This is a genomic window from Streptomyces sp. NRRL F-2580 (assembly GCF_000720115.1).
Taxonomy (GTDB): Bacteria; Actinomycetota; Actinomycetes; order Streptomycetales; family Streptomycetaceae; genus Streptomyces.
This window is the reverse complement of record NZ_JOIR01000035.1, coordinates 1-56719: the sequence shown is the minus strand read 5'-3', so window position 1 is coordinate 56719 and position 56719 is coordinate 1. Positions and strand designations below refer to the sequence as shown.

The window sequence follows — 56719 nt, the reverse complement described above, 5'->3', positions numbered from 1 at the left end:
CTTCCCTGCGGCCCGACCGGCCTCGGAACGAAGGGACTTCGGCTGAGCATCAACAGCAGCAGCCACTGAGCCCGCACTGACCCGAGCGGCCAGGCATCGTCGGTGGAACAGCGGGGAGATGACCGACCCCAGCAAGCACCGCCGCGCACTCCGGACCCACCGCACCCCTCACCACGGCCCAGGGGCCAGCTCCGGGCGCAGCCGGTGCCAGACGGGGTGGCGTAGCTGACTTCCGCGACAAGGCGTGGCAGGACCCACCTGGCCCCGGCCACGCCCGGTACGGGGGGTGAAGGGGCACTCGTCGGCGGCTGCCACGGCCAGGAGGTGGGCGAGGTCGGCGCGTTCGCGGTCACTCCAGCCGGTCCCGACGCTGCCCAGGTAGCGCAGTCGTCCGTCCTGTCGCGGTTCTCCGAAAGGATCACTCCCGGCAGCCCGGCCAGCGCCTCCTGGCCGGGTACCCATCCCCCGACGATCACGTCGACGGTCTGCATGTGCCGGATCTTGACTCAGGACCGTGGGCGGACTCCGGGCTCGGGGAGTCGATCCGCTTGCAGACAATGCCCTCCAGACCGAGTTCCCGAGTCGCCTCGAACGCCTCCCGACAACGGCCGGCCCCACCGAGGCGGGAACCGACCAGGACGGGCCGCGTAGCCCGAGCCCGTCCAGCACTTCGCGGCGAACTCGGTACGGGCGTGCCGTCAAGTCGCCGCCGTGCAGGAACAACACGTCGAACAGCACAAGATGGGCCGGATCTTCCCGGGCAAGTCGGCCTGCTTTCGCCGGGGACCCGGACAAGCCCATCCTCGGCCGCCGGTCCAGGGGGGGGCCGGAGCCGGCGAGGGTCAGGTGATCGGCGAGCTGGCGGGCGGCATCGGGGCGCAGCGGGACAGTGCGGCCGCGGAGGCGGCCGGTCGGGTCGTGGCGGCCGGTGGAAGGGTGACCAGCAAAGTGCGCCGGTGCGGTTATGTGGAGAGATGAAGGCTCATGTCAACGCCCGTAGGCACCGAGAGACACGGTGAGCTCGCTACCGCCCTTCCGGGCCTACCAGCCGCAAAGTCGCGGGGTGATCCTGCGTACGGGTGTGAGTAGTTGCGGTACACGTGAGCTTCCGGTCCGTCGGCGATCACACGGACGGGACCGGGGGGGGGTGACCGCGGTCCCTGCACGCACCGCGTTGCCCGGGGCGTCACACCAGCAAGGGCCCTCCGCAGCGTTCGGCGCCGTCTTTCATCGCGATCAGATTGGCCTGCACGTAGGAGATCTGGTTTCTGGAGTGCCAGTCGGTCGGGAAGTAGGTGACCAGCCGTGAGTTCTGGAATCTGGCCTGGATCTCCGGTACGAAGGCGCGGTACTGGTTGTCGGTGTAGTACCAGAACGAGTTCTCGTTGTAGTAGGCGACATGCGTCGGGTCCTGGTAAGCGCCCCGGCCGTCGGAGCTGGGAGTGAGGGTGAGGAGCATGCCGCCCGGTGCCAACAGGCGGTACAGCTCGTTGATCAGTGGAACCTTCGCGGGTACGTGCTCCAGGAAGTCCACCGCCCGCAGCAGACCGACCGAGTTGTCCGGGAGGTCCAGGGGGGCGGGCAGTGTCGCGATGATGTCGACGCCGTCCCTTGCGTACTGGTCCACTCCCAGGTAGCCGGGCGGCTTACGGTGCGCGGCGCCGAGGTCCAGTGCGAGCAGCCCGCGCCGCTTGGTCCAGGCGAGCGCGTTGCTTTCGATGTATTTGTCGTACAGGGCGATGGTCTCGCGCTGGATGTGCGCGTTGATCTCGGTGTCGCGCTGGGTGTTGTCGGGGTGCATTCGTTGCATGTACAGGCATCGGGGGATGCGGTGGAAGTCGCCGGCCTGGAAGAGACGGCACATCAAGTCCTGGTCGTCCAGCACCGTGCGTGTGGCGTCGTACCCGCCGACCTGTTCGTAGGTGTCCTTGCGGAATGCGCGCACATGGTTGGGGGCGTACCAGATGTACGAGACGTTGTGCGGCGTCGGTGCCATGGCGATGGCTTGCAGGAGGCGGCGGCCGTCGACGTCCACGTCCTCGTACTGCCAGCCGTTCGTCTCGTTGAACCGTGTGTCGTCCCGGCTTCCGTCCTCGGCGATCTGAGCGGTGTGGCTGTAGACGAAGACGACGTCGGGGTTTTCGTCGAAGGCCTTGGCGAGTTCCGCCAGGCAGTCCTTCGCCAGCAGGTCGTCGTGGTCGAGTTCGACGAGGATCTCGCCTCGTGCCACTTCGCAGGCACGGCGTTTGACGGCTCCGACCCCGCGGATGTCGTCCGCGATCTCCAGCCGGACACGGTCGTCAGGGTGTTCGGGCCGCCATCGCGCGCCGTTGTTGAGGAGGACGATCCACTCCCAGTCGGAGCAGGTCTGCGCTTGCAGGGTGGCGAGGCATTCGTCCAGGAAACGCGGCCGGTGGCTGGGGGTGAAGACGGAGAACCGCGGGGTCGGGGATGAAGTCATTCCTTGGTACCTACCTGAGTGGCTGTCAGTGCTGCGCTTGCGGAGTCCCGGAACTTCTCCGGGACGAACTGTAGGAGCGATGGGGCGGCGCGGACGGCGTGGCCGAAGGCGTCCTCGGCCTCGTCGTCCCGGCCCTTCTTCGCCAGGGCCTGTCCAAGGTGCAGGTGGGCCGTGGCGGCTTTCGGGTCGGCGTCCACGATGTGCCGCAGGATCGCCACCGCCTCATCGGTGTGGCTCGACTCGATCAGAAGCGCCTTGTTGTAGAGGGCCGATTCGAAATTCGGGTCGATCTTGAGAGCGTGGTCGTAAGCCGCGCGGGCGTCGGCTGTCCTGTTGTCGTGCTGGGCGATGACGCCGAGGTTGTACCAGGCGAGTTTGCTGGCGGGGTTCACGTTCAGGTCCAAAACCTGTCGGAAGCTGCGCGTCGCCCCGGGGAAATCCTTGTTCTCGCCCTGCTTGATGCCTGTTTGCAGCAGTGCCTCTGCCCGCGCGGCACGCTGGGCCACAGGCGATTGGGGCCCGGATGCAGTCGAAGTAGTGGTCTTGGGGTCTCCTGCGAGCAGCTGGACCCAACCGGTCGCCGCATTGGAGACCACGACTGCTGCGGTGAGTCCGGTCCACAGTGCGATCCGCTTTTTCACGGGGGTCTACCTCGCCGATCCGGTGACGCGCCTGAGCCAGGCGGCAGGGGCAAGCGCGGTTGGCTGTGCGGACGATGCTCCCCGGGGCCGTCGCCCGGTGCGGCCGTGAGCGGCAGCCCACCGAGCCTGAGGTGTCACGGTGCGGGGGTTCACGGCGCGCATACCGCGTAGACGGTGACTGTGCCCACGCCGTTGGAGGTGGCCTGCCAGCCAGTAGCCGGGGAACCCCCGACAGGACGGCTGCTGAGCATCTGGAGGCCGAGGACCGACGTGGTCTGGTAGCCGCCGCCGACGGCGAATGTACCGGCGGGGCAAAAGACAACGGCTTGGCCTGTGCCGTTGTTGGAGACGACCGTGCTCTGCGCCCCTGGGCTCGCGCCCTGGTTGCCCTGGAAGCCTTGGTTGCCTTGGAACCCCTGGTTACCTTGGAAGCCTTGGTTGCCCTGGAAGCCCTGGTTGCCCTGGAAGCCCTGGAAGCCCTGGAAGCCCTGGTTGCCCTGGTTGCCTTGGAATCCCTGAGTGCCCTGGGCACCGGGGCCGCCCTGGCTGCCCTGGGCACCGGCACCACCCTGGAACCCCTGATTTCCTTGCGCGCCGACGTTGCCTTGGCTGCCTTGCGCGCCGGTACTGCCCTGGGTGCCCTGCGCGCCCGTAGTTCCCTGGCCGCCCTGTGCGCCGGTGCCGCCTTGGAATCCCTGGCTGCCCTGGGAACCCTGGGTGCCCTCGACTCCGGTGCTGCCTTGGAAGCCCTGATTGCCCTGCATGCCCTGCGCGCCGATGTTGCCTTGGCTGCCTTGCGTGCCGGTGCTGCCCTGGGCGCCTTGCGTGCCGGTGGCTCCTTGGCCGCCCTGCGCGCCGGTGTCGCCCTGGAAGCCCTGGCTTCCCTGGAAACCTTGACTGCCCTGGTCTCCTTGCACACCGGTGCTGCCCTGATTGCCCTGAGTGCCCTGCGCACCGTTACTGCCCTGCGTGCCCTGCGAGCCGGCGCCGCCTTGGGTGCCTTGGGCCCCGGTATCGCCCTGGGTACCCTGCGCGCCGGTGCCGCCCTGAAATCCCTGACTGCCCTGGATCCCCTGGCTGCCTTGTGTGCCGGTGCCGCCCTGGAATCCCTGACTGCCTTGGCTGCCTTGTGTCCCGGTGCCGCCTTGGAACCCTTGACTGCCCTGGACTCCGGCGTCGCCCTGGCTGCCCTGACTTCCCTGCGTTCCCGCATCGCCCTGACTGCCCTGGCTGCCGGCATCACCCTGACTGCCCTGGACTCCCGCGCCGCCCTGGAAACCCTGACTGCCCTGGGCTCCGGTACTGCCCTGGTTCCCCTGCACACCGGCCTCGCCCTGACTGCCCTGACTGCCCTGGAACCCCTGCGTGCCGGGGCTGCCCTGACTGCCCTGCGGCCCGGCTCCCGAACCACCCGGACTGCCCTGCGCACCCTGGAAACCCTGCGGACCAATACCACCCTGGGCACCCTGGACACCAGCGCCGCCCTGCACACCGGGACCACCCTGGAAACCCTGGCTGCCCGCGGTCCCCGGCGTACCCATGTCGCCCTGCGTTCCCTGACTCCCCTGACTCCCGGAACCACCCTGGTTGCCTTGCAGCCCCTGGCTGCCGAGACCACCCTGACTTCCCTGTGTGCCGGTGTCGCCCTGGCTCCCCTGGGTTCCGGTTCCCTGGAACCCTTGTGCGCCGGTGTCGCCCTGGAAACCCTGGCTGCCCTGGGTCCCTTGCGCACCGGTGTCACCCTGGAAGCCCTGGCTGCCCTGCGCGCCTTCCTCGCCTTGGCTGCCCTGGCTGCCCTGCGAGCCGGCGCCGCCCTGGCTGCCCTGGGCTCCGTTGCCGCCCTGGCTTCCCTGGTGGCCCTGGGCTCCGTCGCCGCCTTGGGTGCCTTGGGCACCGGTACCGCCCTGACTGCCCTGCGGCCCGGCACCGCCCTGGCTGCCCTGTTCGCCTTCGTCGCCCTGGTTGCCCTGGCTCCCCTGGCTCCCAGGGCCGCCCTGACTTCCCTGAACTCCCGCACCGCCTTGGCTGCCCTGGCTACCCTGCGGGCCGATATCGCCTTGGGTGCCCTGGGCTCCAGCACCGCCCTGGCTGCCCTGCGGCCCGGCACCGCCTTGGGTGCCCTGGGCTCCGGCGTCGCCCTCGCTGCCCTGGCTGCCCTGGGCTCCAGCACCGCCTTGGCTGCCCTGCGCCCCGGCATCACCCTGGCTCCCCTGGAAACCCTGCGTCCCCATATCGCCCTGGCCGCCCTGGACTCCGGCGTCGCCCTGGCTGCCCTGACTGCCCTGACTGCCGACACCGCCCTGACTGCCCTGGCTGCCGGCATCACCCTGACTGCCCTGGACTCCCGCGCCGCCCTGGAAACCCTGGCTGCCCTGGGCTCCGGTACTGCCCTGGTTCCCCTGCACACCGGCTTCGCCCTGGCTGCCCTGACTGCCCTGGAACCCCTGGGCGCCGGGGCTGCCCTGACTGCCCTGCGGCCCGGCTCCCGAACCACCCGGACTGCCCTGCGCACCCTGGAAACCCTGCGGACCACTACCACCCTGAGCACCCTGGACACCAGCGCCGCCCTGCACACCGGGACCACCCTGGAAACCCTGGCTGCCCGCGATCCCCGGCGTACCCATGTCGCCCTGCGTTCCCTGACTCCCCTGACTCCCGGAACCACCCTGACTTCCCTGGGCTCCGGTACCGCCTTCGCTGCCCTGGCTGCCCTGGACTCCGGTACCGCCCTGGTTGCCCTGCGCCCCGAGACTGCCCTGACTGCCCTGACTGCCGGTGCCGCCTTCGGTGCCCTGACTTCCCTGCGCTCCTAGACCGCCCTGACTGCCCTGACTGCCGGGGCCGCCCTGGAACCCCTGACTGCCCTGCGTTCCCTCGCCACCCTGACTTCCCTGCGCCCCAGCATCGCCCTGACTGCCCTGGCTGCCGGGACCACCCTGACTACCCTGGCTGCCGACATCGCCCTGACTGCCCTGACTTCCCTGCGTTCCCGCCTCACCCTGACTGCCCTGACTGCCGGGACCACCCTGACTGCCCTGGGCTCCGGTATCGCCCTGGCTGCCCTGACTTCCCTGCGTTCCCGCGTCACCCTGACTGCCCTGGCTACCGGGACCACCCTGACTGCCCTGGCTGCCGACATCGCCCTGACTGCCTTCGCCGCCCTGCGGACCGATACCGCCCTGACTGCCCTGCGGGCCGGCGTCGCCTTGGCTTCCCTGAACTCCGGCGCCGCCTTGGAACCCTTGGCTGCCCTGGAATCCCTGACTGCCCTGGTCCCCTTGGGCGCCCGTGCCACCCTGGACTCCCTGGCTGCCCTGACTGCCCTGGAACCCCTGGGTGCCGGGGCTGCCCTGACTGCCCTGCGGCCCGGCTCCCGAACCACCCGGACTGCCCTGCGCACCCTGGAAACCCTGCGGACCGATACCACCCTGAGCACCCTGGACACCAGCGCCGCCCTGCGCACCGGGACCACCCTGAGTGCCAGGGCCGCCCTGGGAACCTGGCGTGCCGGTGTCGCCCTGGAACCCCTGACCGCCTTGGCTTCCCTGGGTTCCGGTCCCGCCTTGATTACCCTGATTTCCCTGACTGCCAAGTCCGCCCTGACTGCCCTGCGAACCCGTACCGCCCTGACTGCCCTGACTCCCGGCACCGCCCTGACTGCCTTGACTGCCCTGAGCCCCGCCGCCGCCCTGGCTTCCCTGCGGGCCGGCGTCCCCCTGACTGCCCTGCGCGCCCAGCCCGCCCTGACTACCCGGACCTCCCTGCGCCCCCGCACCACCCTGACTACCCTGCGAACCCGTACCGCCCTGACTGCCCTGCGGCCCGAAACCGCCCTGGCTGCCCTGACTGCCCTGAGCCCCGCCGCCCCCCTGACTTCCCTGCGGGCCGGCGTCCCCCTGACTGCCCTGCGCGCCCAGCCCGCCCTGACTACCCGGACCTCCCTGCGCCCCCGCGTCGCCCTGACTGCCCTGCGCTCCGGTACCGCCCTGATTGCCCTGCGCCCCGGTAGCGCCCTGGCTGCCCTGCGCTCCGGTGCCGCCCTGGTTTCCTTGGCTGCCCTGCGCTCCGGTACCACCCTGGTTGCCCTGCGCCCCGGCATTGCCCTGGTTGCCCTGACTTCCCTGCGGGCCGGCCCCACCCTGGCTGCCCTGGGACCCAGTGCCTTGAGGACCCTGGCTGCCCTGGGAACCCTGGGATCCCTGACTGCCCTGGGAACCCGCACCCTGAGGGCCCTGAGGGCCCTGACTGCCCTGGGACCCGGCGCCCTGAGAACCCTGACTGCCCTGGGAACCCTGGGATCCCTGACTGCCCTGGGAACCCTGGGACCCGGTGCCCTGAGACCCCTGGCTGCCCTGAGTACCCTGTGCACCCTGACTACCCTGGGCGCCCTGGGAACCCTGGCTGCCCTGGGGACCTTGAGGCCCGTCTGAGCCTGGTGGGTGGGGGTGCGGCCGCGGGTGCTCATGAGGTCCGCCATTGCCGTTCTCATGCCCGCCCGGTCCGTCACCGTCATCCCCGCCCGGCCACGGGGGGCCGGACGGCCCGTCGCCGTCATCCTCGCCCGGCCAAGGGGGGCCGGACGGCCCGTCACTGCCATCCTCGCCCGGCCGAGGCGGGCCGGACGGCCCGTCACTGCCATCCTCGCCCGGCCACGGGGGGCCGGACGGCCCGTCGCCGTCGTCCTCGCCCGGCCGAGGGGGGCCGGACGGTCCGTCACTCTCGTCCTCGTCCGTCCAAGGGGGGCGCGGCTCGAAATCGGCATTTACAGCACCGTTCGGGCCTGGCACACCGATGGAGTAATCAACGGACATGCCCGTCGCGTTGGCGGGAGCGATCATCGACGAACCGAGATCGACAAGCAAGCCAAGAGTTGCCGCCGCGGAGAGCGTAGTGACGGCCCGGACCCACGATCTGCGAAGAGACTGACGCTTCATTGCGGAACCTTCCTGCAGCCCTGAAAAGCCAATACGCAGAGGTGGATAACGGGTCCCATGGGCATGCCACGCCAGCACGCCGGAGGGCCTGAGCCAGAGCCCGAACTGTTGCGCAGCGTGCCAGCATCAGTCTGCACGGCCCCGATTTCACGCCGACGGTTGACCCCAAATGTCGCTGCACTTCATGCGATCGGCGTACAGGCCTGCATTCGGGCTGTTCGGGCCTTCGCTTCTGGGGCCAGTCCGGGGCTGGGCCACCGCCACTGACACCGGACGGCACCACCAGCCGGGCCTGCGAACTGTCAACCACAAGCCGGTGCACGGCAAGAGGAACGCACCCACAGCCGCACGCAGCACGGCGGCGCGCCGCGATCCCAAGCCGCGGCACGTCACTTGCGGGCACCTGTGCGCCTGAACTGCCAGAGAGGCATCGCGCAGTGCAACCTGCCCGCTGACGTGCGGGACGATGGGCTCCTGGCTCTGACAGGTTGGCAGTTGTCAGTCCGCCAGCCCTTGGAGAAGCCATAGGCGGCGTCCGCGGTCACCCACCGGAACGGAATCCTCTCCGCGATCGTCTTCCTCGCCCATGCCGGCGAACGCCGGTCGCACGTTGATCGACCGCCGCTTGTATCTGCCCACGTCATGGACCGATGACCGGGACCGGCGCCGGGCCGCGGGCATCGAGGACACGGTTGTCTTCGAGACGAAAGTGGTCATCGCCCAAGCCATGGTCCGCCGGGCCGCCGGCCGAGCGGACGCCCTTCTTCAGTAACCCGGTGCCGTCCACGGTCAGGACCGCCTCAGGGTCACCGAGATGCTCGACGACGTAGTCGAGGACTTCATCAGCGTCCCAGTCGCACTGGTTCAGCAGCCGGTGCATGCGGTCCGGGCGCGTGGTTGAGGGTCTGGGGGGCGTTGCGTGGGCCGCGTCGACCAGGAGGCGCAGACTTCGTCCCACTCGGCGGTGCCGCGTACGTGCATGAGGATCGTGGTGTTGAGGTCCTCCTGCAGGGCGGGCAGCAGTACAGCGACCGCGGGGAGGTTCGCGCCTTGGCGGTGCCGGTTGATCGCGGCGGCCTGGTCCCGGACCATCTGGACGTCGGCGGGCGGCACGAAGGCCCTGACCGCTCGGGGCAGGCCAGGACCTTCGTATGCCCCGGGGGAGCTGGCGCGGCCCCGACGCCAGAGCGCGGAATCGGGGCCGCGGACTGCACCGGCCCGACGTGGGGGTCCAAACCAGTGCACGCGTCACACGGCCCAACGCACCGCCCGCCCGCAAGGACGCGCTCCGCGTCAACGCAGAACGCCTCCCGCCTCCTGAGAGGACACTCCTCGATCCGGGACTCAGGAGCCGCCTGCGTCGATGTGCGACCTGATGACGTCGGTGATGAACCGGCGGGTGCGGTCAGGGTCGAGGACCTGGGCCTGGAGGCGGTCGTACATCCTGCCGTAGCCCTGCACGTCGGATGGTTTCTCCATGTATAGCTCGCTGGTGAACCGCTCCAGATACACAGCCCCCGCCTCCGGGTTGTCAGCAGACCTCAGGATGGAGAACTGTCCCGACAGGCCCGGGTGAGCCCCCACCGCGTAGGGGCCCATGCCGGGCACAACGAGCTGACAGTCCGACAGTCACACGATCCGCCGGACAGTGCCTAGCCGGAGGTCTGGGCAAGCCTGTGTCGAAAGGGCTTGCCCAGGCTCCCCTAAGGCTTGCCCAGTACTGAGCGCGCCCACAGCGGCCGGGAATGGCCGCTCCCACCGCAGTGCGCGCGGTGTCCCGGGCGTGCTATGCCGGGCGCGCCGATGGTTTCGTCGGCCGCGAGCAGGATCCTGGTCAGCCCCCTCAGGTGGTCATCGTGCAGGGCCAGGTCCTGGCGCTGGCCGACCATGACGTCCAGGGCGATGCCCGGGCCAAGAGTCCGGGAGTCCCAGCTGATGCCGCGGGTGGCAGTGGCGATCATGTCGTGCAGTTCACTCGCGGTCTGCGCCCCGCTCAGCTGTACCCGCGACGCCAGGATGACGTCCGATGCCTGGGCGAAGGACGGGGTGCCCGCGGGCCGGGCGAACGGCCCGCTGGTGACGACCGGGTCGCGATGTGTGCCTGTGAGCCGGGCCATCGCGTGCCACATGTAGTCGCCCGGCCCGTACGGCCAAGCGGCCGCAGCCGCGACGTCGAAGTCCACGCTCTTGTCCTGCTTGTTTCGTCTCATGACTCCGGTGTACGGCCGACGAGGTGGTGTCGGCCGGCTCGGAGCTGCCACCTCCCAGAGGGCGACGCGACAGCCTAGGAGAGCGTCCCGCCCGGCGGGGTGCTGGGCAAGCGGTTCGTGCGGTGGGGCTTGCCCACCAGGGTCCGTGACCGGTCGGCGGGCCGAGTGTGACCGGTCCGTCTCCTGCCATCGGTCAAAACAGCACGTCAGCGCCGTGACCGACCCGTGCAACTCCCGACCGAGCCGGCGACCGGTCATCGGTCAGCCACGGCCTCGCCGAGAAGCCCCGGGCGGACCGTGACCGATGCCGCCGTGTCCCGCTCGATCCGGCCTGGGTGGGCAAGCCGCGGTTCGGGGTGGCTTGCCCAGGCTCCCCTTGGGCTCGCCCAGCACGTGCGGGCCGGTCAGCGACCGACTGCTTCGGGATAGCGGGCGCGGCGCCGGTCCGGGCCGTCTACGCCGATCTCGTACCAGGGCTCGCCGCGCTCAAGCCGGGGCAGAGTGTTCACCCGCACCGCGATCGTGATGCCATGTACAGCGGCAGCGAGCGCTTGGCGGCGGTTGTCGAGCAGGTGCTCCGCTTTTCCCGCCAGGACGACGTGCAGCCGCGGGAAGGTCTTGGAGCGGGTGTAGCGGTGGCACTGCCAGAACGGGTAGGTCCCGCCGATGGTGCTGCGGGCTCCCTCCCAGACGCGGCACCCGGCGTAGCGCTCGTAGTCCCAGACCTCCTTGGCGAGGCGGGCCTGGGACATGCTGCCGTTGCCGAGCTCGAAGAGGCGGACCTCGCTGGTCTTGGTCGGCACGGCGAGGACGGCGTCGATGTTGAAGGACAGGCCGATCTCCTTGATGGCGTGGTTCACCTCCACCTGCCAGTCGGTCAGGTACTTCCCGGCTGCCGAGGACCGTGTCGGTGTAGGCCGCCTCAGCACCCCTTGACCAGGTCGAACCGGTTCTGGCTCAGCTTCTGTGGTGCAGCCACGCTAAGTGACCGGATTGGGTCGCGGGTGACCAATCCCGGTGGCGCGAACGAGCCGTTGGTCAGTCTTCCGCCTCGGCTGCCGACCTCTTGCTAAGGAACTGCTTCGCTGCCTCAACCGCTTCCCTGTTGAGTTCCTCGACGGAGACTCCCCAGCTCTCCTCCCAGGCCTCCAAGTTATGCGCGCAGTGGACGAGGGGTTCCAGTTCCACGGGGTAGCCGAGGTCATAAGCGATGTCTGCCCAGATGAGGTGGGTGCCGGCTGCGGGATCCAGGGATCCGTCGGCGATCTGACCGGCGACCCAATAGGCCATGGCCCACTTCGCGGCCCGAGGGTCAGCGGGCGGGTGGAAGAGCAGTCCCAACTCCTCCAGCACCTGGTCGAAGAGTGCCGGAGCCTCGGGCTCTTCGCTCCGGACGAGACCGGCCAGCATGGCGACGGAGGGACTCTCGACCCCGGCGATGAGCGCGTCCAGCCCAGCCTGGATGAGCCGGTCCGAGCCGACGCGCCTATCGAAGGCCCTCTCGCGCGCGATGTGGCTGAGCTGCTTGAGAGCGTCGTCGCGGGTCATCACAGTCTTCTCGATCGGCCATCTGAGAGAAGGAGACTCGCACATTTCCAGACGATGCTGCCATCGCGTTCCTCCTGCGGGTTTGGTGATCAGGACATGAGAACCCGTTTCCGCAGGAGGGCGAAGCCCGCGCGACCGAACATCTGACGCTTGAGCATTTTGATCCTGTTGACATGTCCTTCGACGACGCCTGAGTTCCAGGGCAAGGTCAGGCCGGCGATGACGGCCTCCCGGTCGCGTTCGAGTCCCGTGGCGAGCGTGTGGAGGCTGGGAAGGTCGTCCTGTCGGACGGCGTCGAGCCAGGCGGGCAGCTGTTCGCCCTGGCGCCCGGTCAGCATGGTCGCGAACGACCGGACGTGGCGGGTGAGGGCGGCGATCTCGGGGCAGTTGGCTGAGATGTTCTTGAGCTGGAGTTGCTCGGGTTCGGCGAGGGTCTCGGGGCGGCGGAGGATCCACCCAGCGACTGAGCGGGGCGAAGGGGGCCGGGCCGCCACCGGACGGGGTGATGTCCGTTTGAGGTGCAGGTAGGCACGGACGCGTCCGTAGCTTCCCCGGTAGCCGAGGGGGACGATCTCCTCCCATAGCTTCCAGGCATTGGTGCAGCCCTCGCTCCAGCGGTCATCAAGGTAGGGCTTGTACTCGTCCAGGACCGAGGACCGGTTCTGCCACTGGCCGGTGAAGAGGTCTTCCGGTCGTGCGGCGTCGGCGAAACGCTGGACGGTGCAGTAGGTCATGCCGAGCTGACGTTGGATCGAGCGCCGGCTGTGCCCGGCCTCGATCAGGGCATGGATCGTGGCGTGCCGGGCTCTGGTGCGATCCGCGTAGCGGCTGCTGGTCGCCCACGGCGAGGTCGCGGGCTCGGCTGCCGGAGCCGGTTCTGTGTCGGGCTGCGGGGCAGCGGGAACGAGTACCTGCAGGCAGCGGCGGTGCTGGGAGACGCTTCGTTCGGCGGCCTCGCGGAGGTTGTGCCACAGGTGCCACCGGTCGGCGACCTGGACCGCCTGGGGCGCGCCGACGGTGGCACCCTCGGCGAAGAAGGGCGCCCGGTCCCGGCAGACCACCTCGATCCCCGGCCGCTTCGCGAGCCAGGCTGCGAGGCTGGCCGATTCCCGGTCGGGCAGCAGGTCGACCGGCCGGCGAGTCTCGACGTCCACCAGGACGGTGCCGTAGTGCCGTCCTTTGCGAGTCGCGTACTCGTCGACACCGACCACCCGCGGGGCGGGCGGCTCCGGTTCCGGCAATGCGTCGACCAGGCGCAGGACCGTACTCCGGCTGACGCCGACGCCGACCATCCGGGCCATCCGGGCACAGGCCCGGCCGGCCAAGGCCAGACCGATGTCGGACAGCACCGAGCGAAGCCGATCCGTCCGCTGGCCGTGGCGACGTGTCAGCCCCGGTATCTGCTCGACGAACGTCCGCCGACCACAGAAGGCATTCGGGCAGGTGAACCGCCGCACTCTCAACCGGAGAACCACACTCCTGCCACCGCTCGGCACGTCAGCAGGAAACCGCAGGTAGGACCCATGAACATGGTCAGACCACGTCCCGCACAACGGACACGACGCGCCCACCGCCGAGCCCTGGACGTCAACGCGCACTATCGCGATATCCACGTCTACCGACAACACCACCACGTCCGCCACCGACGGGAACAGCAGATCCTTCAACCGAACTGCAAGGTCGTCCACGGCTCCGAACTGTCAGCCCAACCACCCGGACGTAGAGCTATTTTCGGGCGACCTGGCCAACACCTGTCACTGCCCCTGCCGTTACTCAACGTGGCCAGACCACAGAACCTGAGCCAGAACCGTCGAACCGACAGCAGATGTGCACCACTTCGGGAGGCACGACGGCCAGCGGTCGTTCGATTTCTGCCGAGGCAGTTTGAGGTACGCAAGGTACCTGCTGAGATTGATCTTGGCCTGATCTGCGACAGCTGCCCGGATGGCGGTGGGTGGGGGGGGTGACGGAAGGTCTCGCGCGCCGGACAGCAGATTCTGGAAGTCCGCGCGAAATCCCCTTGCTCAATGGTCAAGGATCGTTGACCATTGCTCGCATGCCTACCGATGATCTTCCCGAGACGTTTCACGTCACCACGGACGAGCAGTTGCGCGCCGTATCCAATCTCACGCGTCACCGGATCATGGCCGTGCTCCGCTTCGAGCCCGCGACGATCACGCAGATCGCCGAGCGAGTGGGCCTTGCGAAGGGGAGTTCCAGCTACCACGTACGGCTGCTGGAGCGGGCCGGCCTGGTGAAGGTGGTACGGACGCGGAAGGTCCGCGGGGTCACCGAGCGGTATTACGCGATGGCCGCGCGGGCGATCGTGCTGCCGGATCCGGGCGAGGGAGGGCCGGATGTGCTGATGCGGCATGCGGTGGCGGACCTGGAGGCAGCTCCGGTGGACGGCGCACGGCATGTACGGATGGCGCATCTGCGGCTCACCGAGGAGCAGTTCGCGCAGCTGGGGGCGCGGCTGCAGGCACTGGCGGACGAGTACCGGGAGCTGTCCGATCCGTCGCTGCCGGACGCGTCACTCGTCTTCGCACTGTTCCACCCGGCACCGCGCGAGCAGGCCGAGGAGGGCGCCAAGTGACCTCGGACGTTCGGAAGTTGCCGACCGGGTTCGGACGGCTGTGGACTGCGCAGACGGTGTCCTCGCTCGGTGACGGGGTGACGCACGCCGCGCTGCCTCTGCTCGCGTTGACGTTGACGCGGGATCCGATGGCGCTCGCCGTCGTCACGGCCGCCGGAACGCTGCCGTGGCTGCTCTTCGGGGTGCTCGGCGGTGCGCTGGTGGACCGCTGGGACCGCCGGCGCACGATGTGGGTCGCGGACGCGTCCCGTGCGGTGCTGCTCGCGATACCGGCGGCAGCGGCCGCGCTCGACGTGCTGAGCATTCCGCTGCTCGCTGCCGTCGCCTTCCTCCTCGGCCTCGGCGGACTCTTCTTCGACACGGCCGCCACGGCCTATCTACCGGATCTGCTCGGCCGTAACCCCGCGCTCCTGGAGCGCGCCAACTCCCGCCTGCGCGGCGCCCAGACCGCCGCGTCCGGCTTCGCCGGACCGCCCGCGGGCAGTGCCCTGCTCGCGCTCGGACGGGCCATTCCGCTGCTCGCCGACGCGGTCTCGTTCGCGCTCAGCGCACTGCTCGTACGGTCACTTCCCGCCACGCCCCGGCCCGTACCGCAGGTCCGTGAGTCGCTGCTTCGGCAGGCGCGGGCCGGCGCCTCCTACGTATTCCGGGACCGGCTGCTGCTCGGACTCGCGCTCCGCCCGGCGGTCGGGAACGTCGCCTTCCTCGCTGTGGAGACCGTACTCGCCCTCTTCGCGCACGACCGCCTCGGCATCGACACCTACGGCTTCGGCCTGCTCCTCACCGCGGAGGCCACCGGCGGTCTGCTCGGTGCAGGCATCGCCTCCTACCTTGGCCGACGACTCGGCACCGGCACCGCACTGACCTGCACAGCCGCCCTCGAAGGGCTTGCCATCCTGGGCCTTGCCGCTGCCCCGAACCCGTACGTGGCCGGGCTGGCGCTCGCCGTCTGCGGGGCCGGCATGGGCGCCACGATGGTGCTCGGGCCCTCCCTCCGGCAGGCGATCGTCCCCGCCCACCTCATGGGCCGGGTCGCCTCCACCTCCCGCATGCTCGCCATGTGCGCCGCCCCCATCGGGGCCTTCCTCGGCGGCTGGCTGGCCACCACGTACGACATCCGCACCCCGCTCTACGCTGCCGCCGGCCTCCTCCTGGCGATGACGGCCATCACGGCATCCATGACCAGCAACCGCCGGGTCGAAGCGGCGCTGCGTGCCGCCGACCCGGCCGGCGGCCCGGATCACCCGGCATCCAAGGATCCCTCCCCGGCGAGTGCACCTGACGTGTTGTGACGCCTGCCGCGAAGGCCTCACAACGATGTCACGAGGCTCAAGCAGTCCGGGGCTCACGCAGGTGCCTGCCGAAGTGGGGCTCTGGCACACATTCTGTGGTCGGTGACGCTGCGTGGTAATCCATGGGAGCCGGCGGTGGTGTGCCCTCGGAACGGGGCGGAGCGAATGGCGCTCGCAGACAGGGCCGATGGCGCGATACGTATCTTTCGGCGGCCTCACCGAGGTTGCGCCAGAGATGGAAGCGGTCTGCGACCTGCACCGCGGTGGGTGCTCCGGTGCTAGCGCCTTCGGCGAAGAACGGAGCGCGGTCGCGGCAGATCACCTCGATCCCGGGGCGCTCGGCAAGCCATGCGGCGACGCTGGCCGCTTCACGGTCGGGCAGCAGATCTACGAATTTGCGGGTTTCGACGTCGACCAGCACCGTCCCGTAGATACGGCCTCTGCGCATCGCATACTCGTCGATGCGCACTACTCGCGGGGCCTTCGGCTGAGGGTCAGGCATCGCATGGAACAGTCGTAGCACCGTGCTGCGGCTGACGGCGATGCCGAGCGTACCCGCAAGGCGGGCGCCGGCGCGGCCGGCCAACGCGAGGCCCACCTCAGCCCAGGTGGAACGCAGCCGCTCGGTCAATATGCCATGGCGGCGGGTCAGGCCTGGTACCTGCTCAACGAAGGTCCGCCGTCGGCACCCAGGGTCAGCGCGGCGCGCGGCAGCCGAGGTGGGCCGCACGGCAGACCACGCACCCCGCTTCGCCGAGGACGACCTGCGCGAAGCGGAACCGGCCCCACTGCCGCACTTCACGCAGTGCGCTCCCCACGGCTGACGAGGGCCGGGGAACCTCTCGGTCGGCGCGAGCCCGGCCTTCCGCATCAGGCGCCTCGCCTTCTCCTCGCTGCGGGGGCCCGGCAATCAAGGCATGGACTTCCTGCGCGCGTTCCTGCTCGGAGCGTCTGCGGCGGTCCCGTTCGTTCTCTGTGGTGGCGCGCACCCTCTTCCATGCCTCCATCCACGCCGGGCGTTTGTGCACGGCGAGGTCACAGGCGACGAGGTAGGCCTCCATCCGCTCGCGGGTCTGGGGAATGAGCCGGCGGCGGATGATCCGATGCAGTGTGGAGCGTGAGAGGCGCTCGGTGTCCGGAGACAGCTCGGTGCGGCGCTGCATCCCCCCTCAGCGAGGGCGCGCCGGCCCGTTCGTGGAGGCCGGCGCGGACTGCACCGAGGTCCGCTTCGTCCCGGGCCATGTTCAGACGCGGTGCGTCGGAGGAGTAGGCGCCGCTCGCACGGCGCACCTTCTCCATCTGCGCCTGGTGCCATGTGTACGTGTGGGCCGACGGCGTCCATCCCAAGGTCAGGCTCGGCCAGGCCCACTCCTGCGTCCTGGTCCTCATGAAGCGTCCGTGCGGATGGCCGCAAGGAGCTGATCGCGCTCGCCGAGGGACTGCGGGAGTCGACCGAGTCCTGGGCCGACCTGCTGCGCGACTGCCGCCGGCGCGGCATGCGCGACCCCGCGCTCGTGGCCGGGGATGGCGCGATGGGCCTGTGGAATGCCCTCGCGGAGGTGTTCCCCGAGGCCCGGCATCACAAGTGCTGGGTGCACAAGGTCCGTAATGCCATGAACGCGTTGCCGAAGTCCGAGCAGCCCGGAGTGAGGAAGGCCATGCAGGAGATCTACAGCGCCGAGGACCGCGCGCATGGCGAGAAGGCCGTCAAGGACTTCGCGAAGGCTTACGGGGCGAAGTGGCCCAAGGCCGTCAAGAAAACACCGACGATACCGAGGAGCTGCTGGCGTTCTACGACTTCCCCGCCGAACACTCGATCCACCTGAGCACCACAAATCCTATCGAATCGACCCTTCTCCACGGTGAAGCTCCGGACCAAGGTCATCCGCGGCGCGGGTAGCCCGGCCGCCGCCCTGGCGATGGTCTTCAAGCTCGCCGAGTCCGCCCAGGCCCGTCGGCGGGCGATCACCGCACCCCAGCTCGTCGCCCTCGTCCGAGCCGGAGCCCGCTTCGAACGGGGCGTCCTGGTCGAACGACCCGAGGCCCGAGCGGCATGAACACCACCACCTGGCGCTGGTCGGAAAAATCGGTGGCAGGTCCGGCCACCCCATGGTGAAGATCGCGGCATGGCCAGCTTCCTGGAGACCGACCGGCTCGTCCTGCGCGCGTTCACGGCGGCCGACACCGACCACCTGCTCGCCCTGGACAACGACCCCGACGTCATGCGCTTCATCAACGGTGGCCGCCCCGCCAGCCGCCAGGCGATCGAGACGCGGACCCTGCCGCGACTCCTGCACGATTACCCGTGCTGGGAGACCCGCGGTCACTGGGCCGCGCAGGAGAAGACCACCGGCACCTTCCTGGGCTGGTTCGAGTTCCGGCCGTTGGAGGAGCACAGCACCGCCGTGGTCGAACTCGGCTACCGGTTGAACCAGGCGGCATGGGGACGCGGTTACGCCACCGAGGGATCCCGCGCCCTGATCCAGAGGGGGTTCACGGACATGGAGGTCGAGCGGGTCACGGCGAACACGATGGCCGTCAACACCCGTTCCCGTCGCGTCATGGAGAAATCGGGCCTATTCTTCGTCCGCAACTTCACCGGGGACTGGCCGGAGGCGATCGAGGGCTCCGAGCACGGTGAAGTCGAGTACGAACTCACCCGGACCGAGTGGGAACAGGCTCGATAGACGCCAACAGCCCAATCCACAACTCTTGACAATGACTCGCCCATCGGCTGCTGCTACTCCTGCGGAGCGGTGGTCAGCGCTGCGCGGATGGCTTGTCCTATGCGTCCGAGGAGCCTGCCTGACTTCAGGCGCACTGTGGTCACGGCGGTGATTCCTGCACCGGCGAGGAGGGCCAGGACGTCGGTCACTGGCATGCCTTTGGCCGCGAGAGCTGCAGCGGAGATGATGAAGGCGATGACGATTCCGGCGTCGCTGCGGCCGCTGCTGCTAGTGGGCTCAGCGGTTGAGAGGTGGGTGCGGGCATCGGCCCGTAAAGGCGTGGGGGTCACCACGGTTCGTTCCTTTGGGTCTTGGAGTGTCCGGCCCCGAGGGAACCGGACACCGGTGCGACGCGGGAATCCCGATGGCTCCAACACGGTGAAACGGTCACGGGTGGATGGCGCCACCCGCGATCGAGAGAATCGTGCCCCCCTGAACGTGCTCCGGTGCACGCCGGAGCGAGTTGGCTACTGTACTGTCCCAGGCGAGAATTGATGGGTCGTACTGCGGTGCGATTACTGAGCTTTTCGGGTTGTCGTCGGCGAGTGACGGTTCATGATCCCTGCGGTATGCCGGTGGTATGCGTTATCCGGAGGGTGGGGGCCTGACCGCTGAGCGTCGGGCGTTTCGTGAGGGGATCCGGCTTCAGGCCGGTGAACGGTTCGCGGCGGGTGAGAAGACCGCGGTCATCGCGAAAGACCTGCGGGTGAGTGTCCGGTCGGTGGACCGGTGGCGTCGCGCCTGGCGCGAGGGCGGCATGGAGAGCCTGTGCTCGGCGGGTCCGGCGAACTCCCCGACCATCACCGATACCCAGTTCGCGGTGCTCGAGGGGGAACTCGGCAAAGGCCCGTCTGCGCGAGGGTTCGAAGACGAACGCTGGACCCTGGCCCGGGTCCAGACGCTGATCGGCCGGCATCTTCGGGTGAGCCTGTCGGTGGCGACGGTGTGGCGGCTGCTGAAACGACACAGCTGGTCCTGGCAGGCACCCGCCCGCAGAGCCCCCGAGCGGGACGAGCACTCGGTGGAGTTGTGGAAGAAGGAGGTGTGGCCTTGGGTAAAAGCCTCGCGGCGGCATCCGGTGCCTGGATCGCCTTCGACGACCAGGCCGGCTTCTCCATGACGCCGCCCCGCGCCCGCACCCGGGGCCGACGCGGGCACACCCCCATCATCCGCGTCCGTGGCAGGTCCCGCCGCACCCTCCATTCACCGCCCCGGCACCCATCTCCTCCTCAAGGGCGCACGCAAGAGCTTCTCCTGGAAGGACTACCGCGACCTGCTGGTGCTGGGCACACATCCAGCTCCGCGGCCCGATCGTGGTGGTCTGGGACAACCTCAACACCCATCTGGCCGCCGGGCTGAGCGGACCCGCATGATCACGTATGGCGCGTATGGGGCCGGCTCTTGGCGTATCCGCAGCGGGACTCCGATCGGCGAGATGACCTTCGTCAAGGTCCGCGACTTCACCAGCGACCCCGCCTGGGAAGCCGCCGACGCACACGACGGAGACATCGAGAAGATCGTCTCGGTGTGCACCGACCCCGCCTACGCGATGATCCGGGCCCGGCGCCCTGACCACGCCGTTCCAAGCGACGTCAGGTAGCCGGTCTGCAGGACGCAGGCGCTCTCGTAACTCGCCAACAAGCCACGGAGCAGCGAGTCGAACACGGAGACGTCGTGGTCGTCTATGTGATGGCGCTCTCGGAAAACGGCCAGGGCCGCTCGCGTTCCTCGGGTGGTTGTCCCAGCAAGGGGCGATCGTCCGCGTTGGTGGGACTGGGGCCGGGCGGACGCCTACATCTGCTCGAAGTGGAAGGAGCGGATGAAGCAGTCTCGCGGCTGGCCGATCGCGAACAGGACGCAGTCGAGCACGGATTGAGCGGTCAGCGGGTCGCCTGCAGTTCGGGAAGCCTGATCCCAGGTGAGGTGGAGTGGGTCGCCGTCCGTGAAGTCCGGCGGGTAGAGCGAGATGACGCGGATGCCCTCGGGGCGGAGCCGTCGGGAGAGGATGTCGGCGAAGCCGGCCTGGGCGGCTTTGGCGGCGTAGAACGCGGGGTGTGCCTGGGAGCGGTGGTTGCGGGTTTCCGCGACCGAGGAGACCAGGTTGACCACGTCCGCGCCGGCAGAGGCGCGTAGCAGCGGCAGGAGGCGTTTGACCGTCAGCAGTGTGCCGGTGGCTCCGGAAGCGATGGTGTCGGTGATCGCCTCATCGTCGGCGTCCCACAGATCGGCACCTTCCAGGTAGCGAGCGCCATTGTTGATCAACACATCCACCTGGTCGGCGTGGGTGGTGATTCCCTCCGCGAAGGCCCGTATGGAGGCTGGGTCGGCCAGATCACAGGCGAACGCTTCAGCTTTCGCCCCGGAGTCGGTCGCCACCGCATCAGCCACTCTCTGTGCTGCAACCAGAGAACGCGCGGACACGAACACGCGCGCACCCAATCGACCTGCCTTCAAGGCCGACGCTCGGCCCAACCCACGCCCGGCCCCGGTCACCACTATCGTGCGCCCAGTGAGATCCACGCGCACACCTCCTTCTGATCTGCGTAGCCACTGACGCTAGTCAGCAAGATCGGAAGGCACATGGGGCTGTGGCCCTACGTCCCTTGACGGATATCCATGTCCGTCTCGGATGGCGGGCGTTAGGCGCGCATGTACTGGGCAACGAGGGTGTTCAGCAGGGTGGTGAACTCGGTGATGGTCAGCGACAGGGTGGGCTCAGGCGTGCTCGGGGCGATGCCGTACGGGACGGCTGGCAGCTGCCACAGGTCGAAGGCCTCCCCGTGCACGGCAAGCAGCTGCCGGGTGAAGTCTTCAGCGATGCGGGTGTCGGTGGCGAGCGGTCCGAGATACACGCTCAGGGGGCCAGTACGTCCAGTTCCTCCAGCGCGCCCATCGCGATCTGCCGGGTCAGCGCCTCGGCGCGGGCCGCGTCTCCCTCCCGTACCGCCTCGGCCACCTGGACGTGGAGGGTGACGGCCGCCGGGTCGGGGTCGTGGAACATCACCGCGTGTTCGGTGCGTCCGGTCAGGACCTCCGCGACCACGTCCCCGAGCCGGGCGAACATCTCGTTGCCGGAGGCGTTCAGCACGACGCGGTGGAACGCGATGTCGTGGTGCAGGTAGCCCTCGAGCTGGTGGCCGCGCGAGGTCCGGACCATCCCGAGGGCCGCCTCGGTGAGTTCGGCGCACTGCTCGGGGGTGGCCAGGGTCGCGGCGAGCCCGGCCGCGACCGGCTCGATCGCGGAGCGCAGCACCGTGAGGGACCGCAGCTGCCGGGGGCGGTCGGTGCCCGCCAGCCGCCAGCGGATCACGCGCGGGTCGTAGACGTTCCACTCGTCGGTGGGACGGACGGTCACGCCGACCCGACGGCGGGACTCGACCAGGTGCATGGACTCCAGGACGCGGACGACCTCCCGTACCACCGTGCGGGAGGCCTCGAAGCGTTGGGCGATCTCGTCCGTGCGCAGGACGCTGCCCGGCGGGTACTCCCCCGCCGTGATCGCGAGCCCGAGGGTGTCCAGCACGTGGGAGTGGAGCCCCTGCCCAGGACTGCCTTCGGTGGTCATGGCGTAAGCGTACGGTCACACCCCCGTCGGCAAAAGATGCGATGTATGCCACTCGACTCTTGAATAAGTACTACTTAATGCGCTTCAGTGGTGCCGCACGAACCGATGTCGACGAGGACAGCGAGGTAGGCGTGAGCACCCAGCGCGTCATTGTGGTGATGGGCGTGGCCGGCACGGGCAAGACGACCGTGGGCCGGCTGCTCGCGACGGCGCTCGGCCTTCCGTACGCGGAGGGCGACGCGTTCCACCCGGCGGCCAACGTCGCCAAGATGTCGGCCGGCACCCCCCTGGACGACGCGGACCGCCGGCCGTGGCTCGACGCCATCGGCCAGTGGATCCGCGACTGCGCCGGGCTGCGGGGCGGCGTGGTCGCCGCCTCCTCGCTCAAGCGCGCCTACCGCGACCGGCTGCGGGCCGCGGCCCCCGGAGCGGTCTTCGTCCACCTCACCGGTGAACGTCCGCTGATCGAGGAGCGGATGGCGGCCCGCAAGGGCCACTTCATGCCCACCACCCTGCTGGACTCGCAGTTCGCCACCCTGGAGCCGCTCCAGGACGACGAAGCTGGTGCCGTCGTCGAGGTGTCCGGGTCCCCCGAAGAGATCACCGAACGCGCCCTGGCCGCCCTGCGCCGGCTCGGCCCGGCCGAAGACGGCACCGCCGCACACGACACCGCCGCACACGGCACGTCCTCGAACCACTCCCCCCGGAACTAAGGAAGAAACGTCACCGTGACCAGTCTCAGCGTCGAGACTCTGGCAGCGGCCGGCACCGGCCCGATCACCTCGGCCGGGAACACCCAGCTGGGGATCGCCGTCCTCGCGGGCATCGCCGTCATCGTCCTGCTCATCACCCGTCTCAAGCTGCACGCCTTCCTCGCCCTGACGGTCGGCTCGCTGACCCTCGGGGTCTTCGCGGGCGCGCCGTTGGCCAAGACCATCGCCAGTTTCACCGCCGGACTCGGCGCCACGGTCGCGGGAGTCGGCGTACTGATCGCCCTCGGCGCGATCCTCGGCCGGCTGCTGGCCGACTCGGGCGGCGCGGACGAGATCGTGGACACGATCCTCGCCCGGGCCAAGGGCCGGGCCATGCCCTGGGCGATGGTGCTGATCGCCTCGGTGATCGGGCTGCCGCTCTTCTTCGAGGTCGGCATCGTGCTGCTGATCCCGGTGGTGCTGCTGGTGGCCAAGCGGGGGAACTACTCCCTGATGCGGATCGGCATCCCGGCGCTCGCCGGCCTCTCCGTGATGCACGGGCTGATACCGCCGCACCCCGGACCCCTCGTCGCCATCGACGCGCTGCACGCGAACCTGGGGGTCACGCTCGCGCTCGGTGTGGTCGTCGCGATCCCGACCGTGATCATCGCCGGGCCGCTGTTCTCCCGGTACGCGGCGCGCTGGGTGGACATACCGGCGCCCGAGCGCATGATCACGGAGCGGCCCTCGGCCGCCCTCGAGCACCGCCCGCGGTTCGGGGCGACGGTCTTCACCGTGCTGCTGCCCGTGGCCCTGATGCTGGTCAAGGCCCTGGTCGACATCGTGGTCAACGACCCCGCCAACCCGGTGCAGCGCGTGACCGACGTCGCGGGCTCCCCGCTGATCGCACTGCTCGCCGCCGTGCTGGTGGGCATGTTCACCCTCGGCCGCGCGGCCGGCTTCACCAAGGGGCAGCTGTCGGCCACGGTGGAGAAGTCCCTGGGCCCGATCGCGGGCATCCTGCTGATCGTGGGCGCCGGCGGCGGCTTCAAGCAGACCCTGATCGACTTGGGCGTGGGCCAGATGATCCTGGACCTGTCGAAGGGCTGGGCCATACCCACGCTCCTCCTGGCCTGGCTCATCGCCGTGGCCATTCGCCTGGTGACGGGTTCGGCGACGGTGGCCACCATCTCGGCGGCCGGCCTCGTGGCCCCGCTCGCGGCCGGCATGTCCACCACGGAGACCGCTCTGCTGGTCCTCGCCATCGGGTCGGGCTCGCTGTTCTTCAGCCACGTCAACGACGCCGGCTTCTGGATGGTCAAGGAGTACTTCGGGATGACCGTCGGGCAGACCCTCAAGACCTGGTCGGTGATGGAGACGATCATCTCGGTGGTCGGCCTGGGCTTCGTCCTGCTGCTGTCACTGGTCGTGTAGCCGCACCGGCAGCCGGCCCTGCAGCTGGGCGGCGGCGAGGGCGAGGCCGTCCGCCGCCGTCTCGCAACGGGCCGCGAGGTTCGCGACCTCGGCGCGCAGGGTCTCGGTCTGCGGACCGTGCCAGTCCGGCGCGGCGGCGGCCTCGCTCAGCCGGGCCGCGTGCGTGCGCAGGGCGGCGGCGTGGCCGCGCAGGTCGCCGGCCGGCGGTCGCGGCGACGGCCGCGACGGCCGGCCCGCGACCCGGCCCTGGGCCGGGCGGCGGGCTGGGGCGCGCCCCGCCGAAGGCCGTTCGGGCAGGCTCTGGCCGCGGTCGCAGAGGGCCCAGAAGGCGGCGCCGAGCCCGAGCAGCGGTTCGGCGGTCTCGGCCCGGCCGGTGGCGACCTGCCAGCCGGCGTGGTCGTTGAAGGGGTTGGCGTCGGTCAGGGCCTTCCAGGCGAGGATGTCGGCGAAGGACGGGGCGAGCAGGGCGAAGGCGTGCTCGGCGCCCTGGTCGCGCATGATCGTGCGGAACAGGCGGAGGGCCTCGGCCTGTCGGCCCGCCCCGACGGCCCTCAGGACCGCCGCCGCGCCGGGATCGTCCAGGAGTTCGGGACGGCCCGCGCTCGCCGCCCGGATCCGGGCCTTGAGCCCGCAGACGGCGATGCTGATGGCGAGGCTCTCCCGGCTCACCAGGATGCCGGCGAGCCGGCCGGCCCGGGCGACGCCCCGGCCGCGCGGGGCCCAGCCGAGGCCCGCCGGGTCGGTCAGCGTACGGAGCAGGGTGCGCCAGCCTCGCCTGGCGCTGCCGCCGCGGGCGAGGGCGGCGGCGGGCAGGCGGGCGCCGAGGGCCAGGCCGGAGGCGTAGCGGGCGGCCTCGCCGACCGCGTCGGCGGCCTCGGCAAGGGCGCGGCACGGGGCGTCGAGCAGGTCGACGTCCGGGTCGGTGGACGCGGAGGTCGCGGCGTCGGGCATGGGATCCTCGTGGGGGTCGGCAGGCTTCGGCCAGTGCGGCGGGCTTCGGCAAGTTCGGCGAGCGGGCGGCAGGTTCGTGGGGTGGGCCGCGGTCGGGGACCGGGCGGCAGGCGGCGCGCGGCGAGCGGTTCGGACTGCGGGGGCAGCGGCGGCGTAGGGTGCGTGCGCCGTCAGCGGCGGGTGAGGGTGAGCCGGATGCCGTGCGGGTCGAGCGTCGTCGGCAGCGGTCCCACCGGGTCCAGGACCGGCCGGGTGGACCGGACCCGATGGCCCCGCAGCACCTCGGCGCAGAGCGCGGCCGTGATCATCAGGCCGAGCTGGTCGCCCGGGCAGCGGCCGCCGCCATGGCTGAAGGGCGCCATCCGGATGTCCTGGTCCGCGCGCGGGTTCTTCCACCGGCCCGGCACGAACACGTGCGCGGCCGGTACCCGTTCGGGGTCGCGCTGGTGGAACGCGGCCGGCAGCAGCACCGATGTGCCGGCCGGGTAGCGCACGCCCCGCCATTCGGTCTCGGCCCGGGTGACGCGGATCAGGTCGGGCACCACCGGGTACAGCCGCAGGGACTCCCGTACGCAGGCCCGCAGCCGGGGCAGTTCGCCCCGGCCGGGGCCGGCGGCGGTCTCGGCGGCCGCCTCCGCCGCGGCCGCGTCCTGCTCCGCGGGGTGCGCGCCGAGCAGCAGCAGGGTGCGCAGCAGTGTCTCGGGGACGGCGCCCATGGCCAGCAGCCAGTGCTCGGCCTCGCCGACGGGGTCCAGGGTGCCGGTGGGGTCGGCGTGGCGGGCGGCCCGCCCGACGAGGGTGCCGCCGTCGGCGTGGCGGGCGTACTCCTGGATGCGGGCATGGGCCTTGTCCCGCACCGAGCGGGCGGTGCGCACGCGGCCGCCGCGCAGGCCCTTGCCCTCGGCGCGCAGTTGGGTGAGCCAGCCGGCGAGCTCCTCGTCCGCTGCGGCGGCGTCGCCGAGCACGATCCGCCGGGCGGCCCGGTTCACGGCGTGCCGGGCGCGGGCGAGGTCGAGGGTGCCGGTGGCGGTCAGATGCCGGGCTTCTTCGGCGACGGCCGCCAGGTAGGGCCCGCAGGAGGGGTGCACGGGCAGGCCCGCGGCCAGTACCTCGGCGCTGACCTGCCGCCGTTCCGTGCGCAGTTCGGCGCGCGAGCAGCCGGTGCCGACGGGTTCCGCCACGTCCAGCCCCCGGCACTTCGCCGGCGGGTCGGCCGCGAGGATACTGACGGGTTCCTCGTAGAACCGGCGCAGGTCCTGCGGGTCGAGGAGGACGAGGACCGTCCGGCCGGAGCGGGTGCGTACGAGGGCGGGGGCGTCGCCGTGCCGGGCGCGCAGGGCGCGCAGCGCGGCGGCGGAGGCGCGCACCTCGCCGGGGCGGCGGCGGGGGCGGGCGGGGGCGAGGCCGTGCAGGAGGGAGCGGAGGGCACCGAGGGTGACGGGGGCGGAGGCCGCGGCGGAGGAGGCGGCGGCGGCCGGATGCCGAAACGATTCCTTTACGGATGTCCGCCGGTCGGCGGTTACCGCGCCGGGCCCCGTCCCGGCCGGCCCCCGGTCCGCGAGCGGGGTCCCGCCCCGGGGCGACCGACCGACGCGCTCGGTGCGGCGCCGGGCGGACCCACCGGCCACCCCGACGGCGCCGGGAGCAGAGCGCACCGGCAGCCCGGTCCGCTCCGCGAGGGCCCGAACCCGGGCCTTGAGCCCGTCCAGGGCCACCCCTTGGACCGTACGCATCCGTGTACCTCCGCAGCCGGACCGACAACGGTCGGTGACGTCGGCATCACCGTACGTCCCACCTGCGCACTCCGCGCCCCGACTACGCCAGGGGGTCCAGCCCGACGAGCAGTGCCGCGGTGTCGAGTCCGGCGGTGAGGTACGAGGTGAAGGTCTCGTTGTGCAGGGCCCACGGGGAGCGGTGGCGGCGTACGAGCGCGATGGCCTCGGCGGGTGGCAGGCCCCGGTCGACGAGGCACTGGGCGACGACGAGGCCGGACCGGTTGTAGCCCGAGTGGCAGCGGACCAGTGTGGTGAGTCCGCTGTCGAGGGCGAGGCCGGCCGTGCGCGCGAGGCGCCGGACGGTGTGGAGCTGGGCTGCGGTGAGTTCGGCGTCGGGCATCTGCTCCACGACGTGCTCGGCGCACGGGCCGGGGCCGTGCCCGGTGCGGCTGAAGAGGCTGATCACGAGGTCGAACTCGTCGGACACCACGGCGGGGCGCAGCTCCCCCGCCGGGTCGGTCCAGTAGTGCCCGCCCATCCACAGGCCGGGCGCGATCTCGTCCCACGGAGTGGGCGGTGGCCCAGGCACGTCGCGGTCGCTCTGACCGGTCTTCTTCATGTAGCCGGGACCTCCTGGTGGGGCGGCACCCAGCATCGCATACAACCGGGCGTCAGCTGGGTGGAGTTGGGGCGAAGACGGCCTCACGGAAGGTGGTGCGCAGCGGGCTGTGGCCTCCGTTCGGCAGGAGGACCGCCCAGCGGCCGTGGCGCGGGGAGACCCACAGCGCGGGGCCGCCGTCCTGCGGGGCGTGGTGGGCCCAGACGCCGTGCGGGGCGGGGTGCCAGAGGAGGCCACGGGCGGGGGTGAGTTCGCCGGTGCGGATGCGGAGGGACTCGCTGGTCCAGGCGCGGGTGATGCCGCGGGCGGCCTCCGGGGGGCCGTCGGTGTCCGCCGGGGCGAGGAGGCGGCGCAGGAAGCGGACGAGGTCGGCGAGGGGCGCGCGCAGGGTGCCGTCGGCGAACCGGGTCCCGGCCATGCCGAGGGGGTGCCAGACCCGGGTGGCCGCGAGGTCGGCGAGGGGGCTGCCGCAGACGTGTTCGGCGAGGCGGGTGAGGAGGGCGGTCCCCCCGGGGCGGGTGAGCAGGTGGTGGGCGGTGGTCCCGGCGGGGGCGCCGGCGGCGGCCGCGTCCCCGTAGACGGTGAGCGGGGTGTGCAAGTGGATCGCACCCTCGTCGACGAGGCTCCCCACGACCGGCCACAGCGCGAGGACGGCGGTGAGGCCGCCGACGTCGAAGCCCGTGTCCCCCGTGCTCGTGTCCCCCGTGCCCGTGTCCCCGGCGCTCGTGTTCGCGGGGTCCGCGCCCGCGGAGTCGGAGCCCGCGTGGACGCCTTCGGCGCCGCCGACGGCCCAGACCGCCCCGGGGTCGGCGGACTCGACGAGAGCCCGGATGTCGTCTGCCTGGTCGCTCAGGAGCGTCATGGTCCCTCACGTTATCGAGCCGGGCCCGGCCTCCCGGCACGTCGTGGCGCATTCGCGTCCCCCGCCACCCGAATGGGGCGGGGGACGCGAAGGGGGCGGGGAACGCGAAGGGGGCGGGGGACGCGAAGGGCCGGGGCGCCCGTGAGCGCCCCGCCCCTCAGAGCGTCAGCTCTTGTCCGGGCGGTCGGTCACGCGCAGGCTGTTCAGCAGGGGCTTGCCGAATCCGCTGTGCGTGACGAAGCGGATGTTGAGGACCCCGTCCGTGACCGTGACCGTGTACTGCCGGGTCAGGGCCTTGTACGTGCCCGCCTCCAGGGAGATGTCCAGGGAGGGCAGGACCTGGGTGCCCTCGGCCAGGACGTCGAAGACGCGCTTGTTGGGCTTGGTGGAGGAGAGCTCCGCGAAGCCCAGCTCTACCGTGTAGGTGCCGTTCGGCACGTTGTCGAAGCGGTACTCGTACATGCCCTCACGGGCGTTGCGGAAGAGCCGCTGCTCGTCCGTGCCCGCGATGGTGCGGCTGGTGGTCTCCACCGAGCCGTTGCCCTGGTAGCCGTACGAGCCGGCCGTGTACTTGCGGTCCGGGGACCAGGCGTCACCCAGGCTGTCCGTGCTCGCGCCGGTGGACCCCGCGTCCAGGGAGACCTGGTAGCGCGGGACGACGGCCTTGACGGGAATGGTGAGGACCGGGGTCCGGCCGCTCGCCGAGGTGATCTTCAGGTCCGCGGTGAGGACCGTCCCGGGGGTGAGCCCGGTGGTGTCCACCGACAGGGTGAGCGGGATCTTCCCGCCCGTCGGGAGGTCACCGCCGGCCGGCGTGGCCGTCAGCCAGGCCGCGTCCTCGGAGACCGTGAACGCGGTGCCGAGGCCGGGGTTGGTCAGGTCCAGGGTCCGCGTCCGCTTCTGGTTCGCCGGGAGCACGATCTCCACGGACGGCTTGGACGCCGTCACCTTGCCGGTGCGCAGGGACTGCGTCACCGCCGTGACGTCGGCGGCCTTGACGTTCACCGTGGCCGTGGCGGACTCGTACTGGGGCGCCGCCAGCGAGACGGGGAGCGAGCCCGACGGGCTCTGGACGACGTATCCGCCGTCTGCCGCCGTGGTCGCCGACACCGCTGTGTCGCCGGTGCCGACGGTGACCGTGGCGCCCGCCACGCCGTTGCCGTCGTTGGCGTCGAGCACCCGGCCCGCCACCACACCGCTCTTGGTGGTCCGGAAGGCGATGGACAGGCCGTCCGTGATGACCGCGGTGTTGAAGGAGTACTTGAAGGCGTCGGTGCCGGCCGCGTTCTCGACGCCGACCGTGGCCGTGGAGCCGCCCTTGATGCCGGTGCCGCCGGTCCCCTTGTAGGAGTACGAGACGGTGCCGTCCTCGCCGATCGCCGCCGAGAAGGAGAACTTGTCGGCCTGCGCGGACCAGTGGGACACCTGCCGCCACTCGATCACGTAACTGCGGTGCGGGGCGGTGCCGGTGACGCCGGTGAAGACGCCCGAGCCGCTGCCCGCCGCGCCGACGACCAGGTCGTCCCAGAACGGGTACAGGGCCGCGTTGGGCGTGGCCGTGCTCGGGATGTCCCCGTTGATGTCACCGGTGTTGTTGCCGCCGAAGCTGACCGTGCCGTTCGTGCCGATCCAGGCCTGGCCGTACGTCTTGCCGTACAGCGGCAGCGGGAACGGCAGGTCGACGCGCTCGGTGGTGTTGTCGCCCGTCAGCGCGAGCTGCCGGCTCCCCTCGGCGTACGGGCGGTCGCCGGCGGTGGCGCAGGCGTAGCCGTATCCGTCGGTGCGTTCGGGGAGGTTCACGGCGACGGTGGCGTCGCCGGTGACGGTGACCTTCGCGGTGCCGCCGGTGACACAGCGGGAGGCGTGGGTGGCGGTCACGTCGTACGTGCCGTGCGGCAGGGTGACCTCGAAGCGGCCCTGCGCGTCGGCGGTCGCGGTCACCGGGGTGTCCGCGACGGCGACGGAGGCGCCGGCGGCGGGTCCGGCGGCCGAGGAGACGGTGCCGGTGAGCTTGCCGGAGGGTGCCTGGGTGAGGGTGAAGTCGCCGGTGGCGGTGGCGCTCTCGGTCACCGTGGCCGTCGCGGTCTGCTGCCCGTAGCCGAACTTGGCGGCGGTCAGCGTGTAGTCGCCCACCGAGAGGGACGGGAAGGCGTAGCTGCCGTCGGCGGCCGTGGTCGCGGTGCGGTCGATCGGGCCGTCGGCCGTGATCCTCACGCCCGCGAGCGGCTGGCCACCGGAGCGCACGACGCCGCCGAGGGCGCCGATCGCCCCGCGCGGGGCGGCGTTCACAGCTGCGAGGACGTCGAGCTTGCCCTCGCCGAAGACGTTGTTGTCGGCGGGCGTGCCGCCGCACTGGCTGCTGTCGGTGTCCTGGGCGGTGCCGTCCAGGAGCGATTCGGTCTGCGCGACGTCACCTTCGAGGGTGGGCGCGGCGGACCAGAGAAGGGCCACGGCGGCCGCGGTGTGCGGGGAGGCCATGGAGGTGCCGGAGAAGGCCTCGTACCCGCCGCCGGGGACGGAGGAGCGGACGTTCACGCCCGGGGCGGCGATGTTCGGCTTGATGATGCCGCCGGGGCCCGCGCCGCGCGAGGAGAAGGACGCGATCGCGTTGTTGATGTCGAAGGCGCCGGAGCTGTAGGAGCTCGCGTAGTCACCCGGGGAGCCGCTGGTGGAGCAGCCCGGGCCGGCGTTGCCGTTGGAGAAGGCCGGGAAGATGCCGGCGGCCCGCCAGGTGTTGACGATCTCCTGGTACCAGGTGTCGCCGCCGCTCCCGCCCCAGGAGTTGTTGACGATGTGCGGGGCGAGGTCGGGCCGGGGGTTCTGGCCGTTCAGGTCGGTCGGAGCCACGATCCACTGGCCGGAGGCGAGCAGGGAGGCCTCGGAGCAGGAGTTGGACTCGCAGCCCTTGGCCGCGATCCACTTGGCGCCGGGGGCCACGCCGATCTTGTTGGCGCCGCCGTCATCGCCGACCATGGTGCCCATCGTGTGGGTGCCGTGGTCGTTGTTGTCGCAGGGGGCCGCGGTGGAGCAGACGCCCGCCGGGTCGAACCAGTTGTAGGCGTGGTCGTACGAACCGTCCGCCCTCTTGCCGCGGTACTGGTTGTTCACGGCCGGGTGCGTGTAGTCCACGCCGCTGTCGATGTTGGCGACGACGATGCCCTCCCCGCGGACACCGAGCTGGTCCCAGACCTGCGGGGCCTTGATCCGGTCGATGTTCCACTCGACGGCGTCGGCGGCGGCCTTCTCCCGCTTGCCCTCGGCGGGCCTGGGGAGCTCGACCTTGTCGTCGGCGTCGATCCGCGCGACCTCGGGACGCTGCGCCAGGGCCCCGGCGAGCTTCTCGCTGCCGACGACGCGGACGGCGTTCACGATCCAGTACGAGGTGTACTCGGCCTGGGCGCCTTCCAGAGCCTTGACGATCCCGGCCTGGCTGCGCGCGGCGTGGTCCCTCTTGGTCCGCAGAACCGTTTCGGCCTTGGCGGCGCGGGTCTGCTGCTTCCCCGCGGCGGTCAGGTCGGCGGCACTGTCGAGGTACACCCAGAAGACGGCCTTGGCCGAGCCGTCGAGCTGGGCGCGGAGCTTGGGTTCGATCTTGCGCTCGGCCGCGCTCGGCGCGCCGGGACCGGGGTCCTGGGCCGCCGCGGCGACGCCCGCGCCGAGCGGGAGGAGCAGGACCGAGGTGAGGGCGGCGAGCGCCGCGCGTAAGGACCGCGCGGGCCTTGTCGGCCTTGTGGGCCTTAAGGCTCGTGAGGACCGGTTGTCGCGTTGGGCCACGTGTTGTCTCCTCGTACGCCGTGTGCGGGTTGTGCGGGAAGGGTGCGCGTGACGTGCGCGGGCCATGGTGAAGGAGAGGTCATGTTCATTACAAGAGTGCCTATTGAGCCGGATCGAGCCGTCCCCGGCCACGGCCGACGAAGCCCTCCCGGTGGCCCTTCCCGGCCGCGCGGGCCAGCCTGAAGACATGACTGCGCCCGCCGAGCCGTCCGGAGCCGGTGTCCCGATCGCGTCCGCGCGCGGCCGGTGGATCCTGCTGACCACGGTGCTCGGGTCGACCATGGCCATGCTGGACGGGACCGTGGTGAACGTGGCCCTGCCGCGCATCGGGGAGGACCTCGACGCGGATCTGGCGGTGCTCCAGTGGACGGTGAACGCCTATCTGCTGACCCTGGCCGGGCTGATCCTGGTCGGCGGGTCACTGAGCGACCGGTTCGGGCGGCGCCGGATCTTCGTCCTGGGCGTGGCGTGGTTCGCGCTGGGCTCGCTGCTGTGCGGGATCGCGCCGAACGCCGGGGTGCTGATCGCCGCCCGGGCCCTGCAGGGCATCGGCGGGGCGCTGCTGGCGCCCGGCTCCCTGGCCCTGATCCAGGCGTCGATCCGGGCCGAGGACCGGGGGCGGGCGATCGGCCTGTGGTCGGGGTTCGGCGGGGTGGGCGCGGCCGTGGGACCGTTCCTCGGCGGCTGGCTGGTGGACGGGCCGGGCTGGCGGTGGGTGTTCCTGCTGAATGTGCCGTTGGCCGCGGTGTGCGTGCCGGTCGCACTGCGGCACGTACCGGAATCGCGGGACCCGCACGCGCACGGGCGGTTCGACGTGGCCGGGGCGGTACTCGGTGCGACGGGCCTGGGGCTGGTCACCTACGCGCTGATCGAAGCCCGGTCGGGAACGGCGGCGGTGACCGTCGCGGCGGTGCTCGGGGTCCTGCTGGCCGTCGCCTTCGTCTACGTGGAGCGGCGGCGGTCCGACCCGATGGTGCCGCCGGACATCTTCGCGTCCCGGCAGTTCACCGCGGTCAACCTCGTCACCCTGTGCGTGTACGGGGCCATCGGCGGGTTCTTCTTCCTCGCGGTGCTCCAGCTCCAGGTGGTGTCCGGGTACTCGGCACTGGCCGCCGGCGCCGCGATGCTGCCGACGACCCTCCTGATGCTGCTCCTGTCGGCCCGCTCGGGTGAACTCGGGGAACGGATCGGACCGCGCATCCCGCTCACGGTGGGGCCGCTGCTGTGCGCGGCCGGGACGCTGCTGATGCTGCGGGTAGGGCCCGCGGCCTCGTACGTACGGGACGTGCTGCCCGCGATGGCCGTGATGGGCATGGGCCTGGTGGCCCTGGTGGCCCCGCTGACGTCGACCGTGCTGGCCTCGGTGGATCCCGGCCGGGCGGGCCTGGCCAGCGGCATCAACAACGCGGCGGCGCGCGTCGCCGGACTGCTCGCGGTGGCGGCGCTGCCGCTGCTGTCCGGAATGGGGCCGGAGTCGTACCGCTCGGCGACCCAGTTCGACGCCGCTTTCGGGCGGGCCATGCTGTGGTGCACCGGGGCGTTCGTGGCCGGCGCCGCCGTGTCCTGGGCGACCGTACGCTCCCCCGCGCGCACCGAGGCGTGCCACCCGGAGTGCCATACGTACTGCGCGGTGACGGCCCCGCCGCTCGAAGCCCCGCGGGAGGGGAAGCGGGGACTTGGCTGAGTTCCGGTTCGGGTCCGGCTGGTCCCCGTGTGCTGGAGCGCTACGGCCGATCTGGTGGCGGGCACGGTCGTCGCCGCCGTCGGAGTCGTGTGCGTGGCCCACGTGCGGCGGGTCCGCGATCTGCCGATCGCCGCGCCGCCTCTGCTGCTGGGCGCGCACCAGCTGGTGGCCGCACCATCGGCTACGGCGTGAATGTTCCGTGGATGCCGCTCGTCCTGACGGGCTACCTGTTCGCCACGCTCGGCGCCCTGCCGCTCGCCCGACCGGCGGCTGCGGACCCTCGGCGTGGTGCTGGCCGCCGGGGCGCTGGCCTGCTCAGCGCTGTGGCGGCTGGAATTCGCCTCCACCTGGTACGCCTTCGCCGCGGTCGCGTCCATGCTCGTCCCGGGCCGGCTCCGGCGCCGGAAACCTCCCCACTCCGCCACACGCTGACCGAAAGTTACCTAGACGTATGTAGTGACTTCACATGCACGCGGCAGTAGAACTCGTTCCCATTCCACCGAGAGTGAGGAACGTCACATGGATGACAAAACCCTGACCGTAAGAGGCCCCAAGGGAATCACCCGTCGTGGATTCATCGGTAGAACTGGTTCTATTTTGGGAGCGGTGGCCCTGGCGGGCCACATCACCCCGGCCCAAGCCGCTCCCCCGGCCACCCCGATCGCCGACGGCGCCCGCGTACCGGCCCTGGTCATCGGCACCGGATACGGCGGCTCCGTCGCGGCGCTGCGCCTCGCGCAGGCCGGCGTGGACGTGCAGATGATCGAGATGGGCATGTCCTGGGACACCCCCGGCTCGGACGGGAAGATCTTCCCGAAGGTGACCAGTCCGGACTACCGGTCCTTCTGGCTCCGCACCCGGACCAAGGCTCCGCTCAGCAACTTCCTCGGCTTCCCGATCGACAAGGACGTCCCCAAGTACACCGGAATCCTCGACGCCGAGGATTTCGCCGGCATCACGGTCTACCAGGGCCGCGGCGTGGGCGGCGGTTCGCTGGTCAACGGAGGCATGGCGGTCACGCCCAAGCGCGCCAACTTCGCCGCCGTCCTCCCGTCGGTGGACGCCGACGAGATGTACGCGACCTACTACCCCCGGGCCAACGCCGGTCTCGGGGTCGGCATGATCGACCCTGCGTGGTTCGACACGGCGGACTGCTACCAGTTCTCCCGCGTCGGCCGCAAGCACGCCCAGCGCTCCGGATTCGCCTGGACCTTCGTACCCGACGTGTACGACTGGGACTACATGAAGCAGGAGGCCGCCGGCACCGCCACCAAGTCCGCCTTGGCCGGCGAGATCCTCTACGGCAACAACCACGGCAAGAAGTCGCTGGTGCAGACGTACCTCGCCCAGGCCAGAGCGACCGGCAAGGTCACCATCTCGGCGCTGCACAAGGTCACTTCGGTCTCCCCCGCCGCGGGCGGCGGCTACACGGTCGCCATCGACCAGATCAACACCACCGGCGACACCGTGGCCACCAAGACGGTGACGGCGGACCGGGTGTTCTTCGCGGCCGGCAGCGTCGGCACCAGCAAGCTCCTGGTCAAGCTGAAGGCCACCGGGGCGCTGCCGAACCTCAACAACGAGGTCGGCAAGGGCTGGGGCGAGAACGGCAACGTCATGTGCGGCCGCGCCAACCACATGTGGGATCCGACCGGCAAGCTCCAGTCGACCATCCCCTGCTCCGGCATCGACAACTGGGACGCCGGCGGCGCCTTCGCCGAGGTCGCACCGCTCCCCACCGGAATCGAGACCTACGCCTCCTTCTACCTGTCGATCACGAAGAACCCGAACCGCGGCGAGTTCAACTGGAACGCCGCGACGGGCACGGCCGACCTGAGCTGGCAGACCGCCTGGAAGCAACCGTCCATCAGCATGGCCAAGACAATCTTCGACAAGATCAACTCGAAGGAGGGGACGATCTACCGGACCGACCTGTTCGGCGGCAACAAGATCTGGAACGACACCCTCACCTACCACCCGCTCGGCGGCGCCGTCCTGAACAAGGCCACCGACAACTACGGACGCCTGCACGGCTACACCGGCCTGTACGTGATCGACGGAGCGCTGATCCCCGGAAACGCCAGCGTCAACCCGTTCGTCACCATCACGGCACTCGCCGAGCGCAACATCGAGAAGATCATCGCAACCGACCTCCCGTAGGGCCGCGTCCTCCCCCCAGCGGCCGGGGCCGTTCGGATGCACCGAACGGCCCCTTGTCACACCCCGTTCCGCGCCGCTCGCAGCGGCGCGGCTCCGCTCAGTGGCCGGGCAGCACGCACACGCTGTCGAGGCCGAGCACGTGGTTGAGCCGGCCGAAGGCCAGCCAGGACCCGATGCTCATCGTCAGCTCCACGATCTCCAACTGGCTGTAGTGCGCGGTCATCCGGTCCCAGAACTCGTCGTCGAGGCCGTGGTGGTCCAGGGTGTACCGCTCGGCGTACTCCGCCGCCAGCCGGGTGCGCTCGTCGAAGCGGTCGGTGGTGCGCCACTCGGTGACGTCCTCGGAGAACTCCTCCTCGACCTTCTCCCCGTCCCGCTCGGTGCGCCAGTCGAGGCAGAAGACGCACCCGTTGATCTGCGCGACGCGCAGCCGGGCCGCCTCGAACTCGCGCAGGCCCAGGGTGGTGTGGGCGTACACCGACAGGGAGAAGTTCGCGGCGGCCATGCCGATGCCGGGGACCATGTCGCCCCACACGTACTCGATCGGGTGCTGGCCTTCGGGGATGTCGATCCTCATGACTTTTTCCTTCCGAGTCTGCCGGTGGCGGGGCGCAGCGGGACGTCGAGGGCGTCGTAGAGTCCGGGCTCCGCCTCGGTGAGCCAGTCGATGGCGCCGACGAGGCGGCCGACGGCGGTGGCGTTGCCGCCGGCCGAGCGGTTGTCTCCCTCGTCGGTGGCCTCGACGGTGACCTCGATGCGCGGCCGACCCTCGATGACGACCCGGTGGGCGCCGTCGCCGCCGTCGGGCGGCGTGGGCCAGTCCGGGGCGCACGAGGCGTGGATGCGGGTGACGTGCTCGATGACGATGCGGGGCTCGCCCTCGACGATGCCCTGTACCTCGAAGCGAATGGCACCCTGGGTGCCGGCCTCGAAGGCGCCCATGGTGCGGGTGGTCACGGTGGTGTCGAGGGCGCGGCGCTCCGACGTTTCGCGGATCTCGTCGAGTTCGACGCCGAGGGCCCGGGCCATCATCCGTATCTGCCCGCCCCACACCATGGTCGGGATCGAGGGCATGAGCATCATCGGCTCGTGGTCCATGGGGTGGCCCATGCCCACGAGGTGGCGGACGGAGTCCGGCTGGTCGTAGGTGGAGTAGTCGAAGATCTCCTGGCAGCGGATGACGTCGATGGTGGTGCCGAGTCCGCTGAGCAGGAGCGGGAGCACGTCGTTGCCCCAGCCGGGGTCGACTCCGGAGGCGAACAGCGAGCCGCCGCCCTCCGCGATGGCGGCGAGTACCGGATCGCGGAACTCCGGTGGGGCGCCGCGGTGGTCGTAGAGCGGATAGAGGGCGGGGCTGACGACGACGGCGCCGGACCTGATGGCCCGGGTGATGTCGGCGAGGGCCTCGTCGGGCCGTACGTCCCCGGACGCGGCGTACACCACGGCCCGGGGGCAGGCGGCCAGGACGGCCTCGATGTCGTCGGTGGCCGCGACCCCCAACAGGTGGTCGAGGCCGCCGAGTTCGCCCGCGTCGCGGCCGACCTTGGCCGGATCGTGGACGATGACGGCGGAGAGTTTCAGCGCGGGATGGGCCTCGACGGCGCGGATGGCCAGACGGCCGACGTTGCCGGTACCCCAGACAACCGTGGAAATCATGCGCGGAGGGTAGCCACAGGGCCCTCACGTTGCCAGAGCCGCGCGGCCCGAACTCGTCCGCCCCGCCGGGTTACTGGTTCTGGCCACCCAGCACGAAGAGGAGGTAGACGAAGAAAGCGAAGAGGTGGCCGACGAACAGGTAGGCGATCAGCCGGATGATCAGACCGCGCGGGAACTTGGACTCGAAGCGTGCCCGGATGGTCGTGGGCGCGGGCTTCTCGGCTTGGGACATGGGGTACGGCTCCTCCGCTATCGGTGGTGCGTGGTGGTGGTGCCGCCGAGGCACAGCCCGGCGAGGCTGCTCTGCAGCAGGGTGTGGACGAACAGCAGGTCGGCGCCCCCGGAGGAGGCCGCGCCGATCCGGTGCGGGGTGAGCGAGTCGAAGTGCGCGCTGTCTCCCGGTTCCAGCAGGTGCTCGGCCTCCCCCAGGTGCAGCCGCAGCCGCCCGTCCAGGACGTACAGCCATTCCTCGCCGGGATGTACGCGGACCAGCTCGCCCTGGCTGCGGCCGTGGGGGACGTGCACGCGCAGGGCCTGCATGCCGCGGCCGGAGCCGCCCGCCTGCCAGTACGTCCAGCCGTCGGCCTCGCGGGCGCCGGGACCGCCGGCCCGTACGATGGGATCGGCGACGGCCGGGGTCTCGCCGAGCAGCTCCGAGACCGTCGTACCGTAGGTGCGGGCGAGCTCGAGCAGGAGCGGCAGCGAGGGCTGGCGCCGGCCGGTCTCCAGGCGGGACAGGTGGGCGGGCGAGAGCCGCGCCCGGGTGGCGGCGGCCTCCAGGGTGAGTCCGGCGCGGCGGCGCAGCTCGCGCAGTTGCGGGGCCACGGCGGGCAGCTCGTCGGCCGCGTCTTCGGGGCCGGGGGCGGGACCGGGTTTCATGCCCTGATTGAGCCAGAGCTTTGCCTTTCTGGCAATCCGTCTTGCCTCTGAGGCAAATTCCCCCCTCGTCGCGGCGCGACCTGGCCCTCGCTGCCCTCCTTCCCCCACCAGGGCGCTTGGCGGCCATACCGGCCCGCGGGACGTCGGCTACGGTCCGGCCGCCTCGCCCAGCACCGTCTCCACGGTATCGGCCTGCTCCGCGTCCTTGTCCGGGCGGTGCCTCAGCACCCGCGCGAACCGCAGCGCCACCCCGGCCGGGTAGCGCGGGGAGCGCTGCAGCCCGTCGTAGGCGATCTCCACCACCAGTTCGGGCCGCACCCGCACGGTGAAGCCGTCGTCGGAGGTGGCGAGCGCGCGCAGCGCCCCGGTCTGCCAGCGCAGCATCTCGTCCGTGAGTCCTTTGAAGGTCTTGCCGAGCATGGCGTAGGTGCCGTCGGCGGCCCGAGCCCCCAGGTGCAGGTTCGAGAGCAGTCCGGTGCGCCGCCCGTGGCCCCATTCGGCGGCGAGGACCACCAGGTCCAGGGTGTGCACCGGCTTCACCTTCAGCCAGTGCCTGCCGCGGCGGCCGGCCGCGTAGGCCGAGTCCAGTGCCTTGACCACGACCCCCTCGTGGCCGTGGCGCAGGGCCTCGGCCCAGAACTCCTCCGCCTCGGCCGCCTGCGCGCCCGGATCCTCGACGGCGAGGCGCCGGACGCGGGCGTTCTCGGGCACGAGGGCGGCCAGGGCCTCGTACCGCTCCCGGACCGGGAGGTCGAGGAGGACGTCGTCGCCCGCGGCCAGGACGTCGAAGAAGTAGGGGACGACCGGGAGCGTGCGCCGTGCGGCCTCGACGTCGACGCGGGAGCCGACCCGGCTCGCGATCTCCTGGAAGGGGACGGGCCGGCCGTCCGCCGCGCGGCCGATGACCTCCCCGTCGAGGATGAACCGCTCCCCCGGCAGCGACCGGGCCAGTTCCGCCACCTCCGGGAGCCGGCCGGTGATCTCGTCCAGGGAGCGGGTGTACACGCGTACGTCGTCCCCGTCCCGGTGGACCTGCACGCGGATCCCGTCGAGCTTCTCCTCCACCGCGCACGGCCCGAGTGCGGCCAGTGCCTCGGCGACCGACGGGGCCGTGCCCGCCAGCATCGGCTGTACGGGCCGGCCGACGCGCAGGATGACGGCGCGCAGGGCCTGCGCCCCTTCGGCGAGTACCGCGGCCGCCACCCGGGGCAGCGAGCCGTCCAGCATCACCGCCCGGCGCAGTTCGGCGGCCGGTACCCCGGCGGCCGCGGCCACTCCCTCCAGTGCCGCCGCGTCCAGCGCGCCCTGGCGGACCTCGCCGGACAGCAGGCTGCGCAGGAACGCCTGCTCGGCGTCGGTGGCCGCGCCCAGCAGGGTCTCGACGATCCGGCGCCGCTCCGCCTGGGCGCCGGGGCCCGCGACGGCGGCGAGTTCGGAGACCGCCGCGTCGACGGCGCGGACGGTCAGGGTGGGCTCCGGCGCCGGTGCGGTCTCCTGGGCGAGGGCGCGCCAGCCGATGCCCGGGCGGCCCTGCGGGAGGCGCCCGGAGAGGTAGGAGATCACCAGACCGGCCTCGTCGGGCGGCGCGGCGGCGAAGAGCTCCGCGAGCAGGGCGGTCTTGCGGGAGCGGGCGGCGGTCCCGGCGACCTCCCGGGACACGCGCGCGACATCGGCCAGCAGCATGCGGCCATCCTCCCGCCCCGGGACCTGCCGCGCAGGTCGGGGCGCATACCGCAGGTGCGGTACGCCCACGGCGCGGCATGGTCCTTGAGAAGGGCTGGGGTTACGCCTGTGGGTGCTCGGAGCCCGGGGGCCTGCCCTTTAGGGTTCCCATATGAAGCTCCGAATGCCCCGGCGCCGCCGAGACCGCCTCCTCGCGGGCGCCGCCGCGCTCGCCGTCGTGGCGGGCGCCGGCACCTGGACGGCCGCGTCGGCGGCCGGCGACGCTCCGGCCGTGCACCGCCAGGACCAGGTCCTGGAGATGCCCGGCGCCGCCATCGACACCTCCTACTTCACTGCGGGCGGCGGTGCGGAGAAACGTCCCGCTGTACTCCTCGGGCACGGTTTCGGCGGCAGCAAGGACGACGTCCGCGGGCAGGCCGAGCGGCTGGCCCGCGACGGGTACGCCGTCATGACGTGGTCGGCCCGCGGCTTCGGCAGCTCCGGCGGCCGGATCGGGCTGAACGACCCCGAGAACGAGGTCAAGGACGCCTCGCGGCTCGTCGACTGGCTCGCGGCCCGGCCCGAGGTGCGGCTCGACGCGGACGGCGATCCGCGCGTCGGAGTGGCCGGGGCCTCGTACGGCGGGGCGATCTCGCTGCTCGCCGCCGGTTACGACCGGCGGGTGGACGCGATCGCCCCGCAGATCACCTACTGGAACCTCGCGGACTCCCTCTTCCCGAACGGCGTCTTCAAGAAGCTGTGGTCCGGCATCTTCTTCACCACCGGCTCGTCCGGCGGGATGCAGCAGGCCCGTCCCGGGCGGCCGGACCCGTCGGCCGCTCCCGGCTGCGGACGCTTCCAGCCGGAGCTGTGCGCGATGTACGAACGCGTCGCGGTGGCCGGGAAGCCCGACCCCGAGGCGCGCGCCCTGCTGGAGCAGCGGAGCCCCTCGGCCGTAGCCGACCGGATCAAGGTGCCGACCCTCATCGTGCAGGGCCAGGACGACTCCCTCTTCCCGCTGGACCAGGCCGACGCCATGGCCCGGGCCATCGCGGCGAACGGGGCACCCGTCTCCGTGGACTGGGCGGCCGGCGGGCACGACGGCGGCATGCGCGAGGCGGACCGGGTCGAGGACCGGGTGGCGGCCTGGTTCGACCGCCACCTGAAGGGGGACGAGGCCGCGGACACCGGCCCGGCCTTCCGGGTCTCGCGCTCCGGCGGCATCGATTCCACCGACGGCGAGGTCACCCTGCGCGGCGCGAGCGGCGACACGTACCCCGGGCTGGTTTCCGGCCCGCGGCAGTTCGCCCTGACGGGACGCGAGCAGACCTTCGCCAATCCGGCGGGCGGCGCGCCTCCGGCCCTGTCCTCGCTGCCCGGCATCGGCGGGCAGCTCGCCGCCTTCGGGGCCGGGTTCTCCCTGGACTTCCCCGGGCAGAACGCCCGGTTCGAATCGGCTCCGCTGACCGAGGACGTACGGATCACCGGGACCCCGACCGTAACCCTGAACGTGAGGTCGACAGCCGCCGACGGATCGGCCGTGCTCTTCGGCAAGGTGTACGACGTGGGGCCCGACGGGCAGCAGCAGGTGCTACCCAACCAGCTGGTCGCCCCGGTGCGGGTGGAGAACGCGCAGCAGGGTGTGAGCGTGCGGCTGAGCCTGCCCGCGATCGACCACTCCGCCGTCGCCGGGCACCGGCTGCGGCTCGTGGTCGCCGCCACCGACCTCGGCTACGCCACCCCGGCCGTGCCCGCCGCCTACACGGTGGCGGTGGAGGGCCCGCTGGCCGTTCCCGTCGCGCCCGGGGTGCGGACGGCCGCGGCCGGGCTGCCCGCCTGGACCTGGTGGCTGCCGCTGGGCGCGGCGGCGCTGGCCGCGGGGCTGCTCGGGATCCGCAGGACCGGCCGGGGGACCGCGGGGACGCGGCCGGGCCCGGCGCAGCCGGACCCGGCGCAGCCGGACCCGGCGCTGGCCGACGTACCCCTGGAGATCACCGGACTGACGAAGCGGTACGCGAAGGCGCAGGACCGGTACGCGGTGCGGGACCTGTCGTTCCGGGTGGAGAAGGGCCAGGTGCTGGGGCTGCTCGGGCCCAACGGCGCCGGTAAGACCACCACCCTGCGCATGCTGATGGGGCTGATCTCGCCGGACGCCGGGGAGATCCGGGTGTTCGGACACGCGGTGCGGCCCGGTGCTCCGGTGCTGTCGCGGGTCGGGGCGTTCGTGGAGGGCGCGGGATTCCTTCCGCATCTGACCGGCCGCGCCAACCTGGAGCTGTACTGGCAGGCCACTGGCCGCCCGGCCGAGGACTCGCACATGGCGGAGGCGCTGGAGATCGCGGGACTGGGCGACGCGCTGGAGCGCGCGGTGCGCACGTACTCGCAGGGCATGCGCCAGCGCCTCGCGATCGCTCAGGCCATGCTCGGCATGCCGGACCTGCTGATCCTCGACGAGCCGACGAACGGTCTGGACCCGCCACAGATCCGGGAGATGCGGGACGTGATGATCCGCTACGCCGCCGGCGGACGGACGGTCATCGTCTCCAGCCACCTGCTGTCCGAGGTGGAGCAGTCCTGTACGCACCTGGTGGTCATGGACCGCGGACAGCGGGTCGCGGCGGGCGAGGTCGCCGAGATCACCGGTGGCGGGGACACGCTGCTCGTGACGCTGGCGGAGCCGGTGGACGCGGTGGGCCTCGAGAAGGTGGCGGCGCTGGAGGGAGTGGGTTCTGTGGTGGCCGCCGACGACGGGCTGCTCGTGCGGCTCGACGGCGCGACGGCCGCCGGGCTGATCGCCGAACTCGTACGGCTGGAGGTGCCGGTCACCGGAGTGGGACCGCACCGGCGACTGGAGGACGCGTTCCTCACTCTGATCGGAGGTCCGGCGTGAGCGCCGTACAGGAGGTGGCCCCGGGTTACCGGGCGAGCCGTACGCTGCCGCTGCGCGTGGAGGCGCTGCGGCAGTGGCGCCGGCGGCGGACGCTGGTGATGGGCGGGGTGCTGGCCGCGCTTCCGTTCATCCTGATGATCGCGTTCGCGGTGGGCGGCGGTCCGGGCAGCCGGGACGGCGGGAACGGCCGGGTCACCCTGATCGACACGGCCACGGCCTCGGGCGCGAACTTCGCCGCGACCTGTCTGTTCGTCTCGGCCGGGTTCCTGCTGGTGGTGCCGGTGGCGCTGTTCTGCGGGGACACGGTGGCCTCGGAGGCGAGCTGGTCCTCACTGCGCTACCTGCTGGCCTCGCCGGTGCCGCGGATGCGGCTGCTGTGGAGCAAGCTGGTGGTGGCGCTGGGCTTCAGCCTGGCGGCGATGGTGCTGCTGCCGGTGGTGGCGCTGGCGGCGGGTACGGCCGCGTACGGGTGGGGGCCGCTCAAGCTCCCGGCCGGCGGGGCCCTGGCGACCGCGGACACCGTGCCGCGGCTCGCGCTGGCGGTGGCCTTCGTCTTCGTCTCGCAGCTGGTGACGGCGGGGCTGGCGTTCTGGCTGTCCACGCGGACGGACGCGCCGCTGGGCGCGGTGGGCGGGGCGGTCGGCCTGACGATCGTCGGCAATGTGCTGGACGCCGTGACCGCGCTCGGGTCCTGGCGCGAGTTCCTGCCGGCGCACTGGCAGTTCGCGTGGGCGGACGCCTTGCAGCCGCAACTGGAGTGGGGCGGGATGATCAAGGGAACAGTGGTGTCGGTGTCGTACGCCCTGGTGCTGTTCGCCCTTGCCTTCCGGGGATTCTCGCGCAAGGACATCGTGTCGTAGGGCCGTATCGTACGGAGCACGGCTGTTCCCGGGGCGCGTCGGCGGCTGGGGGCACGGATGGGCCGTCGGCAGGCGTGCGCGACGCGGTCCTGGAGCCCGGGAAGACGGTGACCGGCACCTACACCGGCCGGCCCCCGCACGCCGGGCACAACCCGCCCACGGCGTACGGGGAGCCGCAGGACCAACTCCGCCTGACCACCCACGGAATGCAGCTGTGGGAGCGTTCCGTCCTGCCGTGGCGCCATCCCTGGCCGGAGCTCCGCGTGATCGCCGACGGCCCGCGGCTGCGCGTCCACCATCAGGGGCAGGACGCCGGCACCGTGCTGCTGGAGCAGCCGGGGGCCGTGCAGGAGGTCCGTCGCGCGGCGAGGCGGCACGGGGCCGGCTGAAGCCCGGCTCGCCGCGAGGCCGATCGGGGGTTCCGGCGGTGCCCCGCGACCGCTGTCGGCCGCTGCCGTGTCGGCTGTCAGCCGAGGACGCGCACGGGTGAGCCGTCGAGGAACGCCCGGATGTCCTCGACCGCATCGCCGTAGTACGTGGCGTAGTTGGACCGTGTCACATAGCCCAGGTGCGGCGTGGCGAGGAGCCGAGGGGCGCTCCGCAGGGGGTGCCCGGCCGGCAGCGGCTCGATGTCGAAGACGTCGATGCCCGCGCCCGCGATCCGGCCCGCGTGCAGGGCTTGGAGGAGGGCCTGCTGGTCGACGATGGCCGCGCGCGAGGTGTTGACGAGGTAGGTCGTCGGCCGCATCAGCGCGAGCTCGGCGGCGCCGATCAGGCCCCGGCTGCGCTCGCCGAGGGCGAGGTGGACGGAGACGAAGTCGCTGCCCGCCAGCAGCTCCTCCTTGGACGGCGCGAGCGCGACCCCCACCTCTTCGGCCCGTTCCTGGGTGAGGTTCGGGCTCCAGGCCACCACGTCCATGCCGAAGGCGAGACCGACCCGGGCGACCCGGCTGCCGATCTTGCCGAGGCCGAGCAGTCCGAGCCGCCGGCCGTGCAGGTCCGCGCCGACGCCCTGCTGCCAGGGACCGCCGTCGCGCAGGGCGGTGCTCTCCCGCACCAGGCCGCGGGCCAGGCCCAGCAGCAGGGCCCAGGTCAGCTCCACGGGCGGGGTGGACGAGCTGCCGGTGCCGCACACGGTCACTCCGTTGCGGGCGGCGGCGGCGTAGTCGATCACCGAGTTGCGCATGCCGGACGCGATGAGCAGGCGCAGGCGCGGCAGCCGGTCGAGGAGCGAGGCCGGGAACGGGACGCGTTCGCGCAGGGTGACCACGATGTCGAAGCCGGCCAGCCGTGCGGCGAGCACGTCCTCGTCGTCCGTGTGGTCGGTGAAGCTCACCGTTTCGACGCGGCCGGCGAGCGGCGACCAGTCCGCTGCGCTGCTTCCGACGTCCTGGAAGTCGTCGAGGAGCGCACAGCGCAGCGGCCGCCGCCCGCCGCCCGTCACGCGCCGACGCCCGGGGCGATGGCGTCGATCTCGGCGAGCAGCTCCGCGTCGAGCGGGCGGTCGGCGACGGCGGCGTTGGCCCGCACCTGCTCGGCCGAGGTGGCTCCCGCGATGACGGAGGCGCAGCCGGGCTGGGCGGAGAGCCAGCCGATGGCCAGTTCGAGGACGGTCCGGTCGTGCTTCTCGCCGAGCGCGGCCAGCGCTTCGACCACGTCGAGGCGCTCGTCGGTGAGGTACGCGTCGCGGCCTTCGAGGCGGGAGCCGGCCGGGACGGGCGCGCCCCGGCGGATCTTGCCGGTCAGCAGACCGTTGGCCAGCGGGAAGTACGGGAGCACGCCGACACCGTAGTGCAGGGCGGCCGGGACCAGCTCGCGCTCGACCGACCGCTCCAGCAGCGACCACTCGTTCTGCGCCGACACGAAGGGGACCGAGCCGGTCTCGCGGGCGACGTGGGCTGCTTCGGCGAGCTGCCAGCCGGAGAGGTTGGAATGGCCGATGTAGCGGACCTTGCCCTCGGCGACGAGCTCGGTGAGCGCGGCCAGGGTCTCGGCGATCGGGGTGGCCGGGTCGGGGCTGTGCAGCTGGAGGAGGTCGATGTGGTCGGTGTCGAGGCGGCGCAGGGACTCTTCGACGGCCCGCCGGATGTACGCACGGCCGCCGCGGGATCCGGCGGCGGGCCCGTACTTCATGTCCACGCCGTCGTAGCCGAACTTGGTGGCGAGGACGACCTGGTCGCGGCGGCCCTTGAGGGCCTGCCCGAGGTGGACCTCGGAGCCGCCGGCGTTGCCGTAGATGTCGGCGGTGTCGAGGAGGGTGATGCCCGCGTCCAGGGCGGCGTCGACCACGGCGCGGGTGGCCTGGGCGTCGAGCCGGCCACCGAAGTTGTTACAGCCGAGGCCGACGGCGGAGACCTGCAGACCTGAACTGCCCAGGGGGAGATAGCGCATGCGTTTCGTTCCTCAGACTCGTCGGGTACATGATCAACCACGTGTCAGTCTAGGCGTCCGGGTCCGTCACTGGTACGGCGTCGGTGCCGTGCGACGTGAACACCGTGTGTCGCGAGCGCCGCCACCGCGGCGCCGCCCAGGGCCCAGACCTCGGGGCGGCCGGCGACGCCGCCTTCCCCGTCCCCGGCACCGCCTTCCCCGTCCCCAGCCGCGACGGTGATCGTGCCGCCTCCGGCGACGTACGGGCGGCTCCCCGCGGTGTCGCCGGAGTCGAGCGGGTTCACGTAGTCGAAGGTGACGGACAGCGGATACTCTCCGGGCCGCGCGTCGGCCTTGATCCGCACCCAGCCCAGGTAGGACCGGCCGTTGTAGCCGATCTGGTTGTCCTCCGAGTCCTCCGAGTCCTCCGCCAGGACCGGGCTGCTCACCTTGACCACGCGCAGCTGCCGCCCCTCGGGAACGCGCGCCTGGTGCTGCGGATCATCCTTGGCCAAGACCGGTACGAGTTCCCCCGCGCGTCCGACCTGCTCCGAAGAGGCCCACCCGCTCGCCCGGGACGGCGCGGCCGCTGCCCCGAGCGCCAGGGCCGCGGCGCACACGACGACGGCGACCGCGGGCACGGTGCGGCCGATGGTGCGGCTCTGGCCGATCGTGCTTTTCCGGCTGACGCGACTGTTCATGAGGCTGTTCGTGCGGCTGTTCGTGCGGCTGTTCATGTCCCCGACTCCCCGTGTCCCGCCTGACCGTTCCGTCAGGGAGGAGGGGCGTCGGGGAGCTCAGGTTGCCTCGGCCCGGTCGCGGAGGGGTTACTGGAGCGTGACGACGGTCGTGCGGCCGAGGTCGGGCTTGTCGCGCAGCGGCAGTTCGGTGCCGGGGCGCTCCAGTTCGAGGACGACGATCTCGTTCTCACCGTCGCGCCACAGGGGGCCGGGGGCGTAGAGGGTGCGCTGTGGGCCGCGCGGGGTGTCGTAGTGGCCCAGCAGGAAGCCGTTCAGCCAGATCAGGCCGGTGCCCCATCCGGACACGTCGAGGAAGGCGTCGGCCGGCCCGTGCCCCTCGTCGAGGGCGTGGGTGAAGCGGTGGAAGGCGGGCCGTCCGGCCGGCCGGTTTCCGGCCTGGTCACCGCACTCGTCGAGCCAGTCGAGTCCCGTCAGGTCGGTGAGCGGCAGCGGCCGGATCTCCCACTCGAACAGCTGCTGGTGGCCGTGGCGTACGCCGCGCCAGATGCCCTTGCGGTCGTCGAGGAGCGGGCCGTAGTTGACCCGCCCCTGGGCCCGGACGAGTACGTCGAGGACCACCCCGTCCTCGCCGACCGGCAGGTCGAGCCCCTCGTCGGGGGTGTTCCGGTCGAGGACGCCGAGGGGCACCCCGTCGGCGAACACGTACGCGCGGTCGCCGAGGCCGTCGATCCTGACGGGCATGGCGGGCCGCGGCCCGGTCACGGCGGTGCGGTAGTGGATCAGGCCGTGGCTCTGTCCGAGCCGTTCCATGGACTCGGGGGCGGGACGCAGGACCGGGGGCCCGGCGAGGACGTCGAGGCGGTCGAGCAGCTCCGCGGTGCCCGCGGGAACGGCGAGGGCGGGGGTGATCCGGGGCGGCGGCTCGGGCAGCGGGGTGTCGGGGAGCGGCACGTACTTGCCGATGACGTGGCGGAACGCGTGGAACTTGGGGGTGAGTTCGCCTGCCTCGCCGATGGGCGCGTCGTAGTCGTAGCTGGTGACGGTCGGCTGGTAGCCGGGTTCGCCGGGGCGGGATCCGGCATGGTTGGCACCCGCCCAGAAGCCGAAGTTGGTACCGCCGTGGGCCATGTAGAGGTTGACGGAGGCGCCGGTGGCGAGGAGTTCGTCGAGTGACGCCGCCGCGTCCTCGACGGCGCGGACGTGGTGGTCCTCGCCCCAGTGGTCGAACCAGCCGATCCAGAACTCCATGGCGGTGAGCGGGCCGGTCCGCTGGTAGCGGCGCAGCGCGTCGAGGCGTTCGGCGGGCCGGGCCCCGAAGGTGGCGGTGGCGAGGCGGCCGGGGAGCATGCCGCCCTGGAGCATGGCGTCCTCGGGGCCGTCGGCGGTGAACAGCAGGCAGTCCACGCCTCGTTCGACGAGGGCCTGCTCGACATGGGCGCGGTAGCGTGCGTCGTTGCCGTACGAGCCGTACTCGTTCTCGATCTGGACGGCGACGACGGGGCCGCCGCGGCTCGCGAGCAGCGGCAGCAGCTCGGGGACGACGAGGTCGAACCAGCCGTCCACCTCGGCCTCGAAGCGCGGGTCGGAGCAGCGCAGGTGGAGGCCGTCGACGGCGAGGAGACGGGCGGGCAGGCCGCCGAAGTCCCATTCGGCGCAGATGTACGGGCCGGGGCGGACGACGGCGTCGAGGCCGAGGTCCTGGGCGAGGCGCAGGAACCGGCCGAGGTCGCGCCAGCCGGTGAAGTCGGCCTTGCCGGGGGCGGTCTCGTGGAAGTTCCAGGGGACGTACGTGTCCACGGTGTTGGCACCCAGGGCGCGCAGGCGTGTGAGCCGGTCCTCCCACAGGTCCGGGTGGACCCGGAAGTAGTGCAGGGCGCCCGAGACGATGCGGTGGGGGCGGCCCGCGCGCCGGAATCCGTCCTGGTCGTACGTGAGCATGCGCTGACTCCCGAGAGAGGTCGAGATGCCGAGAAGTACGGAACGCCGCCGAATATATGAACGCACCGTCCGAGCCGTCAATGACCAGTTGATCGGATTCGATCGAATCGATCGAATCGATTCCCTATGATGGCGCCGACACCATGACGTCGCTGACACCGGCCACGCCGGCGGAACCGCAGGGGGACATCTTGAGAAGACACGTGAACCAGCGTCAGGCACAGGTGCTCGAGCTCGTCCGGGCACGCGGCAGCGTGCGCGTGGCGGACCTGGCCCGGGAGCTCGGCATCTCCCCCGTCACCCTGCGCCGGGACATCGAGGCGATGGCGGCGCGGGGCGAGATCCAGCGGATGCACGGGGCGATCAGCCGAGTGGACCCGGGCGGCCGGGCGCCTTCGTCTGTTTCTGCTGCCTCGACTGCCGCCGTCGTGGGTGGAGGCGGGGGTGGACGCGGAGGGGCGGCGGAGGGGCTGGTGGTCGGAATGGTCGTCCCGACCACCGAGTACTACTACGCCGAGGTCGTACGCGGGGCCCGCGAGGCGGTCGAGGCGCGGGGGGCCCGGCTGACCGTGGGGCTGACCCGGTACCTGCAGGGCGAGGACCGGACGCAGGCGGACCGGCTGCTGTCCACGGGGGCGCACGGGCTGCTGCTGACACCGAACTGGGAGGCCGGGTCGCCGGGGCCCGGTGAGGGCGCCTGGACCGCCGAACTCCCGGTGCCGACCGTACTGGTGGAGCGCTGGGCACCGCCGGGGCATCCCGCGGCCTCACTGGACCGGGTGTCCTCCGACCACGCGCACGGCGCGGCCCGGGCGGTGCAGCACCTGGTGGAGCAGGGGCACCGGCGGATCGCCCTCGCCAGCCGGGCGACCCCGACCACGGCACGACTGCGGGCCGGCTACGAGGCCGCCGTGTCCGCGCTCGGCCTGGAACCGGCCCCGCCGTGGCCGCCTGCCGGCCCGGGCCCGCTCTCGGACGCGGACATGTTCGCCCGGACGCTGGACTACCTCTGCGAGGCGGTGACGGCGGGCGGGGTCACCGCCGCCCTGGTCCACAGCGACACCGACGCGATCATGCTGATCCCGCGGCTCCAGGCGCGCGGAGTGCGGGTACCGGAGGACTTGGCGGTGATCACGTACGACGACGAGGTGGCCGGGATGGCCGACGTACCCCTCTCGGCGGTGGCGCCGGCCAAGCACGAGGTGGGCGCGCGAGCGGCAGCCCTGCTGCTGGACCGGCTGTCGACGACCGCGGCTCCGGACACCGCTCCCCGCCAGCACCTGGACCTCCTCCCCCGCCTGACGATCCGCTCATGACCGGTGCCGGGGTCGTTCAGTACGCGCGGGAGATCCGGGCAGCGGCGTTCGACGTGTCGAAGAACCCGTCGACGTGCTTCACCCACGGGCCGATCCGCTCGCCGTTCGCGTACCTGCGCAGCGTGTCGAAGGCGAGGGGGCCGAAGCGGGGGTTGCATTCGACGACGGCGTTCACCCTGCCGTCGGCCACGGCCTGCAGGATTTCCCTGCCGCCGCCGACGGACAGGACGATGACGTCCTTGCCCGGGGTCCGGCCGGCGGCATCGAGGGCGGCCACGGCACCGAGCGCCATCTCCTCGTGGTGGGCGTAGAGCACGTTGGCGTCCGGGTGGGTCCCGAGGAGGGTTTCGGCGACCTGGCGGCCCCTGTCACGGACGCAGTCCCCCGACTGGGAGGCCAGGACCTTGAACCCTCCAGCGGCCGTGACGGCCTCGTCGAACCCCTTCTTGCGGCCGACGGCCGGTGCGGCGCCCGCGGCCCCCTCGATCTCGATGATCTTGGTCTTCCCGTTGGCGTTCCTCGCCAGCCACTCGGCGAGACGCCGCCCTTGCTCGACGAAATCGGACCCCATGAAGGTCAGGTAGTCCTCACCGGCCGTCGCCAGAGACGGGTCAAGCCTCCGGTCGAAGAGGACGACGGGAATGCCGGCGGCTTTGGCCGCCGTGACAGCCGCAACGATCGACTCTCCCTCGACCGGCGACAGAAGGATCAGATCAACGCCCTGCGCGATCATCGCGTTCACGTCCGAGACCTGCCGGGCCGCCGAGCCGCGCGCATCGGTGCACACGAGCCGGCAGCCGACCCTCGCCGCTTCGTCCCGCACGCTCGCGGTCTGGGCGACACGCCACGGGGTGTCGTTCGCCGCCTGCGCGAAACCGACCTCGTACGCGTCCTTCTTGGAGAGGGCTGGCACACCCACTGCTTCCTTCTTCCCTGGACGTTCGACCGGCAGACACGGCACCCACGCAGCGCGCCTCAAGAACAACCTTGCCAAAAAACCACCGCATTCCGCCGCAAAGGCGCACCACGGCCACACCGCGACACCCCGGCGGCGGACCGCCCATCGGTGCAGGGGTCGCACCGGGTGGACGGGGCCCGGTGGAGTCGGTCGCGAAGACCTCGCACGTGCGGGCGCCTGAGGCGGCGACCGATTGGACAGCCTTCAGCCGGCCAGGTCCGCGGCGAGCTCGTCGCGCCAGCGTATGGACAGGCGTCGGCTCAGGACCGTCTCGGCAGCGGCCGGCAGGGGCAGCAGCAGGAACTCGCGCAGAGCCCCGGCCGCCGAGTCCCGTACGGCCCATGCGGCGTGGTCGGCCGCGGTGACCGGCGCCGGGTCCGTCTGCTGTCGGGCCCCGTCCAGCAGTCCCCGCGCCGCCCGGGCCTCCGCCGAGAGGGTCCTCATGCGCAGGTCCAGCGGCCCGTCGGCCGGGAGACCCACCGGCTCGTCCCGGCGTATCCGCTCCAGTGCCCGCGCGATCTCCGGGTAGGTGTCGATGCCGGTCTCGGACGCCAGCCGGGCGAGCTGCGCCGCCATCGCGGAGCGCAACCGCTCCGGCGGCGTCCTGTCGACAAGGCTGCCGAGATCGAAGTCGCGTACCGAGGAGACCGGGTGCCGTGTGGGCGGCAGGTCGTCGAGGACCGGCAGGACCAGCGCGCTCACCAGCGGCTCGTCGCCGTCGCCTTCCGGGTCCCATGTGATGCCGTACTCCTGTGCCAGACCGGCCAGCAGCCGGGCGTACGCGGCCGTCGAGCCGGGCCACGGATCGACGCCGATGCGCTGCCACTGCTGCCCGTCGGATCCCATGACCGGCCGCCCCTCGGCGTCGGTCACGTAGTCCTCGCGCGGTGAGTCGACCCGGCGGGCCGCCTCGGGCCGCTCCACACCGTCGTCGATGACGGTGACGTGCACCTCGTGCCCCTGCTTCGAGAGCCTCACGACCCGAGTCCCACGGGACAGCCGGCGCAGCACCTCCCGACGGCCGAACTGGGCGTCGCCGCCCTCCTGGGTGGCGTACGACCACCCGTCACCACCGCACCATCCGGCCCGGGCCACCGGACGGTACGCCGCCCAGGGTGCGGCGGCCGACAGCCGCGTCTGCTCCCGGCTGCGCGGCCGGAGGGTCGCGGGCACGGAGCCCAGCCTGTCCAGCAGTTCCTCGGGCGGGATGCCGGCCACGAACACGACGTCCGGCTGAAGCGGCGGCGCCTGCGCGGCCGGGGACCCGAACGTGATGACGGCGTACGCCCCGTCGGCCCGCGGGGCGGGCGGGACCGCCTCCACGGCGGGCGCGGGCGCCGTCAGGACCGGCTCGGTGGCCTCGGCGGCAAGGCCGAGCGGGGAGAGCGGATCCGGGACGACCGTCCCACCGTCGTCGTCCCAGATCAGCCGACCCTCGAAGGCAAGCGGTGTCCGCCCGTTGAAGGGTGCGCCGTTCTCGAGAGCCGTGGCGAAATCGGCAAGGACGTGGCGCAGCCCCGGCCACTCGGTGAAGGACGGGCTGTCCTCGTCGAAGTACCGGCCGACACGCCCGTGATGCGGACCGGGGCGGGATACGAGGAACAGTCCGTCGGAGGACTGCCAGCCGATGCCCAGGGTGATCAGCAGCCGTTCGTGGGGCCAGTACGCGTACTGGTCGCGCTCGTCCTCGTCGAGTTCGGCCTCGTACTCGACGAGGTCCTCGCCAACGTCCCGCAGGAACTCGGTGCTCCGGACGATGTCCGCGACCCCGGACAGCGGACCGTAGTAGCCCAGCGTCGGTGTTCCATCCTGGAGCTGTACGCCGTCGTGGCGCAGCAGCGAGTCCTTCAGGTCGGTCGGAAACGTCACGCCGAGACGGAGTTCGGCCGCCGCTATGTCTTCCGGGCGGGCCGGGGGGCGGAGCAGCCCGTGGCTGACGGCGGCGTGCTGCGCGAGCCAGGTCTCGATGCGGGCCCAGGACTGTTCGACGGTGCACGTGGTCATGTCGGCACTCTAGGTGCGGGCACTGACAGCCCCACCACGCCTGCGCCCGGCCTCGGTTCAGCGGGCGAGGGATACGGCGAAGGGTGTGAAACCGTGTCGGCGCAGGATGTGGGGCACGATCAGGATCATGGCCTCGGTGGCGCGGGCTGTGGTGATGTCGCCGAGGTCCTCGATCCATTCGGGCTGCCAGCCCAGGTCGCCGAGCAGGCCGGTGACGGTCTTCTTCGCGTCCTCGCCGTCGCCCGAGAGATAGGCGGTCGGTGGGGTGGCCAGGGTTTCGGGGGCGGTCATGACCATGAACAGCATGGTGTTGAGGGTCTTGACCACATGGGTGTCGGGGAGCCGGGCCTGGAGCTTCTCGGCGAGGCTGCTGCCGGGATGGCAGAGGTCGCCGGGCAGGCCGTCGGCGGAGTCACGGGTGGCGTTGGAGACGTCGACGAGGATCTTGCCGGCGAGTTCGGCGCGCAGGGCGGTGAGGCGGTCCAGGGAGCTGTCGCCGGGCGTCGCGTTGATCACGATGTCCGTGGTGCGGGCGGTGGTGCGCTCGTCGGCGAAGGCGATCCGCGGCGCGAGTCCGGTGGCGCGGGCGGCGGTGTCTTCGGGGTTCCGGCTGCCGAGGGTGACATGGTGTCCGGCTGCGGAGAGTTTGCCGGCGAGGTTGGTTCCGACGCGGCCTGCGCCCAGGATGCCGATGTTGGTCATGCGGTGGTGCTCCTTGCGGTATCGGGTGGGAAGAGCGGAGGCGTCCGGTCAGGCGATCTGCGAGAGGACCTTGAGGGCGGCGGCGTGGATGCCGGGGGCGGCGGCGAGGAAGTCGCGACTGCCGGTGTTCCAGGGTTCGCCCGCCAGGTCGGTGACGGTGCCTCCGGCCTCGGAGACCAGGAGGGCGCCGGCGACCAGGCCGGAGCGGACGTCGGAGAACTGCCAGAACGCGTCCGTGCGTCCGGCGGCGACGTGGATGAGCTGCATCGTGGCGGGCACGGACACGCGCACGACCAGGCCGTTGATGAGCATGGCGGTGACGGAGTCACCGATCCGCCGGAAGGTGTGCTCGTCCTCGCCGGGCTTGGCCTGACCGGTGCCGATGAGCGCGGCGCCCAGGTCGGTCTTGGCGGACACCTTCAAGGGGCGGCCGTTGAGGCGGGCACCGCCGCCGGCGACGGCGGTGTAGGTGTCGCCGGTCAGCGGCAGGTGGACGACGGTGAGTACCGGCTGGTTGTCGCTGACCAGGGTGGCGGTGACGGCCCAGTCCTCCATGCCGTGGACGTGGTTGATGTTGCCCTCGGCGGGGTCGACGACCCACCACTCCCCTGCCGGGAGCGCGCCGCCGGCCAGCTCGTCCTCGGCCCACCGCGACCCCGGCCGGGCCCGCAGCAGCGGTTCCCGCAGCACGTCCAGCACCGCGTCGTCGTTGGCGTGGATCTCAGCGATGACCTCGTCCAGGCTCACGCCCCGGGCGTGCGAGGTGTAGCGGTCGCGCAGCGTGAGGCCGGCGGTCTTCACCGCGGCGGTCACGTCCGACAGGAGCGTCGTGCCGGCGTCGAAGGGCATGGCGGTGCTCATGGTGGGCTCCCTGGGGGTCTGTCGAATCTGTCGAACCTGTCGGTGCGGGGGCGGTGTTCTCGCCCCCGCACTTCGAAGGTAGGCCGCCCGATCATTAACAACAAGTGCATGCTTGTCACTTGTAGAGTTACTGCCATGCAACTGGATCTGAACCTGCTCACGGCCCTGGACGCCCTGCTGGAAGAGGGCAGCGTCGCCGGCGCCGCAGCACGCCTCCACGTCACCTCACCGGCGATGAGCCGCTCCCTGGGCCGCATCCGCAAGGCCACCGGCGACCAGATCCTGGTCCGCACCGGCCGCAGCATGGTCCCCACCACCCGCGCGCTGGCCATGCGCGCCCAGGTCCACACCCTCGTGCAGCAGGCCCACCAACTTCTCTCCACGCAGCAGGAACTCGACCTGGCCGATCTCGACCGGGTGTTCACCGTGCGCTGGCACGACGCCCTGACCGCAGCCTCCGGCACCGCCCTCATCGCCGCCGTTCACCGTCAGGCCCCCGGCGTCCGGCTGCGCCTGTCCGCCGAACCCGGGACGGACGACGCCGAGTTGCGCCGGGGTGAGGTCGACCTCGAATCGAGCTCCAGCGCTCCGACGCTCCCCGCCATCCGCCACCGCCTCGTCGGCAGGGACCGGCTGGTCGTCGCCGTCCGACCGGGCCACCCGCTCACCGAAGGCCCGCCGAGCCTCGAGCGCTACGCAGCCGCCGAACACCTCACCGTCTCGCGGCGCGGAAGCCTGCGCGACCCGATCGACGACGCCCTGACCGCACGCGGCCTCGAACGCCGCGTCGTCGCCGCCGGACCCACTGCAGCCTTCGCCCTGCAACTCGCCCTCGACACCGACCTGGTCGTCACCCTCCCCGACGCGGTCACCCGCACGGCCCGGGAGCAACTCGGCCTCGCCACACTGCCGCCGCCACTCCCGCTCCCCGACGTCCCCCTGTACCTGCTGTGGCACCAGCGCTACGACAACGACCGCGCCCACAGCTGGCTGCGCGACCTGGCCACAGAAACCGTCCAGGCACTGTTCACACCACCGACCGCCCCTCAACAGCCCCTCACCCACCGCACCGGTCAGTGACGGATACGCCCGGGGAAGGCCGTGGTTGGCCCTTTCCACACGGCCCCCATGGGCCTCAGGACTCGTCATCGGCAGGCGCCGCTGAGGGTCTGTCGTGGGCGGCATGTCCGCCCCCGACCACATCCGCGTCGTCTCCCGCGACAGTCCCATGGCCCTCGCCCAGGTGGAGCGCGTCCGCCGGCATCTCGCCGCGCTCTACCCCGACACCACCAGCGAAGTGATCCCGGTCAAGACCACCGGAGACCGGTGGATGGGCGACCTCTCCGCCGTCGAGGGCAAGGGCGCCTTCACCAAGGAGGTCGACGCCGCCCTGCTCGACGGCACCGCGGACCTCGCGGTGCACTGTGTGAAGGACATCCCGGCGGACCGGCCCCTCCCGGCCGGAACCACGTTCGCCGCGTTCCTCGAACGCGACGACATCCGCGACGCCCTCGTGCACCCCGGCGGGCTCACCCTGGACGACCTGCCCCCGGGCACCCGCATCGGGACCTCCGCAGTCCGCCGGATCGCCCAGCTCGCAGCCTCGCACCCCCATCTCGCGTGCGTCCCCATCCGGGGCAACGCCAACAGCAGGCTCGACAAACTCGCCGCCGGGGAGGCAGACGCCCTGCTGCTCGCGGTCTCCGGGCTGGACCGCATCGGCCGTCGTGACGCGATCACCGAGGTCCTGCCCGTCGAGACGATGTGTCCGCCCATCGGCGCGGGCATCCTGGCCCTCCAGTGCCGCGACGACGACACCGCCCTCATCGAGACCGTCAGCGCCCTCGGTGACCCCGCCACCCACCGGGAAGCCACCGCGGAACGCATGCTCCTGCACGTCCTCCAAGGCCACTGCAACTCCCCGATCGGGGGATACGCGCACACCGAACGGGACGGCGAACTAGGCCGTGTATCGAAAGTGGATCTTGAGCTGTGGATGATCACGGTTCATGGGTCGGGGAGATCTCACGGATGAACAGTGGGCGGTGTTGGAGCCGT

49 protein-coding genes and 5 pseudogenes (1 of these 54 cut by a window edge) are annotated in these 56719 nt (G+C 71.6%); 21 read left to right on the top strand and 33 right to left on the bottom strand.

The window, feature by feature from the left end; all coding sequences use genetic code 11:
• Positions 1-69, top strand: the 3' end of a protein-coding gene (locus IF88_RS0130580; protein WP_030719673.1) for a hypothetical protein. The gene continues 975 nt to the left of window position 1, outside the view; only the last 69 of its 1044 coding nucleotides appear in the window; its start codon lies off the left edge, out of view; its stop codon occupies positions 67-69.
• Between the two features lie 99 nt (positions 70-168).
• Here the strand turns inward: IF88_RS0130580 and IF88_RS49685 are convergent, their stop codons facing one another.
• The 3 genes from IF88_RS49685 to IF88_RS44360 form a co-directional block, all read right to left on the bottom strand.
• The gene (locus IF88_RS49685; protein ID WP_420711012.1) at positions 169-462 is read right to left on the bottom strand and encodes a hypothetical protein; all 294 of its coding nucleotides are present in this window, start codon (positions 460-462) and stop codon (positions 169-171) included.
• A gap of 724 nt (positions 463-1186) precedes the next feature.
• On the bottom strand, positions 1187-2461 hold the full coding sequence (locus IF88_RS42475; protein WP_030719670.1) for a glycosyltransferase: 1275 nt from the start codon (positions 2459-2461) through the stop codon (positions 1187-1189).
• Positions 2458-3102, bottom strand: coding sequence for a tetratricopeptide repeat protein (locus IF88_RS44360; RefSeq protein WP_078893245.1), 645 nt, complete (start codon positions 3100-3102; stop codon positions 2458-2460). Before IF88_RS44360 ends, IF88_RS42475 begins: the two co-directional genes overlap by 4 nt.
• Before the next feature lie 434 nt (positions 3103-3536).
• On the opposite strand from IF88_RS44360, the gene IF88_RS48435 reads away from it, so the two are divergent.
• On the top strand, positions 3537-5915 hold the full coding sequence (locus IF88_RS48435) for a hypothetical protein (RefSeq protein WP_234323753.1): 2379 nt from the start codon (positions 3537-3539) through the stop codon (positions 5913-5915).
• A 2694-nt stretch (positions 5916-8609) separates the two neighbouring features.
• A pseudogene (locus IF88_RS0130560) lies at positions 8610-8778 on the top strand (transposase); the annotation flags it as partial.
• Positions 8779-8900: 122 nt separating this feature from the next.
• On the opposite strand, the gene IF88_RS47425 reads toward IF88_RS0130560, so the two are convergent.
• The 6 genes from IF88_RS47425 to IF88_RS0130530 form a co-directional block, all read right to left on the bottom strand.
• Positions 8901-9149, bottom strand: a complete 249-nt coding sequence (locus tag IF88_RS47425) for a hypothetical protein (RefSeq protein ID WP_030719663.1) — start codon at positions 9147-9149, stop codon at positions 8901-8903.
• A 231-nt stretch (positions 9150-9380) separates the two neighbouring features.
• On the bottom strand, positions 9381-9635 hold the full coding sequence (locus tag IF88_RS48430; RefSeq protein ID WP_324617217.1) for a Scr1 family TA system antitoxin-like transcriptional regulator: 255 nt from the start codon (positions 9633-9635) through the stop codon (positions 9381-9383).
• Positions 9636-9739: 104 nt separating this feature from the next.
• Entirely contained in the window at positions 9740-10246 is a 507-nt protein-coding gene (locus IF88_RS0130545; RefSeq protein WP_030719659.1) for a hypothetical protein, read from the bottom strand.
• A gap of 404 nt (positions 10247-10650) precedes the next feature.
• Positions 10651-11112: a replication-relaxation family protein gene (locus IF88_RS0130540; protein WP_234323752.1), complete on the bottom strand. Its 462-nt coding sequence runs from the start codon at positions 11110-11112 to the stop codon at positions 10651-10653.
• Between the two features lie 172 nt (positions 11113-11284).
• The gene (locus IF88_RS0130535; RefSeq protein WP_037807635.1) at positions 11285-11794 is read right to left on the bottom strand and encodes a hypothetical protein; all 510 of its coding nucleotides are present in this window, start codon (positions 11792-11794) and stop codon (positions 11285-11287) included.
• 89 nt (positions 11795-11883) lie between these two features.
• Positions 11884-13482 (bottom strand): ISL3 family transposase, encoded by a 1599-nt coding sequence (locus tag IF88_RS0130530; RefSeq protein WP_030719650.1) that lies wholly within the window; start codon positions 13480-13482, stop codon positions 11884-11886.
• 368 nt (positions 13483-13850) lie between these two features.
• On the opposite strand from IF88_RS0130530, the gene IF88_RS0130525 reads away from it, so the two are divergent.
• Together IF88_RS0130525 and IF88_RS0130520 are read left to right on the top strand one after the other, a co-directional pair.
• A complete protein-coding gene (locus IF88_RS0130525) occupies positions 13851-14390 on the top strand; it encodes an ArsR/SmtB family transcription factor (protein WP_030719647.1) in 540 nt (179 codons plus the stop codon).
• Entirely contained in the window at positions 14387-15682 is a 1296-nt protein-coding gene (locus tag IF88_RS0130520) for an MFS transporter (RefSeq protein WP_030719644.1), read from the top strand. The genes IF88_RS0130525 and IF88_RS0130520 overlap by 4 nt, the downstream gene beginning before the upstream one ends.
• A gap of 37 nt (positions 15683-15719) precedes the next feature.
• On the opposite strand, the gene IF88_RS44335 is transcribed toward IF88_RS0130520, so the two are convergent.
• Both IF88_RS44335 and IF88_RS0130510 read right to left on the bottom strand, forming a co-directional pair.
• Entirely contained in the window at positions 15720-16313 is a 594-nt protein-coding gene (locus tag IF88_RS44335; RefSeq protein ID WP_234323751.1) for a transposase, read from the bottom strand.
• 64 nt (positions 16314-16377) lie between these two features.
• The gene (locus IF88_RS0130510; protein WP_030719638.1) at positions 16378-16845 is read right to left on the bottom strand and encodes a hypothetical protein; all 468 of its coding nucleotides are present in this window, start codon (positions 16843-16845) and stop codon (positions 16378-16380) included.
• 149 nt (positions 16846-16994) lie between these two features.
• On the opposite strand from IF88_RS0130510, the pseudogene IF88_RS41080 reads away from it, so the two are divergent.
• Positions 16995-17739, top strand: a pseudogene (locus tag IF88_RS41080) (IS256 family transposase); the annotation flags it as partial.
• Between the two features lie 69 nt (positions 17740-17808).
• Complete coding sequence (locus IF88_RS0130500) at positions 17809-18369, top strand: GNAT family N-acetyltransferase (RefSeq protein WP_030719635.1); 561 nt, start codon at positions 17809-17811, stop codon at positions 18367-18369.
• Positions 18370-18422: 53 nt separating this feature from the next.
• On the opposite strand, the gene IF88_RS0130495 is transcribed toward IF88_RS0130500, so the two are convergent.
• Positions 18423-18701: a hypothetical protein gene (locus IF88_RS0130495; protein ID WP_030719633.1), complete on the bottom strand. Its 279-nt coding sequence runs from the start codon at positions 18699-18701 to the stop codon at positions 18423-18425.
• 287 nt (positions 18702-18988) lie between these two features.
• Here IF88_RS0130495 and IF88_RS0130490 point away from each other — a divergent pair.
• A pseudogene (locus IF88_RS0130490) lies at positions 18989-19766 on the top strand (IS630 family transposase); the annotation flags it as partial.
• A gap of 77 nt (positions 19767-19843) precedes the next feature.
• Entirely contained in the window at positions 19844-20008 is a 165-nt protein-coding gene (locus tag IF88_RS46815; RefSeq protein WP_158754667.1) for a hypothetical protein, read from the top strand.
• 191 nt (positions 20009-20199) lie between these two features.
• Here the strand turns inward: IF88_RS46815 and IF88_RS0130480 are convergent, their stop codons facing one another.
• The 3 genes from IF88_RS0130480 to IF88_RS0130470 all read right to left on the bottom strand — a co-directional run bounded on the left by IF88_RS0130480 (position 20200) and on the right by IF88_RS0130470 (position 21973).
• Positions 20200-20928 (bottom strand): SDR family oxidoreductase, encoded by a 729-nt coding sequence (locus IF88_RS0130480; RefSeq protein ID WP_107050665.1) that lies wholly within the window; start codon positions 20926-20928, stop codon positions 20200-20202.
• Between the two features lie 119 nt (positions 20929-21047).
• Positions 21048-21260, bottom strand: a complete 213-nt coding sequence (locus IF88_RS0130475; protein WP_030719624.1) for a hypothetical protein — start codon at positions 21258-21260, stop codon at positions 21048-21050.
• A 2-nt stretch (positions 21261-21262) separates the two neighbouring features.
• Positions 21263-21973, bottom strand: coding sequence for a FadR/GntR family transcriptional regulator (locus tag IF88_RS0130470; RefSeq protein WP_037807611.1), 711 nt, complete (start codon positions 21971-21973; stop codon positions 21263-21265).
• Between the two features lie 131 nt (positions 21974-22104).
• Here IF88_RS0130470 and IF88_RS0130465 point away from each other — a divergent pair, with 131 nt between their 5' ends.
• On the top strand, positions 22105-22686 hold the full coding sequence (locus IF88_RS0130465; protein ID WP_078893256.1) for a gluconokinase: 582 nt from the start codon (positions 22105-22107) through the stop codon (positions 22684-22686).
• Between the two features lie 15 nt (positions 22687-22701).
• Positions 22702-24099 carry a gluconate:H+ symporter gene (locus IF88_RS0130460; RefSeq protein WP_030719617.1) on the top strand — a complete coding sequence of 466 codons (1398 nt, stop codon included), beginning with the start codon at positions 22702-22704 and terminating at the stop codon, positions 24097-24099.
• On the opposite strand, the gene IF88_RS0130450 is transcribed toward IF88_RS0130460, so the two are convergent.
• From IF88_RS0130450 to IF88_RS49170, 5 genes are all read right to left on the bottom strand, one after another.
• The gene (locus IF88_RS0130450; protein ID WP_051837828.1) at positions 24085-25050 is read right to left on the bottom strand and encodes a hypothetical protein; all 966 of its coding nucleotides are present in this window, start codon (positions 25048-25050) and stop codon (positions 24085-24087) included. The genes IF88_RS0130460 and IF88_RS0130450 overlap by 15 nt on opposite strands.
• 170 nt (positions 25051-25220) lie before the next feature.
• Positions 25221-26783 (bottom strand): cytochrome P450, encoded by a 1563-nt coding sequence (locus IF88_RS42465; RefSeq protein ID WP_158754665.1) that lies wholly within the window; start codon positions 26781-26783, stop codon positions 25221-25223.
• An 82-nt stretch (positions 26784-26865) separates the two neighbouring features.
• On the bottom strand, positions 26866-27384 hold the full coding sequence (locus IF88_RS0130440) for a protein-tyrosine phosphatase family protein (RefSeq protein WP_030719611.1): 519 nt from the start codon (positions 27382-27384) through the stop codon (positions 26866-26868).
• Positions 27385-27436: 52 nt separating this feature from the next.
• On the bottom strand, positions 27437-28246 hold the full coding sequence (locus IF88_RS0130435; RefSeq protein ID WP_030719609.1) for a serine hydrolase: 810 nt from the start codon (positions 28244-28246) through the stop codon (positions 27437-27439).
• A 165-nt stretch (positions 28247-28411) separates the two neighbouring features.
• Positions 28412-32020: a S8 family serine peptidase gene (locus IF88_RS49170; RefSeq protein ID WP_030719607.1), complete on the bottom strand. Its 3609-nt coding sequence runs from the start codon at positions 32018-32020 to the stop codon at positions 28412-28414.
• A gap of 187 nt (positions 32021-32207) precedes the next feature.
• Here IF88_RS49170 and IF88_RS0130425 point away from each other — a divergent pair, with 187 nt between their 5' ends.
• From IF88_RS0130425 to IF88_RS0130410, 4 genes and pseudogenes are all read left to right on the top strand, one after another.
• The gene (locus IF88_RS0130425; RefSeq protein WP_030719606.1) at positions 32208-33704 is read left to right on the top strand and encodes an MFS transporter; all 1497 of its coding nucleotides are present in this window, start codon (positions 32208-32210) and stop codon (positions 33702-33704) included.
• 27 nt (positions 33705-33731) lie between these two features.
• Positions 33732-33896: a DUF6629 family protein gene (locus IF88_RS49435; RefSeq protein WP_324617216.1), complete on the top strand. Its 165-nt coding sequence runs from the start codon at positions 33732-33734 to the stop codon at positions 33894-33896.
• Positions 33897-33971: 75 nt separating this feature from the next.
• Positions 33972-34136: pseudogene (locus IF88_RS49430) on the top strand (DUF6629 family protein); the annotation flags it as partial.
• Between the two features lie 87 nt (positions 34137-34223).
• The gene (locus IF88_RS0130410) at positions 34224-35864 is read left to right on the top strand and encodes a GMC oxidoreductase (RefSeq protein WP_030719603.1); all 1641 of its coding nucleotides are present in this window, start codon (positions 34224-34226) and stop codon (positions 35862-35864) included.
• 97 nt (positions 35865-35961) lie between these two features.
• Here IF88_RS0130410 and IF88_RS0130405 read toward each other — a convergent pair whose 3' ends face one another.
• The 5 genes from IF88_RS0130405 to IF88_RS0130385 all read right to left on the bottom strand — a co-directional run bounded on the left by IF88_RS0130405 (position 35962) and on the right by IF88_RS0130385 (position 40082).
• Positions 35962-36441 carry a carboxymuconolactone decarboxylase family protein gene (locus tag IF88_RS0130405; protein WP_030719593.1) on the bottom strand — a complete coding sequence of 160 codons (480 nt, stop codon included), beginning with the start codon at positions 36439-36441 and terminating at the stop codon, positions 35962-35964.
• A complete protein-coding gene (locus IF88_RS0130400; protein WP_030719589.1) occupies positions 36438-37520 on the bottom strand; it encodes a dihydrodipicolinate reductase in 1083 nt (360 codons plus the stop codon). The genes IF88_RS0130405 and IF88_RS0130400 overlap by 4 nt, the downstream gene beginning before the upstream one ends.
• A 70-nt stretch (positions 37521-37590) precedes the next feature.
• Positions 37591-37752, bottom strand: a complete 162-nt coding sequence (locus IF88_RS46810; protein WP_158754663.1) for a DUF6126 family protein — start codon at positions 37750-37752, stop codon at positions 37591-37593.
• Positions 37753-37769: 17 nt separating this feature from the next.
• Positions 37770-38399: a helix-turn-helix domain-containing protein gene (locus tag IF88_RS0130390; RefSeq protein WP_030719587.1), complete on the bottom strand. Its 630-nt coding sequence runs from the start codon at positions 38397-38399 to the stop codon at positions 37770-37772.
• 147 nt (positions 38400-38546) lie between these two features.
• Positions 38547-40082 carry an ATP-dependent DNA ligase gene (locus IF88_RS0130385; protein ID WP_030719584.1) on the bottom strand — a complete coding sequence of 512 codons (1536 nt, stop codon included), beginning with the start codon at positions 40080-40082 and terminating at the stop codon, positions 38547-38549.
• A gap of 151 nt (positions 40083-40233) precedes the next feature.
• On the opposite strand from IF88_RS0130385, the gene IF88_RS0130380 reads away from it, so the two are divergent.
• The 3 genes from IF88_RS0130380 to IF88_RS45810 all read left to right on the top strand — a co-directional run bounded on the left by IF88_RS0130380 (position 40234) and on the right by IF88_RS45810 (position 44200).
• Positions 40234-42951 carry an alpha/beta fold hydrolase gene (locus IF88_RS0130380; RefSeq protein ID WP_030719581.1) on the top strand — a complete coding sequence of 906 codons (2718 nt, stop codon included), beginning with the start codon at positions 40234-40236 and terminating at the stop codon, positions 42949-42951.
• Positions 42948-43811, top strand: a complete 864-nt coding sequence (locus IF88_RS0130375; protein ID WP_030719578.1) for an ABC transporter permease — start codon at positions 42948-42950, stop codon at positions 43809-43811. The genes IF88_RS0130380 and IF88_RS0130375 overlap by 4 nt, the downstream gene beginning before the upstream one ends.
• A 74-nt stretch (positions 43812-43885) precedes the next feature.
• The gene (locus IF88_RS45810) at positions 43886-44200 is read left to right on the top strand and encodes a hypothetical protein (RefSeq protein WP_051837823.1); all 315 of its coding nucleotides are present in this window, start codon (positions 43886-43888) and stop codon (positions 44198-44200) included.
• 77 nt (positions 44201-44277) lie between these two features.
• On the opposite strand, the gene IF88_RS0130365 is transcribed toward IF88_RS45810, so the two are convergent.
• The 4 genes from IF88_RS0130365 to IF88_RS0130350 all read right to left on the bottom strand — a co-directional run bounded on the left by IF88_RS0130365 (position 44278) and on the right by IF88_RS0130350 (position 48820).
• Positions 44278-45255 (bottom strand): D-2-hydroxyacid dehydrogenase family protein, encoded by a 978-nt coding sequence (locus tag IF88_RS0130365; protein ID WP_234323750.1) that lies wholly within the window; start codon positions 45253-45255, stop codon positions 44278-44280.
• Positions 45252-46202, bottom strand: a complete 951-nt coding sequence (locus IF88_RS0130360) for an aldo/keto reductase (RefSeq protein WP_030719569.1) — start codon at positions 46200-46202, stop codon at positions 45252-45254. Before IF88_RS0130360 ends, IF88_RS0130365 begins: the two co-directional genes overlap by 4 nt.
• Before the next feature lie 44 nt (positions 46203-46246).
• A complete protein-coding gene (locus IF88_RS0130355) occupies positions 46247-46918 on the bottom strand; it encodes a hypothetical protein (protein WP_030719566.1) in 672 nt (223 codons plus the stop codon).
• Between the two features lie 90 nt (positions 46919-47008).
• Positions 47009-48820, bottom strand: a complete 1812-nt coding sequence (locus IF88_RS0130350) for a glycoside hydrolase family 35 protein (RefSeq protein WP_037807608.1) — start codon at positions 48818-48820, stop codon at positions 47009-47011.
• Between the two features lie 191 nt (positions 48821-49011).
• Between IF88_RS0130350 and IF88_RS0130345 the strand changes: the two genes are divergently transcribed.
• Complete coding sequence (locus IF88_RS0130345) at positions 49012-50136, top strand: substrate-binding domain-containing protein (protein WP_030719557.1); 1125 nt, start codon at positions 49012-49014, stop codon at positions 50134-50136.
• A 16-nt stretch (positions 50137-50152) separates the two neighbouring features.
• On the opposite strand, the gene IF88_RS0130340 is transcribed toward IF88_RS0130345, so the two are convergent.
• The 4 genes from IF88_RS0130340 to IF88_RS0130325 form a co-directional block, all read right to left on the bottom strand.
• The gene (locus IF88_RS0130340) at positions 50153-51055 is read right to left on the bottom strand and encodes an ABC transporter substrate-binding protein (protein ID WP_199808159.1); all 903 of its coding nucleotides are present in this window, start codon (positions 51053-51055) and stop codon (positions 50153-50155) included.
• 243 nt (positions 51056-51298) lie between these two features.
• On the bottom strand, positions 51299-53098 hold the full coding sequence (locus IF88_RS0130335; protein ID WP_030719554.1) for an SMI1/KNR4 family protein: 1800 nt from the start codon (positions 53096-53098) through the stop codon (positions 51299-51301).
• A gap of 57 nt (positions 53099-53155) precedes the next feature.
• A complete protein-coding gene (locus IF88_RS0130330; RefSeq protein ID WP_030719552.1) occupies positions 53156-53800 on the bottom strand; it encodes an NADPH-dependent F420 reductase in 645 nt (214 codons plus the stop codon).
• Between the two features lie 48 nt (positions 53801-53848).
• Complete coding sequence (locus IF88_RS0130325; RefSeq protein ID WP_030719549.1) at positions 53849-54661, bottom strand: inositol monophosphatase family protein; 813 nt, start codon at positions 54659-54661, stop codon at positions 53849-53851.
• 135 nt (positions 54662-54796) lie between these two features.
• Here IF88_RS0130325 and IF88_RS0130320 point away from each other — a divergent pair, with 135 nt between their 5' ends.
• Both IF88_RS0130320 and hemC read left to right on the top strand, forming a co-directional pair.
• A complete protein-coding gene (locus IF88_RS0130320; RefSeq protein WP_030719546.1) occupies positions 54797-55741 on the top strand; it encodes a LysR family transcriptional regulator in 945 nt (314 codons plus the stop codon).
• A 103-nt stretch (positions 55742-55844) separates the two neighbouring features.
• A pseudogene (gene hemC / locus IF88_RS0130315) lies at positions 55845-56624 on the top strand (hydroxymethylbilane synthase); the annotation flags it as partial.
• Between the last annotated feature and the right edge of the window lie 95 nt (positions 56625-56719).

What these genes read in the sequence shown, in the direction of transcription:
- IF88_RS0130525 (WP_030719647.1), top strand. Translation starts at nt 13,851, where the DNA reads ATGCCTACCGATGATCTTCCCGAGACGTTTCACGTCACCACGGACGAG.
- IF88_RS0130330 (WP_030719552.1), bottom strand. Translation starts at nt 53,800, where the DNA reads ATGACCAACATCGGCATCCTGGGCGCAGGCCGCGTCGGAACCAACCTC.
- IF88_RS0130325 (WP_030719549.1), bottom strand. Translation starts at nt 54,661, where the DNA reads ATGAGCACCGCCATGCCCTTCGACGCCGGCACGACGCTCCTGTCGGAC.
- IF88_RS0130535 (WP_037807635.1), bottom strand. Translation starts at nt 11,794, where the DNA reads ATGACCCGCGACGACGCTCTCAAGCAGCTCAGCCACATCGCGCGCGAG.
- IF88_RS0130450 (WP_051837828.1), bottom strand. Translation starts at nt 25,050, where the DNA reads ATGCCCGACGCCGCGACCTCCGCGTCCACCGACCCGGACGTCGACCTG.
- IF88_RS48430 (WP_324617217.1), bottom strand. Translation starts at nt 9,635, where the DNA reads ATGGGCCCCTACGCGGTGGGGGCTCACCCGGGCCTGTCGGGACAGTTC.
- IF88_RS0130380 (WP_030719581.1), top strand. Translation starts at nt 40,234, where the DNA reads ATGAAGCTCCGAATGCCCCGGCGCCGCCGAGACCGCCTCCTCGCGGGC.
- IF88_RS0130510 (WP_030719638.1), bottom strand. Translation starts at nt 16,845, where the DNA reads ATGCAGCGCCGCACCGAGCTGTCTCCGGACACCGAGCGCCTCTCACGC.
- IF88_RS0130350 (WP_037807608.1), bottom strand. Translation starts at nt 48,820, where the DNA reads ATGCTCACGTACGACCAGGACGGATTCCGGCGCGCGGGCCGCCCCCAC.
- IF88_RS0130440 (WP_030719611.1), bottom strand. Translation starts at nt 27,384, where the DNA reads ATGAAGAAGACCGGTCAGAGCGACCGCGACGTGCCTGGGCCACCGCCC.
- IF88_RS42475 (WP_030719670.1), bottom strand. Translation starts at nt 2,461, where the DNA reads ATGACTTCATCCCCGACCCCGCGGTTCTCCGTCTTCACCCCCAGCCAC.
- IF88_RS0130320 (WP_030719546.1), top strand. Translation starts at nt 54,797, where the DNA reads ATGCAACTGGATCTGAACCTGCTCACGGCCCTGGACGCCCTGCTGGAA.
- IF88_RS0130400 (WP_030719589.1), bottom strand. Translation starts at nt 37,520, where the DNA reads ATGATTTCCACGGTTGTCTGGGGTACCGGCAACGTCGGCCGTCTGGCC.
- IF88_RS0130470 (WP_037807611.1), bottom strand. Translation starts at nt 21,973, where the DNA reads ATGACCACCGAAGGCAGTCCTGGGCAGGGGCTCCACTCCCACGTGCTG.
- IF88_RS0130435 (WP_030719609.1), bottom strand. Translation starts at nt 28,246, where the DNA reads ATGACGCTCCTGAGCGACCAGGCAGACGACATCCGGGCTCTCGTCGAG.
- IF88_RS0130385 (WP_030719584.1), bottom strand. Translation starts at nt 40,082, where the DNA reads ATGCTGCTGGCCGATGTCGCGCGCGTGTCCCGGGAGGTCGCCGGGACC.
- IF88_RS46810 (WP_158754663.1), bottom strand. Translation starts at nt 37,752, where the DNA reads ATGTCCCAAGCCGAGAAGCCCGCGCCCACGACCATCCGGGCACGCTTC.
- IF88_RS0130500 (WP_030719635.1), top strand. Translation starts at nt 17,809, where the DNA reads ATGGCCAGCTTCCTGGAGACCGACCGGCTCGTCCTGCGCGCGTTCACG.
- IF88_RS0130355 (WP_030719566.1), bottom strand. Translation starts at nt 46,918, where the DNA reads ATGAACAGCCGCACGAACAGCCGCACGAACAGCCTCATGAACAGTCGC.
- IF88_RS0130425 (WP_030719606.1), top strand. Translation starts at nt 32,208, where the DNA reads ATGACTGCGCCCGCCGAGCCGTCCGGAGCCGGTGTCCCGATCGCGTCC.
- IF88_RS49685 (WP_420711012.1), bottom strand. Translation starts at nt 462, where the DNA reads ATGGGTACCCGGCCAGGAGGCGCTGGCCGGGCTGCCGGGAGTGATCCT.
- IF88_RS42465 (WP_158754665.1), bottom strand. Translation starts at nt 26,783, where the DNA reads ATGCGTACGGTCCAAGGGGTGGCCCTGGACGGGCTCAAGGCCCGGGTT.
- IF88_RS0130545 (WP_030719659.1), bottom strand. Translation starts at nt 10,246, where the DNA reads ATGAGACGAAACAAGCAGGACAAGAGCGTGGACTTCGACGTCGCGGCT.
- IF88_RS0130390 (WP_030719587.1), bottom strand. Translation starts at nt 38,399, where the DNA reads ATGAAACCCGGTCCCGCCCCCGGCCCCGAAGACGCGGCCGACGAGCTG.
- IF88_RS0130360 (WP_030719569.1), bottom strand. Translation starts at nt 46,202, where the DNA reads ATGCGCTATCTCCCCCTGGGCAGTTCAGGTCTGCAGGTCTCCGCCGTC.
- IF88_RS0130410 (WP_030719603.1), top strand. Translation starts at nt 34,224, where the DNA reads ATGGATGACAAAACCCTGACCGTAAGAGGCCCCAAGGGAATCACCCGT.
- IF88_RS46815 (WP_158754667.1), top strand. Translation starts at nt 19,844, where the DNA reads ATGACCTTCGTCAAGGTCCGCGACTTCACCAGCGACCCCGCCTGGGAA.
- IF88_RS0130335 (WP_030719554.1), bottom strand. Translation starts at nt 53,098, where the DNA reads ATGACCACGTGCACCGTCGAACAGTCCTGGGCCCGCATCGAGACCTGG.
- IF88_RS0130405 (WP_030719593.1), bottom strand. Translation starts at nt 36,441, where the DNA reads ATGAGGATCGACATCCCCGAAGGCCAGCACCCGATCGAGTACGTGTGG.